The organism is Legionella bozemanae (assembly GCF_900450575.1).
GTDB classification, from domain to species: Bacteria; Pseudomonadota; Gammaproteobacteria; order Legionellales; family Legionellaceae; genus Legionella; species Legionella bozemanae.
On record NZ_UGGY01000006.1, the window covers coordinates 1 to 57,671 of the forward strand.

Consider the following 57,671-nt stretch of genomic DNA (forward strand, 5'->3'; position numbering starts at 1 on the left):
GCTTCATCGTACTTGGGGCCATAAGCAGGCGCTTCATACGCCTGTTGGCCCTCAATAATTGCAAAATTATCACTATCATCAACAACAGGTGCTTCTGACCAACAGGCCAAAGGAAGCATCAATATAAAACCTGTAGCGATAATGTGTTTTTTGCAATTTATCATCTTGTTGCCTCATAAGTAAATTCTACACGTCGATTTTGTGCATGCGACGCTTCATCATGTCCTAAATTAATTGGACGCTCTTTACCATAGCTCACAACACGAACTTGTTGTCTGTTAACACCAGCCATACGTAAAATGTCAGCTACAGTATTTGCACGACGCTCGCCAAGGGCTACGTTATATTCACGGCTACCACGCTCATCTGTATGTCCAGCTACTAACACACGCGCACCAGGGTGTGTCTTTAAGTATTCTGCCTGAGCATTAATTGATGGTAAATATTTGGGAGCCAAATTACTGTCATCATAAGAGAACAAATACAATTGATTATGAGGTGCCTTAGTTGTATAAGATTCACCTGGTTCTTGACCAGCAAAATGAGTAAATTGTCCTAGACCTTGAGCCTCAGCCTCGCTCACGCCTACTCCTCCTTCCGCACTACCTGGTGCTTTAGAACAAGCAACAACGAAAACAGCACTCGCCACAAGCAGGCCTAATTTACCTAATGATCCGGCTTTCATCCTCAATCTCCTTCGTTCTTTTTATTATTAATACACTTCGAAATACCCTTACAGGGTTCATGGGGGCACATTGTACAATTCTTTTTATTTTTTGGCTACAGTAATACTACCCATTCAATATCATTGATCGTAGCCTGGGTGAAGCGCAGCGGAACCCGGGATCGAGAAACTCATTAAGCTCAGAAACCCGGGTTCCGCTGCGCTTCACCCAGGCTACGATCGAAAATTCATACTCTAGTGTTCCATGTGAGATGCCACAAAATGAGTCAGGGCCGCGGTAAACTGTTGGGTTGCTTTATTTGCTGCGATCACTCCCCCATAGGGTGTATCGCTGGGACACAGAATCCGTAAATTAATAATTTTTGAAGCTAAGACGTTATTATCACTAACATGAGTTAAACAACTTTGGCTGAAAACTCAAGAACGCTTGGTTTTTTAAGAAAGTTTTGTTGCAGAGAAAGTAATTGAGTATCTAATCGATAAGTTGCACCTAAAGTATACGCATTGGAAGTAACCGCTTCAAAAAGATTTGTCCGTTGTAAGCTTTGCAGATTAAAGGGTAAAGCATATCCGCAGGTGGATTTACCCATGCATTTTTTACAAAAGGTTCCAGTGCATAGGGTTTTTTAACATAAAGCATCTGCTCTGTTTGATACCGGCAGCAGCATCAGGCGTAGTAACCAACAAAGTAATAGGCATGGGTTTTTTAGCCAACTGTTTTGTACTGTATGCACTTAGTTGATATTGATTCTTTACAGAGATTTTAACTGGCGAGCACGCACTAAGTACTACTGCGCTTAAGCCCACAAGAAATACAGTCAGCTTTTTCATTTTTATTCTCCAGGCCCAGGTTTTGGTGGCTTAGTTCCACGAATAACCACAGCAGGGTTTTGACGCATTTCACTACTCACTTTTTCCAAATTTGCAGAAATTGTGTTCAATCGTCGTAATAAGATTACAGCAGGCGGCAGCGCTTCCTCAGAAATTTTATCTATGGCATTTTTCCCTGTGCCCATTGTTTTTGATACACTATTCCCAGCTTGACTCAAGCTTTCCGCCATAGTATTAAATTTAGATATTCCACTCTTAATTCGGTAAGCATGTGCGGAAAATCACGGCTTGTTTTGGCAAGATTATCCATTAAAGCATTAAGATTTTTGCCATTACGTGAAGATCTTTAGAAAAATGATCAACATTAGTTAAGATATGACGTATATGTTTTGCATTTTCTTCATTAAATATTCGTTTTGCTTCATCACTTACAGTGCCTACATCTTCAGAAACCTTTTTTAAAATGCTATCCAATTGAGTGAATACAGAAGGTTTTGAAGGAATAACTGGGAATGGTTCACCAGGCATTTGATGAATTGGTGTCAGATCAGAAGTACTTGCGCTCAAACCAATATAAGTGACGCCGGTAATTCCTTGTGAATTTAATGTAGCATAAGTACTGGTCGTAACGGGCGTCCCCTCTTCGATATTTAACAAAATTTCAACTTGCCTCGGATCACTTTGATTCAATTTTATTTCTTTTACATAACCAACTTGCACTCCATTAAATTTTACTGGGGCATCTTTGGTCAGGCCAGAAGCTGCCTCATGCATATAAACGGTGTAGGTAGAATATTTTTTTTGATTAAAACCAACAGATAACCACAACATTGTAGCCACCAGCCCTACCAGTAATATAAGTACGACTACACCTACTATGGTGTAATTGGTTTTAGCTTCCAAGAATTCTGTCTCCAGTTACATTTTACTAAAATAACCTGCAATTATTTTATTCTTATTCTTTATCAAATCATTAATCGGCTCAACACTTAAGATTCTTCCATCGCCGATAAGGCTACTCGATCTGTAGTTCGTTTAAAGATTCTATATCATGACTCACCATAACTATAGTGAGCTTTAAAGAATCTCTTAAAAAAACAATCAACTCATCAAAAAGTCTTGCGCTCAAGGGATCTAAGCCTGTAGTCGGTTCATCTAAAAACAACAACTCCGGATCCATTGCAATGGCACGTGCTGCAGCGGCTCTTCTTTGCATTCCGCCACTCAATTCTGATGGTAATTTACCTGCAGCTTCTTTGGGTAAGCCTACTAAAGCGACTTTTAGCAAAGCCAGTTCATACATAAACTCATAATCCAGATTAGTAAATTCTCGCATAGGAAACATAACATTTTCCAACACATTCATTGATGAAAATAATGCGCTATGCTGAAAAAGCATTCCCCATCGCCGACGAAGCAAAAACGATTGTTCTGCATCCAGATTACTAATATCTTGTCCAAATATTTTAATACGACCAGCCGTAGGCTTCAGTAACATCAGTAAGCTACGTAATATCGTTGTTTTTCCACTCCCTGAACGCCAATAATAGCTAAGATTTCCCCTTTTTCTACAGTCAAGTTCACATCGCTATGGACCCATTGACCTCCGAGACAATTCTTTAGTCCTTTAATTTCGATAATGGGCTCGCTCATCTATAAATGCATCCGACTATAAATAACTGAATAAATTGCATCAGCAATAATAATTAGAAATAGTGCTTGTACTACACTTCTGGTAGTTTGGCTCCCAATATTTTTTTCCGTACCGGCTTCTACTCTAAACCCTTGATAACAACCGACTAAGCTTATTAACAATGCAAATGCGGGGGCTTTATAAAGACCTAAATTCAACTGCGAAAGTCCAACAGAGTCTCTTAATCGTTGTAAGAAATCAACAAAACTGATGCCCAACATATTATTGGACATGATCATCGCACCTAAAATACTAAAAACATCAGACCAAAAAATCAATAAAGGGAACGCGATCAACAACCCCAGAACTTTAGGGAGCACTAATAATTCAGTGGGGGAAAGTCCATCGTTAATAGTGCATCTACTTCTTCATTTAGTTTCATACTGCCAATTTGTGCTGTAAATGCGGAACTGGTGCGTCCAGCAACAATAATTGCCGTCATTAACGGTGCAAATTCACGAAAAATAGCCATACCTGATAAATAGGCAATAAAGCTGTTGGCCCCATATGTTTGCAATTGCAATCCCATTTGATATGCCAAAACCACACCAATTAGAAAAGAAAGCAAAGCAAGGATAGGTAAAGCAGTCACGCCTGTAGCGTGAATATTTGCAATGATACTGGGTAATTGAAAACGGCGCCAATTGCCAAATGCATTAAACATTTTAGTAGTCAAATCACCAACTAAAGCGAGAAGGCCATCTATTTGACGAAATTTGCTTTCTGATTCTTTCCCCAATTGATAAAATACATTTTCTTTAGGCGGAGAAGGTATTTGATAACCTAATACGTCTTTTTTTGATTTAATTAAATCGACAAGTTGCTGTTGTGTTTCGGTAAAATCTGTCAGTTCAACCTGATTTTTTCGTTGTTCCAGCGTGCCAATGCATTTAATAAGGGCCAAGGCGCCTGCACTATCAAAATAGCTGATACCTTCACCGCTAATAGTCACTTTTGAGTTTTAGGCAGCTCATCTACATTAAATCGAGCTAATAAATTTTCAATTTTTAAAACAGACCAGGCACCCGTACAGTGAAATCTGGCAAGTTCCTTATCGTAAGTGATTTGCGCGCTGTTTTGTACCATAGTCTTTTGTGTTGAAAAATAACCTCAAAGAATAATATGAATATTCTAGAAGAACAAAAACAATAGAACATGGTAACACAATAACAAGATATTCGGGTAGGGCAAAAAATATAGTCTGAGTGCGAAACAAACCTCAGACTACTTATTTCTTATAAACGATTAAAAGGTTGCTTTTACGGAACTAATTGCATTACCTAGGTCGTTAATTTGTGTCCCCCATCGGTTGTTGCGGGTTTAAACATCGATAATTCATGCACACGGATCGAAGAACCTATGCGAGCAAACCCGGAATTTATAAGTTCAACCAAATCATCTAAGAACTTTTCCCACCAGCCACGGTATGCCCGCAATGTTTTCACATCATTATTCTTCTCATCGCCTAGGATTTTTTGGCTATTTAATTTAAAAGAGTCTAAATCCCCATCCCGAATGTACTGATTAACTAATTTCGCTATCTGCTCATGAATGCTTCCGGCAGCTTTTGCAGCGTCTCGATATTTCGCCTCTCTTTGTGGATCATTCTTCCTACGATACTCTTTAGCTTTCGTGTCATATTTTGTTTGCTTTGCATAAAGTGTTCTTAGTTTTTCTTTAACCTCATTAAGCTGAGCATTTCTATGCCTCCTGGCTTTCTGATCAACTTGCTTTTCGTGACGCTGTTTTTCCTGCTCCTGCATTTCCTGAAGCTGCTTTTCATTCCAAGTGATGTGCCTGAATTTTGGTTTTACATCAACAGGAGCCACAAATGCTCCACTTTTCTTTGTTACTGACCGAGTTAAACTCTCCCCCTCTTCTTCTTTAAGAAGTTCTTCAGTAGTTTTAGTTTGTATAAGAGGAGTGCCCTTCGCTTTTTCTGTAACAACTTTGGCTTGTGTGCCTAAATCCTGCTCGTTAATAGGAGGAAGTTCATCTGAAACATGCTCTTCTGGCAATAAATCGGTAACATCTTTTTTTACTGATTCATGAACACTTGGTGAGGGTTCAATAAGTGTTATTGGAAAAAATCGTGCATTTAATTTTTCCGTTAGACTTCGGATCTCATCATCCATTCTACTAATAACTTCGCTATGATACGGAGTTAAATTAGCAGGCTTGGGATTTTTCCTCTTTTTCTCTTCATATTTGCTTGAAAAAGTCTCAAATTGCGCAGCAGATTTGCATTTCTGCAATTGCTCAATGTATATCGTTCTCATACTCGAAGCGGATTCAAAAGCCTTTTTTTCCTTAGCATCTTTCCCCATGATATCTCCAACAAATAACAATCCAAATTAAAATGCTCTCAATTTACACTCCATGCTAAAAAAACACCAGAAAATTTAAATTAAAAAACAATCGCCTGGTACAAAAAAGCACCACTAGATTATCGAATAATCATAAAAAACAAAAACAGCACATACTAGCGTAACACATGTTATGGCTTTATCCGCATACAACAATTGATAAATTTATAAATAAAGCAGATAAAAAATACAGATTACGATGAGCATTTACTGGATTGAATAGGCATTTGTAGAAAACCTTTGCACTTTATACATAGAGACGACTTGTAAATAAAACAAAATCATATAATACCGATGATTTCAGGTAGTTTGCATCTCTGTTTTATGATAAAATTGCTTTTATTTTTTTCAAGAAACTAAAATCAGGTATGCAAGAAAATTACAGCCAATTTGAACAACGCAAACATGGCATTACAAAACTTGCGTCAATGCCGGCTACTCAAAGGAGAAAGCATGCCTTTATCTTCTAATACTGATGAGCTATTTCGCGGATTTTCCAAACTCTCTCGAGAAGAACGCTTCAAGCGCTTGTTAGCACTAGGAGCCATAACTTCTGAAGATATTTCTTTTCTTAAAAGCGGTGGTATAAAAGATCTGAATTTAGCAGATAAACTGATTGAAAATGTAATCGGTTATTTTCAGCTTCCTTTGGGAGTAGCAACTAATTTCAATATCAATGGCCAAGACTATGTTATTCCAATGGCTGTTGAAGAAACATCCATCATTGCAGCCTTATCCAAATCTGCTAAATGGATTAGACAATGTGGCGAAATAAAAACCTGGGTTCAAGGCGAATGCATTTTGGGTCAAATTCAATTGGCAAAGGTTAAAGATTTCTCTAAATTTTCCCAGATTTTTCATGAAAATCGAACCTATCTGATTAATAGAGCAAACAAAGATGTGGCCGATAACATGGTAAAACGTGGCGGTGGTGTCATGGACTTGCAATTACGCCAGCTAAAAAGAGAAGATAATCAAGACATGGCCGTAATTCATTTGACTATGAATAGCTGTGATGCCATGGGAGCCAATATTATTAATCAAGTTCTTGAATACTTAAAAACACCTATAGAACAGTTAACTGGTGAAGAAGTCACCATGTGTATTTTATCAAACCTAAATGATCAAAAGTTAACAACCGCTCAAGTTACGATACATACTATCGATAATGAACTTGGCCAAAAGCTGCAAGAAGCATCGCTCTTTGCCGAAATGGATCCTTATCGAGCAGCTACCCATAACAAAGGGGTAATGAACGGTATTGATCCTGTTTTAATCGCAACTGGAAATGACTGGCGCGCAGTTGAAGCAGGAGTACATGCCTATGCCGCCCGCAATGGACAATATCAAGCAATTACACGTTGGCGCTATCACAATGGAATACTCACAGGACAACTTACCGCTCCGATTATTGTTGGAACCATAGGCGGCGTTACCTCATTGCACCCTACCGCAAAAATGTGTTTACGAATGATGAATATTTCTTCGGCGAATCAATTAGCTCAAGTCATTGCAGCAGTGGGTTTGGTACAAAATTTGGGAGCAATTAAAGCATTATGTACCGAAGGTATTATTCAAGGCCATATGAAATTACACATTGATAATCTGCTTTTGGCAGCAGGCGCCAATGAAAGTGAAATGCCAGTGCTTAAAGAACATTTGCAAAAATGGTTGGATTTACATAAAAGAATTAGTCTTAATAATGCTCATGATTTACTAGCTAAAATCAGACAAACACCGATTGCTGTATGAAATGGTCAATACCCGCAAAAACCTTTTTACTGGGTGAATATGCTGCTTTAGCTGAAGCCTCTGCACTTCTTCTAATGACCGCCCCCTGTTTTGAACTTACATTAACTGCGCAAGAAAAGTTAGTTGGAATTCACCCAGAATCTCCAGCTGGACTTTGGTGGCTGCAACAAAACTCAGGACAAGGTCTTTTGTGGCATGACCCTTATGCAAGTCGAGGGGGCTTAGGCGCCTCCAGTGCACAATTTTTGGCAAGCTATTTAGCGGCTTGTTTTGTAAATAGCACTGAACCTGATTTAAATAAAATGCTAGGTGCTTATTATAAATCATCATGGTTCGGAAAAGGCTTAAAGCCTAGTGGATATGATGTAATAGCACAGTCACAACAAGGATGTGTATACATTAATAAACAACAAAGAATAATAAAGTCTTATAACTGGCCTTTTCAAGATTTGTCGTTTTTTCTCATCCATACCGGGATGAAACTTGCCACTCATCATCATTTACAAGACTCTACCCTTCCTGGTCCGATCGATTATTTATCTTTTTGGTAGATGAAGCAAAACAAGCATTCGAACAGATTGATTCCAAAAAATTGATTTCAGCCATAAACAACTATCATCAAAAATTAACCGAGCTCAATTTGGTAGCAGAACACAGTTTAAAATTTATTAGTGAGTTTAAAAAATGCCCAGAAATATTGGCAACTAAGGGTTGTGGCGCTTTAGGTGCGGATGTTTTACTGCTCATTACTTCAGCAGACGAGGCTCAGATCCTTGCTGATAAACTAAAAATACAAAACTGGACTATACTGGCTACCGAAAAAAATATTTATTTTCAACCCCAATTAACTCAGGAATTTTCTTTTTTATAGAGCATCAATTTTGTATAAAAAAAATATTTGTACCCTTAAAAATAACAAAAATAATAGAAACATCATAAAAAGACTTGAAATTCTGTGCTAATCCGGTATTATTCCAGCCTCTTTAGGGCCGTTAGCTCAGGTGGTAGAGCAGGAGGCTTTTAACCTCTGTGTCATAGGTTCGAATCCTATACGGCCCACCAGTTTTAGAGTACCATTTTAAAAAATATTTTGTCCTGCGGGCCGTTAGCTCAGGTGGTAGAGCAGGAGGCTTTTAACCTCTGTGTCATAGGTTCGAATCCTATACGGCCCACCATTCTGGTAACTAATTTTCAATATCAACCAGAAGCAAGTGGCAAAATATTAAATCCATACCCCATTGCGCTCGTAGCTCAGCTGGATAGAGTACTTGGCTTCGAACCAAGGTGTCGGGGGTTCGAGTCCCTCCGAGCGCGCCATTTAAAATCAAGGACTTATCTACCAATTGTGTCATTAAAACCAATTTACTGTGGCAAAAACGTGTCATAAACCCGTGCCCTTAAAACCAAATACTCTAGTCAAAGTGCGCTATGAAGACGTTCTGCCGCGTTCTGTAGATGATCACTAGAAAGGTGTGCGTAGCGCAAAACCATTTCATAATTTGACCATCCCCCAAGTTGTTGAAGCTCATGTAAAGGTGTACCATTTTGTACATGCCAGCTTGCCCAGGTATGACGTAAGTCATGCCAACGAAAATTTTCGATCCTTGCTCGATCTAAAGCTTTTCGCCAAGCATGGTTATTACACCGGGTAACTGGTTTCCCTTGATAGGTAAAGACATATACTGGATGTTTTCCTTGCTGAGCATCTAAAATAGCAAGAGCCTGTTTATTCAATGGCACAGGAATGTCACGTTTTGATTTAGACTCATCAGCATGAATCAGCGCATGCTTTTTAGCTAAATTTATTTCGCTCCATTTTAATTGTGTCACATTGGACTCTCGAAGGCCTGTCGCTAATGTAAACGCTGCCATATCTTTTAAATGTTCTGGCAGCTCTTTTAGCAGGCAATTAGCCTCCTGTTTTGTAAGCCAGCGTATACGCTTATTTTCAACCTTTCTCATGCGAATAGCTGGAATTGATTCAAGCCAACCCCACTCTTTTTGAGCGCGGTTTAAAATGGCTCGAATTAACTCAAGAATTCGATTCACCGTAGTAAGCGATACATTCGTTTTCTCTTTTTTCTTAGCAATTGCTTCGATAAGATCGCGATCAACCTCTGAAAGTTTTTTATTTCTTAAATGTTGATCGAGCCATGCAAAATGAATTTTATCGGTAGCTAGACTTCGTTTATGTTTTGACTCTTCTAGCCATCTTACTACTGCATCCATCCATGTTTTATTCGGTATAGACTTTACTTGCTTTTCTAACCAAAGCCCATGTTTCATTTGGTCATGAAAATGTTGTGCTTCCTGCTTTATTTCAGTCCCAGTACTTTTACGTATTCTCTTTCCTTGATGGAAGATATCGATCCACCAGATTCCATCTCTTTTGTAGAGTGCCATTTTGTATTGCTCCTATAGGCGACACCCTGCAATGCATCGCAACTAGAGTACTTGTTTCTTAAATACATCACAAGATCTTGTTCTAAAAATACCCAGCTTCTACCTATCTTTACTCCAGGTAGTTCACCTGATGCAGCCATTCTTCGGATAGTTTCCCTGTGAGCTCCTAGAAGCTTTGAAGCCCCTTCAATATTTAAAGTATTCATATGCAAGCCCATTTAAAACCCTGGTGCACATATTGTTTATTAGTATTGAGCTCAAGAATTAAATGATAAAGCCCCACAAGATCCCTTTCGTAAGATAGGTTTGTTGGCATCAACTCATCGAAATAAATTGAATGTAATTGTCTTATTGAGCAGTTTAATAAAGTAGCAATATCTTTTAGAGTATAGTTGGTTGACTCTAATAGATAATTAATGATGCTCTTACAGATTTGTAGCCTAAAATTATTTTCCACAACGAATACTCCTTTTCAACTTATTCTGTAGATAGGTACAGAAAATGCTTTAAACATATTTTTTATCTCAATCGATTTTTTATGTGTTACTGTTCATTCAACTTATGTGTATAATAAACGTTAGATAAACAATACACACGAATATAAACGATTTCGTTTATAATAAACAATTTTGTTTATTTTTCAAGGTTTTTTATGGATATAAAATCAAAAATAGGATTAAGAATTAAAGAGTCGCGAAAAAACAAAAAACTTACAGCCGTACAATTGGCTGAAGTTACTGGTTTTTCAACGCAACGAATTAGTAATTGGGAAAGAGGAACAAGATCGCCCAGGTTTAAAGATGCAGAGATACTCGGTAATGCATTAGGTGTTTCTTCAACATGGTTATTATTTTTAGATACTGACCACAAGCCTATGAAGGATAATCCCTTCCTAACAATCCCTATCATCAATGCCTCGTCTAAAATTGAAGGTTATCTCCCAATACCCTCATCAATTCAAGACAATATAACTCATGAAGATTTTGCATTTATCGTGCATGATAAAAGCATGTCCCCTATTTATAATTCGGGTGACTTAGTTACTTTTTGTAAACAAAAACAAAACCATTGCGACTTAGTGCTGATTCATATTAAGGCTACAGATGAGAACTTATTTAGAAAAATAAGCTCTGAAGACAATACATTTATATGCTCACCACTCAATCCAGATTGGCCACAAATACGATTTGAATCAGCATCAATGTTTCAAATCATAGGTTGGGTCAAGAATGGAACTAAGGTATTTTATTAATTAAACTTCCTAGATTTACAATCATTAATATTTCATCATTTGAAAATCCCTTTTTCAGAACAAGCTTTTTTAAAGATATCCCTAATATCTCGGATAATGTAACAAGATTGTGTTCTGTACTACTCAAGATTTTATCAATAACCTGAACTGCAATACACTCTCCATTAATACCTTGTTCACCTACAATCATCATGATCAAAATCCTTATTACGATACAACAACGTACTTTACTTATTTGACAAGCATGATCAGATTAGAACATAATACGCCCGTCATTTACATCACTAAAATATTTGGCAAATAAGCATTTTTGTTCAAAATAACAATAACTTAATTAACAATGATACGAATATGGAATTTTGTAGGAATTTTACTAAAGTATGTTGGGATGAAATTAAAGAGGAAGTAAAACGCTCTAACTCTGAGTTTTTTTACTTAGTTGATGAAATCGCGCCTGGAAAAGATTTCCCACTTTATATTTTTAACTTTGGGTATGGTGATTTGATTGGAGATTCTGAAACCTTTTATATTCCACACCAAGGAAAGCTTCAAACCCTTAATAATTTTTCATCTCTAGAACCAATTACGAAAGACCTCTTTTATGGATTTCATAGTTGTCCATTAGGTCTGGTATTAGATAAAGGCTTTGAATGGTACTTAAGAGGTAATGCAGAAAATGAAACACATCCTGTTTACATAGATAAAAAAGGGGATTTTTTTAACATTGGGCATATAACACAGATAAAACCACTTAAACGATACTTGCCTAATGGCATACTGTCTGTAAAGGCTGGGGCACAAACCACCCTTGTAACACAAAATATTGGATGCAAAAGAAGCCATAATCGTCTTATTCGATCTGGAATTGATTGTACCATCCCCAATTCATACCATGATCACAGTGAGTTCTTTAAACGAATTTACCAATCTTGCCCCTCTGAAAGTAAATGGCGGGCCTCCATCATTTACTTTTCTGAAAAATGGATAGATAACATTGTTAACAATCCTGAGTGGATCAATATTAATAAATATTTCTTTAAATATTATCTACATTATTATGCTTACACCTACTACGGAGACTATTATCAACATATTTTTAGGGTTGCTTTTGATAAGTCAAATTTAGAGCGAGATTTTTTTATTCAAGATACTGCTAAATATATCTTTGAAATTCTCATAGGTGAAAAATATGGGTTTTCATTTACCAATACCGATGAGTTCTTGCCTGCATCATGGATAAGCTACGTTTTAAAAGACATTTATAAGCTAAAAACAGAACCTTCTATATTAATACCTAAAAAGCACGTTGAAAAAATCCAGTATATTTTTCGCTTCAACATCCTATTTTTAGACCATACCAAGGGTTGTCCAGAAAAAAAGCAACCTTAATTTCCGAGCTTGAAAATATAAAATCGTTACAAATAAATATAAAGACTTATTTTCCTCTGCTCATGAAGAATGGGCCGATACAGTTCTTGAAGAAAAGGCCAAGAAAGCTCAATTTGTTTATTACCATGGTTTTGAGAACAAACAAAATTGGCTTTCAGACATTGATTATTTATTCAAAAATGATCCTGGAGTACATCATTTAAGTAATGATACTTTTTGTCAAGATGCGCCTTTTTTTAAAGGATGCATCTCAATAAACAGCTTCTAAGCGCTGTGCTCTTTTAGAATTAAATACTAAGAAGGCACTCATAAAACAAAGCAAAGAAGATATTGTCCAGGCGCTTTGGGCATTAAAATAATACATTGCTACTCCTGATATGAGAGGGCCAATCATCATGCCTAATGAATATGCGCTACGCCACGCCCCTATTCCTAAGCCACTGTGGTTAGAGCTTCCATATTGATGACATAATGCAACGGAGTATGCCATGAACAACATCTCACCAAGAGTAAAAACTAAAAGCGAACAAAACATTCCTAGTATTGTAGAAGAGAGGCCCATAGCAAATGTTGATGCCCCTAATAAAATACAGCCAATACAAGCAACTATATGTTTATTGAATCGCTCAATCCGTTTTGATAATTTTACTTGGAATAATGCAATTAAAATGGGATCGGTTGCGAAAAAAAATCCAATGATTAAAGAATTTCCTATTGTTTCGTTTAAGTGAATTCCTAGTACGGTTTTTTGTATCCCATAAGTTAAGCCGATGCAAAATACCGAAAATAACATTGGAATAAGCGAGCTATAGATTGTCTCAATTTCTTCTTTATTACTGGGTATTGCAGCTACATCATGATTACTGATTTCTAATTTTATAAAAATTACTATTGAAAACAATATCAAAGTAACGCCAACCAAAATCATTGCTAATTTAAAATAATTTTGCGCTAAAAGCATGATTAATACCATTGCCACAATACCACCAGTATTTTCCAGTGCGTTTTTATAGGATTGGGCGATCGTTAAACTGTGGTTGGTATTTCTTGAAATCTGCAACAAAGATGAATTACTGCAAGTGATAAATAAATTGATTCCAAATCCCATTAAAAATACAAAGACAACAGATAAGTGAAAAGAACTTACTTTTGCTAAAATAACAAACGCTATGCCTATGAGTAAGAAACTTGTCCCAATTATACCCTTTGCTTGTGCTTTTCCCGTAACGTATCCACCACATATGCTGCCCAAAATAGCTCCAATCCCCATTGAAAAGCCTAAGAAGCCTATATTTAATTTATTAAAATTGGTGCTTACACTAAAAAAATACGCAATATGGTAAGATAGGCCACCTCCAATAGCCTCTATAAAAGAAAGAATCAATAATAACTTACAAGTGACTGGTAAATCACTAAAAGAAAAACCTACTTTAGAAGAGCTGGCTGTTGAGCTCATTGTAATCCCTCACATTAAATAAAAATTAGATACATCCACTTAAACTATGCCATTTGATTTAATAACTTTAATGCATCAGAACTCGGCACTCGTAGTATTTCATCGGGAGGAATATACAAAGTAGATAGTGTTGTTAACTTCTGTCTATCAAGTTGCTTTAAATCAAATTCAGATATCTTTGGATGAGTACCAGGATAAAGAGCAGCTTCGTAGACAATAGCCTTTTTTCCTTTTTTATAGAGCTTGATTAACTTTTTTTTAATAAAATTGATGGCTTCCAAATTGACTGTATTCGTTGGTAAACCCAAATTTCCAACCATACCAATCTGATAAATCACTACATGAGAAGAAGTATCTACTGATTTATCATACAAAAGATATTCCGTAGCATCAAAGGACTGGATACCTCCAGATGCAGGATCAAATCGAAGATCAGCATATAAACAATCTTGAGCTGAAATACCGGGACACACCACTGTTTTAATGCTATCACTAAGCACAGATAAAGCAAGCAAGCCAGGAGTGGCAAACACACATGGATGGCCATATATAACAACACATAGAGAGCCTACATCTTCTATCGCTCTATGAATATATTGTGCCACATTATTATAAGCATTTTCTCTTGATTTAGAGTTAAAGTAGATTGAATCCAGTGACTCTGATGATTTCGCTAATTTACGAATATAACGCTCTAGCAAGGGTTCATTAACTAAATACAATACCTTGTCGCAAGTACAAATATATCCTTTTGCTTCCTCTGTAATATGAGCTATTGTTTTAATTCCAGTGCCAACTAATGCTAAAACTTTCACTTAAGTCCCTATTGGGTCACTGGAAACACATGGCTCATATCCGAATACGGGATCACATGACTCATATCCGAAAAATTCTTTTTACCAGTGATTAACTCCCTGATTTTATGGGTATCTGAGTTTTTATATGATTCAACCAAGCTTTTACTTAAAATCCAATCCTCTAAAATCGCTGTATCAAGGAGAGGATTTCTCACCAATGCCTCAACTGCATCTAATAATTCCATAGTCCCTCCAAAATTTGGTAATCAAAATTTTGTACTATTTAATTTTATAAAAATTTAGATCATTATCCTATCAAAAATCAACCATTATCAAAAAATCTTTCATTTCAAATAACAGGTCAGTGCATAAAACATCGTTATGGACTGACTTGCATTATTCCACAAATGTATGTTTTTTTGAACACTAATTATTTTGCACTTGGTAGTATATCTCCCCTGATAAATCAATATGCTATAATCAATAACTCGTTATTTGGATAGATAATCTGAGAGCCTATAAGGAATCAAGGTGGCCATTTTTATAAGCTCTGGCAAATGCAAGCAGAGGGGTTTATTCCACGTGTCTTAGCATGACCGATATTTTATTTTTCTATACTAAAAATTTCTGTCGTCAGTTAAAATTTTAAAAAAAAGAGACTGTGAAATAAAATGAACCATCAACAAATGATATCGCTTTGTAATCTTTTTCAATTAGGTGTTCCTTTAAATGCTCCTAAAAGAATACATGGCGGATTGCTGCATACCATGTGGCGCATCAACACAGATGAAGGCTCTTACGCCATTAAACAACTGTCCCCGCATATTAATCTAGCGAATGAAGCCATTATAAAAAATTACAATTTAACCGAATCCATTGCCTCACGCTTTATTGAACATGGTATCCCAGGAGTATCAGCAATAGACCATATGGATAATTATCTTGAAATTATTGATGGCGTTGGATTTCTGATTTATCCATGGGTAAACGCCGAACCACTACATAAGGATGCAGTTTCTGAAGTTCATGCATTGAAAATTGCTAATATTCTTGCAAAAATGCACCTTATTAATCTTATTGTGCCAGAAATTACCGAGCTTGAATTTGATATTCATCCAAACGATAAGCTTATTGAGCTAATCCAAAAAGCTAATCTCTGTAATTGTCCTTTTGCGAATGAATTGACAGCACTTCGACAAGATATCATTTCAATAAATACAGCTTTTCAAAATTCTCTACCCGCGCTTAAAAAGCATATACTCATAAGTCATGGGGATCTGGATCAAAAAAATGTTTTATGGGATAACAACCGTCCAATACTAATTGACTGGGAATGTGCCCATAAACTCAATCCCACACACGAGATTGTCGATACAAGCTTAAACTGGAGTGGTATTACTACGCATTTTGATGAAGAATTATTTATTAAAATGATGCGCGCTTACACAACATCAGGAGGCTATTTGAATAAAGATATCCTACAAGCAGCTTTTAACGCAGTTCAAGGCAACTGGATTAACTGGATGGTTTACAATATAGAGCGTTCATGTGTGATGGAAGAATCAGAACAACAAACTATGGGTATTGAGCAGGTCAATCAAGTGTTGAAAACAATTATTAATTTAAAAAATATTGCTCCAAACCTAATGATCATGCTGTAGCACTAATGGAGATGGCATTATGAATAAAAAACACAAAGACAGAAGGGTTTGAAGTGAACCAATATGACCATTAAAATTGAAACATCAAGGATGTTTTTGCGTTTGATTAAGGATGAGGACTTAGACCTAGTAGCTCAACTTAATGCAGAACGAGAAGTTAGAAAATTCTTTCCTGATGGAACACAAGATCGAGAGCAGACTAAACAAAGAATAAAACAGATTATAAATCTTATAAAGATAAAGGATTACCTGGATTTGTTATATTCAATAAGCTGACTCATGAATTCATTGGACGATGTGGATTTGGACCAATTGAAACAGGGGAAATTGAAGTTGGATACCTTATTGTAAGAAAGTTTTGGGATATGGGTTATGCATCTGAAGCACTAGAAGCACTTCTTGAATGGAGTAAAATAAATATCAATTCTGATTATATTATTGCTTTTGCACCACTCAAACATAGTGCATCACATCGAGTAATGGAGAAGTGTGGTATGGAATATTATAAAGATGATCTTGGCCATGGTGTTACGTGTAAATTTTATCGTTCCAAAAATAAATAATTTATAAAACAGGCCACACGCATGACAAAAATTACAACAGAAGAAGCCGCATTAAAATTAGCTGTACTTATCGATGCTGATAATGCTCGAGCAGTCATTATTGATGGTCTTTTAACTGAGATTGCTAGTTATGGAGATGCGATTGTAAGAAGAATTTATGGCGATTTCACCTTGCCATCTAGCGCACAATGGAAAAAGGTATTGCATAAATACGCTATAAAACCAGTACAGCAGTTTGCTTTTACTTCTGGAAAAAATGCAACGGATAGCGCGCTTATTATTGATGCTATGGATCTACTTTATACGCATCGTTTTGGTGGTTTTTGTATCGTGTCAAGTGATAGTGATTTTACAAGCCTTGCTAACCGTATTCGTGAAGAAGGGTTGCAGGTTTTTGGATTTGGAGAGAAAAAAACACCAGAGGCATTTCGTAATGCCTGCAATAAATTCATTTTCACTGAAGTACTACGCCCTGTAGCACCACCTGATCAACCAATTAGTCAATCAAAAAAGAGAAAACAGCCTGTTAAACAAACGAAAACTAATGAGCCCTCAGCACAAGAATTTCCAAAAGAATTTATTCTGGAAGCATTAAATAACTCATACGATGATACTGGCTGGGCATACATTGGAACATTTGGTGGCTATTTAACTAAGTTAAAACCAGACTTTGATTCCAGGCTTTATGGTTTCAAAAAGCTGAGTGATTTGGTTAAAGGAAAACCAGAGATTTTTGAAACAGAAGAACGAGTCAATCCTGGATCGAACACAAAAGTTTTATATTTACGTGGTAAACAAGAATAACGTGGAAATGATTAATGAATCTATTAGAAAAAATTGCAGCATTAGAAAATGAAGCTGCTGAATTTGGTTTTCAGTGGGAAACGACGGATCAGATTATGGCTCAAATCCAAAGTGAGTGTATTGAAGTCGATGAGCATTTAAAGGCTGGAATTAATGATAACTCATCTGCTTTGCAAGAAGAAATAGGTGATTTATTGCATGCCGTGTTTTCACTGTGTGTATTTTGTAAATTAGATCCCAAAGATACACTGCAACAATCTGTGGAAAAATTTGAGCGGCGGCTTCGCGCTGTCAAAATGATTGCTCATGAAACGAAACTCATTAATTTAGAAGGACAAACTTTTGATGAGTTGATGTCTATCTGGAAACAAGCAAAGAGTAGAGTGGGTTAAACCGGGTGATCATGGTGTAAATTGATAGCTGAAATTTAGATTCAACATTAAATCACAAACACGCAATTGATCCGCGCTTAATAAAAAATAGTCAGATTCACATAAAACTTGATCTGAAAATTAATGAACAAGACAACTCTAAAAAGAAAACAGCACACCTTACGCAACTGGTTGCAGTATGTGTAGCCCTTTGTATTTATTAAAGATAAATACACATTTGCAAATTTTGACTGCAAAACACAAAATATTGGTTAATGAGCAATCAAAAACCAATATGCAATTGTGCATCATTTTTAATACTTTGTGAGTTTTTTCTGATGCAGATCTGCATACCACCACTCATAACCTGTTGAAATATATAGCCTAATATGATCTAATTATAACTAGATGTGGCGTGCATGGATGCATCAGACAGACATCCAACACAATCGCAAAAAGAGGTTATATTATGGCTAGAATCACTGTTACCTTACCAGACAATCTTCATAAGCAAATCATTAAAATAGCTGGTAAGGAAAATGACTCACTCTCTTATACGACAACTCGGCTTGTTGAAATTGGACTGATGGTTATGAACAGTAAGTCCGAAAATAAAGATGAGCAAAAGACTGCAAACATTGAAGAGTATTGCCAAAAGCTCATTATTCAAATTAATGGTATTATTAAAGAAATTGCCATTGATAAATTTAATTTTGGTGATGATAAAATAGTTCAAATAACCAAAGATACCTTAAGCAAATTTAATAAATTAAAAGGTATTCAACAGGAATCACTATAAGACTTTTAACATACTCTGTCATATTCCTGGTAGTCCCAAGATATCAAATCCCCTTAAGATAGATATTATTTCGTTTGACTTTACTTGAAAAACCTATTCAATTCTTTAATAATCTACTTAAATATGAAACCTATATTTTTTGAAATAAAACTATCGGGTTCGTAATCAAAAGGTCGGGAATTCGATTCTTCTCAGCGGCATTGAGTTTTCTTAAGAAAATTACTTCTTGTGGGACACTCTCGGGGCACTAGCCATAATAGCATACACCAGCCATATCCATAATACTGTATTATAATTAACCAAAAGCATTTGACTTTAATACATTGTCATTGAGATATGGAGAAATTTAATGGATATTATTGCTGCATTTCGCTGGGAAAGCTCAAAAGACAAATCTCTAAGCTATCTGATCATTGATGAAGACTTCAAAAAAAGGGTTGAACCTAAAATCATTAAACTTAATCACTTAAATTTTGAGTTATTCCAGAAAGAAGCCAAAGAATTTATAAGAGAATTTTATAGCCAAATTGAAATGTTGTATTTCCAAAATAAAAACAATTGTTCTATTCTAATAGAATATAAAATTGTTGGTTCCGGAAATATGTTAGTCATTTCAAACTAAAATGCATAAGCCTAGTGATAAAACTGGATTTATTCGAATGGTATTTCATAATTACTTTCAAAAAGTAAATGATCAAATAAAATCTATCCAACTTGCTCCTCAATACCGTACTAAATTAAAAAATCCTTTTTTAAAACAATTTAAGGTAAGTTTAGAAGATTGTGAGCTTGTTAAAAATAAAAAAGGAAAAGCTTATGAACAGCATTTGTGGGCTTTAGCCCTCCATGCAACAAAGTCAACTTATCCTCGGCAAATAAAAAAACTACGTGATAAGATGCTCATGCAAGAGAAAGGGATTGAGATAAAACCAAAGAAGCGTCATATATCAGAGAATTAGCAATCAATACTTCAGATTTTAGGTTGCGCAATAAACGAAAAGCCATTATTGATATAATAGGTGAACACTTGTTATTAAACAGCTCACCTCTTTGAAGTACTAGATGTAACTCTCTCCTTCTTATTAAAATTATTTGACTATTCCCATTCTCCAAAGCTTCTCTAAGATTTTTAGTAGCTCCTTGAATACTTAAAAGAACTGAACCAATTAAAAATTCGGATTTTCGACTGATGTTGCTATCAAGTTCCATAATAAAGTTATATCCACTAAAAAACAAAATATTTGAACACTATTTGCACATATAACCAAGGGAATTTTATGTTTTCTATTAAATATATAGTTTATAAATTAGTCTAGTTGAATAAAAATAATCCTAAAGAGGTATTGTAATATCAAAATAAAGATTTATAATTATATTAAGTGGATTGGGGGTTCCCGGTCGGCGTTATAGCCTTGGTGAAGACCAGGGCTTTTCGCTTTTTAGGGAAAGCATTTTAAACCGTAACCTTCTATTTTACCGTTAAAACTTCTAAATTTAGGTTTTATTGCGTCATAAGCCCTATTTCCTTGATCTGGATTTAGCTGATGTCTTCCAATTGGTCTACCTACTAAATCGGCCAATTGAAGTCCGCAGGAGTTTACTGATTTTTTTGCAAATATAATTTCAAAAGGTAGATTAGTACCTAAATAATTATCATAGTCACAACATCTTCTAAAGGCTAACTCCAATTCATTGTCTTCTCTTCTGCCCCTTTCTTCAAACACCAGATATGTTTTTAAATCGGTTTCGCCTTTCTCTTCTAAAAATTTATAGAGTCTTTCAAGATTAAATTTCATGCTCAAGGTATATGGATTTTGAGGATAGAGATATTGCTCATTATGTCTTTGTTTATTTATTACAGTGGAAATTAAGGTAAAAGGAGATTCTTGTATAAAATTTGTAAGGTCATCCATAAATTCATTCCTAATTTGTTGGTTGTTCAACCTTTGAAATGGTCTAATGGCTTGTCGAATCTCTCTTTCATGAAAAACAACCATATCATGACCAAAATATTTAAATTTTATTTTCTGTAGTTTAGAAACAATAGTTTTACAGTAGTCTTCTTTGTTAAAGATGCAAAAGGCCAAAACAAATACTGGGTAATGCTCGTCTATATCGGTAAGATTATGATCACCACTTTCGTCTACATAAACTATGTAGTTACTATATTTACTTTCCATAATAAGTCCCTTAATCCTTTAGATTAAGTATGGCAAAAAATTAAACACAAAACTTGGTTTTCCATCTTTTTTTTATTTTTGCGATTGTAAATCGTCCTAAAATGGCCCCAAAGAAATATCTATACGATATGTTTAATAAGGCTATTTAATTTCATAAGATTAATTATCAATGACAAACATTTTCAGTGCGAGCATACGCTATGCTATGGTTGGAGTATCTAAAGCTCCATTTCTATTTCACGTCTTGCTTTTATGGGCAGTGTTTGTTCAGGAGTGAAGGAGACAGATTTTTCTAATACTTGTTGGCTTTTATTGTAAACTGCAACTAGTTGATTTAAGTCTCTTTTATGGTCAATAGTTGCATTATCTCTAATGGAAGTAATTTGGCTGTTGCTTAACTTCATGAATTTCATTTGTGCAAAATCGGCAATTGCTTTTGGTAGTTCAATTGGCTTATCAACGATTGATGAAATGACTCCAGTATCCTTTTGTATTAGTTGCCTTTGGATTTCTGTAATTCCTTTATTTAAATGAATATCATTCCAGTCTGTTTTTGATTTTCCTTGTAATCTATCAGGAAATACAGCTCTTACACTTAAGTTATCTTGTCTGAAGGTATCGATTGTTTTTTCGATGGCTTTGTATGATTTAGCAAAATCGCCATCATTATCACCTGCAATAACAATTTCCTTTGCATTGAATTTCTTGATGATTGGGCTTAAGTTCTTCATATTTGAAACGCCAAAGGAGCATAGTACAGTGGCTTTGCTGTCTGCAAGGGCTATAGATGCGCCTGTTTCAAACCCTTCAGCAATATAAAGGTGAGAGCCTCGCATTCCTTTTTGAATAATCCCACAACTGCCTTCGATGATTCCTTTAGATAGTTTTGGGTTATCCATAAATTTATTTTTACGGGCTGTTTGCTTGTCCAGGTAAATTCGTTGAACCGCTGTTAGTTCATTTTTTTCATTTCTTGCCGCAATGATTAATGCTGGGATTTTATTAACTTTATCTTCTAATGATCCTTGTTCATTGCAATTTTTCCACTGAGCGTCAATTGGCCAGAAACGTATATCCATTTTATCAATGGATTCTATACCTCGATGTTGTTTTAAATATTTTTCGGCCAATGTTCCCTCTACTGGAACAGAACTATGCCAAATGCTTTTTGCTGAAATTACTTTATTCTTCTTTTCAAGGTCACTTAATTTTTGTAATTCAATTTTACTGGAAATGGGGGATTTTATGAATTTGGTAAGTTCTTCTCTTTGATTTATGCCTGCCATGGATGCAGCTTGAGCAAGTGCTTCTTTAAAAGACAGCTTATCTCTTGTCATAATTGCTTGAATCGGAGCTCCTCCTATTCCATCACTGAAATCATGCCATAATCCTTTATCCTTGCCTTTCAAACTTACAATTAAGCCACCAGAATAACGTAATTCTCTGGAGTTTTGCGTTTTTGGCTCACCCCAGATTGATTTATAGGTTGTTTCTGGATCAGCCATCAGCGCTTCATTAACTATTCTAGCATCCAAAAATTGTGCGGATTTTTTGATTTTTTGTAAAACCGGATTGTTTGATTGTAATGACTTTGGAGCAATCGGTTCTGGCTTAAAATCATAGTTGTTCTTTAATTCCTTGTTAATTGTCTTTATGGAAAACACATTCAATGGATATTCTTGCAAAGCTAATTGATACCCTTTGCCCTGTTCAATTTGCTTTATGTGACTGGAAAGCGAGACCCAATTTTTTTTCCAGGCTGATATTTCTTTTGCAGAGTTAGAGTTTGTGATACTCAGAAATTGCGTTGATAGTGTGTGTACGACTTCATTTAGCTCTTTAATTTCACGCAACTTTATATTGTGGTTGCTCGCTTGGGTGAGCAATTTTTCTTTGTTGCCCTTTTCATAAGATAAAATTGAATCAAGGTACTTTGAGTCTTTTAATTGATGAGCCAAAGCATCACGTTTTGATGATTGACTGATTGCTGCTGATATCCGCTTGTTATTTTGCACATCGCCACCAGATTTATTAAGGTAAGCTTCCCGCCAAAACCTGGATGTTTGAATGTTGGCTTTTTTATAAGACAAAAAACATTGATAGTCTTTTTTCTCAGGGGAGGAAAGAGTGGATAATCGTTCCTGTCTGTCGGTAACTCGTAGATATTTACTAATGGTTTTGATTTCAAGATTTGCTTCTTTAATAAAGGGATAATGGCCAGCGATATCGTTTTTAATCTCATTGATTAGTGCTAGACGTACTTTGAAATTAAACTTACTTGCACTAAATTGCTTGATGTTTTCCCGATACTGATGTTTTTCTTTTTGTGTTGTTAGCTTTGCCAAATCCAACTTGAAATAGGAGGCTACATCAAGAACGGCTTTGTTTTGCATCAATTCATGAGCTAACTCATTACGACGAATGAGTAGCTCAATGGATTTTGGGCTAGCTCCCCTCCCTTCACTGATTTGTACTTCTTTTAGACTTGACGACCAATTCTTCCTAAGCTCCATCTGTAACGATTTATAAGCCTTGACCATATCAAAGGCCAACCGTCCCTCAGTACTTAATCCATTTCGAAATAACTTCTCGCTATGCAAGCGTGCATCTTTATGGATTGATTGCCATAACAATTCAGGTTTTTGGTTCAATTCTTTGGCATGGGTTAAAACAAAAGGATGTGATAACTTGGATTCTCTTTTAATTAAGGTTGCGAGCCTTTCTCTTTCTTCACCTTGTGTGTTTAAATAAAGCGATACATTGGTTCGTATTAAATCCTTTGCTGCTTGCTTTCCAAGTGATTCAAGGCGTATCTGTGCTTTTTTTAATTCCTTACCATACTCATGCTGAGGTAATGCAATCCTGTTTAGCTCACCGATCGAAAAATGCTGCAAATAGGGTTTATAACGCTCAAGATCGCTACTTATTAAAAAAGCAACTTTATTCCGCTTGGCAGAAAGCTGTTGTAGATCTCTTTTATTCTGATTTGAAATTGCATTCGAAACACCATGTTCCAATGCATGCTCTTTGATATGCTGACAGCGTTTGAGGATTTTCTGGTTTAAGGACACATACTGCCTGACAGTAGAAAAATACTCTCGCTCTGTTTTGGGTAATGAATGAAATAATTTAGAGGTTTGACAGCGAAGAGCTTCACGTCGATACGTACTGACACTAAAACTCAGGCGCTCTTTGGCAAGACGGTATAGTTTTGGATCATTTACCATGGTAAATGCTAATTTTGCAGCTTTTTGTTCGTCTCCTTGCTGTTTGCTTTGGAGATAGGTTTCTACAGTACGTTCCATGTCCTGCCAACCTTGTTCTTTAGATAATTTTTTTTCAATAACATTTTGTAATGCCATACTGTTTTTATGGTCTTTAAACCGCCCTTCATGGGTTTTCAAGGTATCTGAGCCAACCATATCCAGAGAAGAGTATTTCTCACTATCATTGGTGGTAATCGCTTTGACCAAGCGATCTTTATCATCAGTAACCACGATCATTTCCCAAATACCTCGGGTGGTTTCGACATAAAAGTTTTGAATAGTTGAGGCAAATCGGTTGAAACTTTCAATAAGACCAAGCCCTCTTTTTTTATCTTGTCCCTGAGTGGCATAGGTCGTGAGTACATAGCCATGATCAATATGATGTAGTTCTTTTGCACCAAAAGCTAAATGAAGCGTCTGATTGTCTTCAGTATTAATGATGACTGCGTCTTTGGTGATTTGTTTGATGGTTGCTAATTCAGAATTTCGAATCCCCTTGTCTTCACCATTGCGCTTCCATTGAATTTGATCGCCTGCCATAATGTTTAGTATTTCCTGACGATATATCTCGACTGGTCTTTCTAGATCTTTATTTTCAGTTTTAAATGCAGGCAAAGAAGACAGTTTGAAGGTGATTATTTGACCATTTTCACGCTTAAGAGAAAGGGTATTATTCTTTTTGTGGGTATGAGTCACCTCTCCAACAGTTAAATACTCCCCTGCTTTAATGTTGTATCGTTGTGCTCTATTGTTAAAACGAATGACATCGTTTTTGTTGTAATAGATTGCATTTCGAAGTTTGATACTGGTTAAATTGCGCTCTTTGAGTATGGGTTGCAGATGTTCTTTTCCAGTTAATGTCCCTTCTTTAATTAATGCATTTCGTAAAAGTTCGGTGATGTCATGCCGGTTCTTGTGCGTTGGTGCAAAACACAATGTATTTTGCCGCTCTTCCGGAGTGAATGACAACCATTTAGATGCCAGATAATCCACTCGTTTCAGATAAGTATCCGCTGTTTCTACGTGGGTCAATTTTTCAACAGCATCATAGACTTCCCCCCGCCCTGCATGAATAGCTGATTCTTTTAATACCATGTCCTTCTGGCGAAGATTATCCGTCATGGCAACAGTTTTAATTCCATAATCCTGCATTACAGAGAACAATTTCCCACTGGATGGTGATGGAAGTTGGGCTTTATCGCCAATGATTTTTAGTTGTGTATTAAATTGTTCCACCAATTTAATAATTTTATGGCCTTGTGGATTAGATAACATGGAAGCCTCATCCACCACAAATATTGTTTTACTCAAATCCTGTTGCTGATTCTGTAATCGTCCCAATTCTCTAGCAAAAGTAGAAGCATTTAATCCACCTTTATGGCGCAGTTCATTAGCAGCTGCTGAACCTGCTGTAATACCTCGAATTTCATAACCCTGAAGGGATGCCAATTCACTGGTTAAACGTAACATAGTAGTTTTACCCGTTCCAGCGTAACCTTGAATGGCAATAAATCGGTCTGTTGAGGTTAAAAACGTGGTCATGGCTTTTTTTTGTGAAGGAGATAAAGCAAATGCCATCTCTTGTTCTTTTGCTTTTATAAAATCACTTACCCTTTGTTTTGAACAAATAGCGGAAACAGCACCTTTGCCATTTTCTATAAGCTGAATCGCCTCGCTTTCTAATGTCAGTTGCCAGGGGGTTGTCAACAAAGGCTTTTGCGTAAAAGGATGTCTTGCCCTATACAGATTTTGATGGGCAATACTTTCATCAATCGCTTTATTAATTAAGGTTTCATCGATTATCTTATTACTTGCTATTACATGTTTAAGTGCCTCTTTTTTGAGCTCTCTTTCCTCAAATACTGCTTGCTGTTGGCTGATTGATTCAATAGCCACATACACAGATTCTCTGGCATAATTCATTTCGATATTGTCTTTGCCATAAAAGCGCTCCACAATAGTTTCTTTTAAGGTTTTAAATAGACTTTGTTGCGGCTTTAAAGAGGACTCCACTAATTGATGTGGATTAAAACCCATCTCCTGGCATTCCTGGATGATGTCTTCTTTCCATTGATCAAAATCAACAATTTCTTTATCTAATTTTGTTTTTTGAGCCGCAATTGACGATGCTTTAGCACCACTCCAGCCTTTTTCATCGAGCACAGCTTCGATGGACTCTCTTCGTTTTGAAAAATGAGTTAATATCTGTTCAGGTACTCCCTGAATTTCCCATAAACCATCACCATCATAAACCAACTGATATCCGAGTTCTTTGGTTAAATTTGCTAATTTATTGCGAAATTTAAGCCCGCCGTAAATGTGGTGTTTCATGATTTGCTCAACCACTCCTTTCTGGCTATCCATATCACTCGCAAGCGATCGCCACTTTCCATCTGGGCATTGAGTCATATTTTGAACTACAAGGTGTGTATGCGAATTGGGATCATTGGCGCGCGAACTGGGTTGGCGAAAAGCTGCTATGACTAGGTTGCCGGTATCAATGTATTCGACTTTACCATCAACAAATTGTCGCGCTTGAGCAAACTCTTTTTCCATTTCCTCAACGAACCATTCAACAGATTTATCAAATACTTCTGCAAGTCTTGGATCGGCACCACTTTCAAGTAAAATCGAAAAAGATTTGGGAGCCGTAAGCGTCATATCAAAACCTGGGCGGTGATGAATTCCGTCTTTATCAATTCGTCCAAGTTGGGTTCCATCAGGCAAGTTTCCTTTAAGAAGAGCCATCATTTGCTCTTGCTCCACAGTTTTTCCGTGGATACCAAGTACTTTAGCCCCTTCACCCAGCCAACGCACGCTGTTAGAATCGTTTGCATAATAATTAACAACATCAAGATAATAAGAGGCCGCTCCTTCAGCACTGTTTAATGGTTGGATACTTAACATGCTTTCCCCGCAACTTTGATTATAGAAACTCAACACTCTCTTTTTCTTTGAGGTTAGACTTCACCAATTCTTTTTTTGGTGTGTTTACTTGCTCTAATGCTTCATCGTGAGAAGCAGCTAGAAGAGGATCACTGTAGGTATCTACTAATTTCTCTATTTTTTGACGAAGTGGGTCGGGATCAATTTCACGTGCTATAAACTGCTCATGAATAAGCGGATAATCAACATAATCAAGCGTTATTTTTGCAGCAGGAAACTCACCCTTAACACGCAAATACCCTTGTAAATCATTAACTACCTGGATTTGAGTAGGTAACACCAATTGCTTTTCCTTAATCTGTCTAGACACTGAAATCCCATCCCGCATCGTGTTCGCTCCATAGCTAACGGATTCATTCACTTCTTCGACTTCATAAGAACCAATATTACGAGAAGCATGTTCTGCATCAGTGTGTTCGGGTAAGCGCAAAAATAAACGGGTCGAACACAAATTTGAAAGAGATGCAGCACCATCGTTGCCATAAATAGTACGCAATTGAGATGCACCGTGATGGCCTAATAAGAAGCAACCACCAAATTTACGGCTTTCTGATTTAACGGCACTCAAAAAAGGCAAAGCATGCAAGGTAGCCAACTCATCCAAAATAAACCATACTCTTCGATTATCATTCGGTGCTAAGCTTAAAAGTTCTTTGGTAGCTGTATTAATCCATGCTGATATTAAAGGTCTAATTGTTGGATGTTTGCGCCCATCTGAACTGACAAACAAACAGGAGTTACTCTGATCATTCAAAATCCAGTCACGAATCGAAAATAGGTCGCCATCATCCTTCAAATACAACAATGATTTTAAATAAGTGGCCATTACTGTTTTTACGTTTAACGCAGTTTTTTGTACTTTATCGGAAACCAATGATTCTGATTCAGTGTGGCGTAATAAGTGATGAATACGACCTAAATCTGCTGTAAGCAAATATTGCAATAACATAAGGTTGGAGCGATTTGGATCGTTTTTTAGCTCATTTGCTGTAGATACAAAAATCATACGAGCGGCTTTAATCCAGAAAGGATCCATCGAGTTATTAACGGGCATAGGCATAATTGCCTCAGCTAGAGCCTCAAGATCAGCCTTGTCTTCACACTCAGCCCAGACATTCCATGAGTGCCCTCTGCTATCTAAGGGATTTAAAATCACATCCTGATTTTCACGATAAAAACGAGATAGATAAGTTCCTCCTTTATCATAAATAATGGCACGTTCACCTCTATCCCGAATCGTTGTTAATAGATTGCGAATAGCAACCGTTTTTCCAGAACCCGTTGTGCCCACTACTTGTATATGCTGGGTTTCAGAACCCCAAGGTAGCGACACACGTCCAATCTTATAAGGAGAAACATTCGTTATTTTTTTTATACATTTTAGTAACTCTTCCTCATCAACCAACTCACTGCCACGAATGATTTTAGATTTACTTTGATTTTCCCCTTTTTTTTGCAACCACTTAGCTATAACAATTAACATACCTATAGAGGCAAATAATGACTCTGTCAGACTATAAAATAGTGCCAACTTTAGTTGATTTATAAATGTATTAACCATAGAGGCTTTGACAATTTGTACCGAATAAACAGGATAAGACTCACCTGTTGGCATACGCACCACTTGTTTCGCTTTGCTTTGTATAAGAATCATTACGTGTGCTTTAATCCATTGTTGCCCTATATAACGTTGATAAACAGTGGTATTAAAATAAAAAGTTATAACTGAAAAAACTAAGAAAGCTATAAGCGTCGCAACAGTTACTTGTTTACTAACTTGTGTAAACATACGCACATTGTGCAAAAAATTTATCCCACCTCGAATAAATAATTTCATTGGATTTACAGCCATCATTGCTCTCCAATCAGTATAAAAAAAGTAAAACTCACGCTACAATAACTAAAAAGGAGAAAATCCAATGGAGAAAAACCATAAAGGGCAAGTGATAATTTGCTCAATCGATGAGCTCCCCACTGCGCAACAAAAACAAATTCGGTTGGCTTCCATTGGAATTGGATCCCTTGTTCTTTTAATTGAATTATTAGCCTTTCTTGCTTTTGGATCGTTTCCAAGTAATAGCGGTTCGCTATTTTTCTATTGCGCTGATTGGTTCTTGTTTGTGGCTTTGCCTTTTGCGTCGTTTGGTCTTGGTTCCTCTTTTGGCTTTGTTTTAATGCTCTCTGACTTAGGTTATGCATTATCATTGGGATATCATAGCGGAGCTGGTTCTTCGTCATTAAACCAACCATTTTCAGCAAATGAATCACCCAGTTACCATCGCTCAAATCATTACAGTTCCCATGTGAGTATAAATCCAAGCTCAGGCCGACCGATGTCGGGCAGCAGTGGTATGGATATCTCAGGAAACCCCTATGGTACACGTTCCTGGTAACCATCATTTTACGTCCTTGTTAGATTGAGCGACGATTACATCCTGCATCAGTTGGGAACCATCTTGAACAATACCGCCTAAATTTTTTGAGAGTTCTTTATTGGAGCGAACAAAATCTTTGTTAACTGCTGTAACTGATTCTTTGCTGACGTTACCTACATTGATGTTCTTTGTTTTCTCATTCAAAGTATTAGAGTAATCATTAAGCACATGATCTACGCCCTCAGTACCTGTAATATGATTTTTAAAGACATTATTTTTTTGTTGCACCAGATGTTCATTAATAGGATGATTTTTTTGAAATTGTTTAATCGTTTGTTCAGTTTTTTCAGCAACAAATTGTCGCGCATAAGACTGCGCTAATTCAGGATCATGGCGAATAAGCCATTCTGCCTGCTGCAACCCAATAGTGCCCTGACTATTAGGTGCACGATGATGTGATAACCAATCAATAAAACCTGTTTGTGCATCAAGATTAATTGATGCTGTTTGTTCATTGGATAGAGTTGCTTGTCGGTGGTAGCTCTCTGATTCAGAAAGACTTGCCATAGCCTCATCACGATAATGCATGGATTTATCGAAGCCTGCTGAAAAGTTATTAGCCAAGCGTCCACTAAACTCATCAGAAGCACGAAAATGCTCATCTTTAGTCGCTTGTCTTGCCTCATTAACTACAGCTGTAAAATGATGTTCGTCACTAAAACGACGTGCTTCATTCATCAAGCGTGCATCTTGATGAGAGTTTGATTTATCCCATTCACGACGTAAATTTCCTCCCAATTCAATATTTCCTTTTAATCCAGGAACAGCAGAACCAGTACCAAAACCACCTGATGCTCCAAAATTAATACTGGCAGCACCTAATACTTTCGTGGCCTCATCTCGTGAAATATTATGATCGTGAGCAAAGGTATCAATGAGGTTAGAAATCTTTGATGCTGCTTGATTAAAACCTGCAGAAGTCGATATTTGATGTCCTAGTCCACTTTGTTCGTTATGTGATTGCGTCTCACCTAACTCTGCTAAGCTTCGAAGCGATGCAGCATATTGCTGTGATGAAGCAATGGATTTATTAAAGCCCGCACTTTTCGCATTGTCAGATAATTCGGAAAATGCAGAACGTGTGCTTTCTCCTAATTGAATATTAAGTGGTGTATGAGAAGTTGCTGTTGCCATCGTCAGTGTTTCACTACCATCTCGTGATATTCGGGCAATCGATCCGCTATCAAGACTGGTTTCAATACCACCTAATGAGACTCTTGCATTGCGATCATTATGGAAGGAGCTACTATTAAATCCATTATGATTGGCAAAACTGGTATTGCCATAGCTGTAATTACCCATTTGTGCTTCTTCAGCCGCAGAGGACGCGGCATTTTGAACAATGCCCGCCGGTTGTTGTGCAATCGCCATAAAACTACCCACTTGGCGACTGATTAACATATAACTCAATGTCGTAGTTGCCAAAACTAAATACCCACCTAACGCCGCCATGTTTTCGTATGCCTGATTAATACCTGTTTGATAGGCCAGAGTAGTTACACCAGTTGAGACAAAGGATAATGAAAATTGTGTCAAAGTGGTCATAATATAGTTAATCACTGTGAACATGGGGGCCCACAAAGCGAGCCACACATAAAGTGTTATGTAAAATTGGAAAAATGTAATGCCGCAGGGAAACGGGAAAAAGAACAAAACGAAAATAAAACACCCTATAACAATGCAAAACAAAAGACTTTGCAGCATAGGCAACCAATAAGCAGACATTAATCCGATATTACTTAGTGCAGCGGGAATTTTATCTTGCGTACGGCTTGCTGAAAAACTATCAATGGCTGCTTTGGAATTCACACGCGCGCCCATTGAAAATACACCATCTCGAATCGCATTGGCCATCATATTTTGCCGAATCAGCGCCGCTGCATCACCGGACATGGCAGTTAAATGATTGTAGGCTTGAGGTAGATACTTTTCAAAATTGGCTTTAGCCTCTGTATGATTACCAAAAACAAACCCTGCGTACTTGGCTTTAGCATCTTCAATAACGCTATTCCACGCACCATCTAATAAGGTGGCCGCTTCCACACAAGATCTAAACCGCCTATCGTAAATAAATCCACGCGCAACTGAAGCATTTGATTTAACCAACTCCCAAATATCTCTTGCTTGATTAATGTCTTTTAAGCTGTATCGATCATACATCACGTCGTAAAAGACACATTGCTGCATGAATTTTTGCATGTTTGCATTAAACATGGGATCGGTGATTTTAATGTTGGCTGCAGATAAAAAGAGCTTTGCCCCCATGATCATACCTGTTTGACTGTAATCCATGTCGTTAGGAGAATGAAAAAAGAATTCAAAAAGTCGTGTTATTTTATCGCTTAACAGGCTACTCAAGCCCCCAGCCACTCCCAAAACTAAAGGTACATTATCAACCGTTAAATCTGGACGTAGTGGATCTGTTCGGTCGTGAATTTGCAGATTACAGGTAGGTGTTAAGATAAATGAAATGACAAAGGCATATTTAAAAATATAGAAAAACATATGACGTATATCGCGCGTCACAATAAATTGGCCAACAGTCCATACCCCGCCAATAATGAGTGCTGTCCTAAAAACGCCTAATACTCCATCGTAATGAAACAATGCGGCAGTGGCGTTATAAAATGCTTTAATCAACTCACCACCGGTAATTGTATAAATTTGCATCGTAACGGCCATTGCATTTACCTCAATTGATTTGCCCAACTCAAAGACTGAGTGAGCTCTGATGAAAATTCACCGACCAGCATTTGCTCGATGGTTTGGGTTTCTTGAATCATTTGCATCGCCATGCTCATCCGTTGATGCGCTGTCCCCTCCATTTGCGTCAGATCACGACGAGCTTGGGTGAGATCAGATTGAAATTCTTTCATGATGGACTCTGGGTATTGCAATGTCCCCGCTGCTTGTTTAATGAGCTGTAAGTTTTCATTTAAATATTGAAACAAAATATCAATGGCAATTGCTTCTGAATATCGTGTGGTATCAATCACCGCGCTGTTTTTCATAAAGGCCATTTGCACGCTGACCATTTTCATCACTGGATATTGAGTAGACTCAATCAGTCCTTTTGCCGCTTCACTTTGTTCTATATTATCTTTAATGTGACTGGCCATCTCCAAAATCAGATCACGAACTTTTGACTCTAAACCATGACTCATATCAATGGTTTTACTGGTTAGAGTGGGTTGTAAACACTTCACCTTTTCATCACATTGATAGACCTTTACTTCTCCGCCTCGCAAAAGTGCACCAATTAAATTATTGTTACTTACTAAAGAAGCCAAACGTTGGACATGTACTCCTTGTGCATCACGAGTAAGAATTAAAGTACCTGATAAAGTCATCATAAGCTGAGCTAATTCGGTGTCATTTGCAAATAAACCGTTTTTCTTTAATGCATTCCATGCCACATTGGTATTGTCTACGACTTGCTCATTGTTGCTGTTTTCATTAATCACACGGTCGTAATCGTAATTGCTGGATCCTTTACCACAGCCTTGCCGTGCTTCTGCCCAGTCAGAAAAAAGATTCTTGGATTGGCCAATGGATTGGCAAGCATGCTGTTGTGCTTGCCGAGTACGAGGCCATAAACCGAGCACCGCACTCTCAGACATTTGGCACGAGTTCATCCCTGATTGATTCACCCAAGTAGCCACGTTTTGCAATTTAGTTGCTACATTACCTAATAGTGGTGTTGCTTGTTCTAAAGCCAATTGAAAGGCTAACCCTTGTGAATTGTTCAATATATTTTTTGTGAAATCGACAAACTCTTTACCTTTAATGTGGGAAAATCCGCCAAATGTAGCATCAATACCGCCACAGCCCGCGGATACTTTAGGCCAGTTCAAGCGCATAATTTGCAGATTACGCACACTATTTCTGGCATATAGGTTACCGCCCGTATAAAAACCAGCACGCTGAGCCTGATAAGCATGAGGTTGTGTTATGTTCCCGCCCATATTGAGTGCTTTAAAATAACTTGTTAAATCATCTCCTATTGATTTAGCGTGACCAGCACCAATAGTGCTTAGCAGAGCAAAAAACAGAATCATTTTTTTCATAAAGCCACCTCTTCGTTATGAGATTGACTCATCTTTAGTAAGCGATTAATCAGTTCACTTTCATCAATATTGCCTTCTGTTACAAGCTGCGCTATTTGCCCCTTTGGGTTAATTAAGAACAGAGAAGGAAAAACATTGACTTGAAATACCCTGGCTTGCCCTTCATTCATTACCGCATCAGGAAATGATGATAAATAACCACCATCCATCGAAATTGCAACTACGCTAAACCCATACTGATTGCTTACACGTTTTAATGTAGGTGCAAAACGCTGGCAATGAGGGCAGCTCGAACTATAAAAAAAGAAAAATCCTTGTTGTTTGGCAAGCGTATAAAGTACTGTATCAGCATGATTTGCATAGGCATGGGGCGCAAATAACATCACTAACACGATTAAAATTACTGATTTATTGCGCATTGTATTCCCCTGATTGAAAAGCATTAGTTGCCATTAAGATATTTTCTTTCAGTTCCGATTGGCTGATTAGACCATAAGCAACAGGCATAGTTTTTTTAGACACTGGGTTAAGAGCAAAGACAGCAGGAATGTGTTTTACGCCCATTTGATTCGCCTCACCTGCATCCACTCGTGAATTAGGAAGCAATGGAGAAAAACGATCGGTCATGGCAATTGGAATGACTGTCATGTGATAACTGTTGGCAAAATCACTCACAACTTCCGCCATACGCTCACTGAAAGGCTCACCACCTTTATAGAAATACAGCAATCCCGATGACTGGCTAATTTGCGCAATAGCTCGCTCCTTTTGCATACTGTTTTGCTGGTTATAGATATCACGAGCTGCACTGCTGCTGGGATTAACAAGACTTTCATCCTGATCTGGATTTATTAACAAGTCGAGCATCCACTTTTCAGAAAAAAGATTAGCCTGTGCGACAAGCAAGCGTTGCAGTCTCCTTGCTCTGGCTATATTTGCAGTAGTTGGATTTAAAATAGCTTGTGCACGAGCGCGCTGTACTCGCGCGCCTATTAGTTTCCATGTTTTATCAGGATCAGCAGGTCTATTGACCACCGTAGGTTCCACCTGTTTTTTCTTTTTAGAGTGTACTTTTGGATCTTTATGCCAGTACCAACCAGCTTCATGCTCGTTAAGATAAGAATGTTGTGCACAAAGAAATGGGCTGACACTAATCAAAAGGACAAAAAACAACCTAGCCATTAATATCTCCCTGGTTATAAATCTCTTTAAGACGCTGACTTATTCCATTAGCTGTTTGTCCATAATCAGGTTTTTTCATCTTGTTTTTTACATCGTCGTAAAATTCAGAAAAATTAATCGCTTCAAAATGAATAAGCTGCATTTGCTCAGGCGTAATACCTGAGCAATTAGAGTGCTTCCCTTTGCCAAAACTTATATGCAATTGATTCCGTCGTCCTTGCTCTTGAACAATGCGGGCTAATTTAGATTGGAAGACACAGTAGGTTTCATGGGTATCAGTACATACGGAACCACCAGGGAATTTTCTGCGTTTATAACAATAATGACCTGTAGGAACAACCAGCTTGTTTTCTCGGGCTTTACCCAATTTCTTCTCACTATCGCTACAATGGGCTAGTTCCAAATCAATACCCCACCCCGAATCACTGCAGCAATTTTTAAAGTGGAGCATTGTTGTTGAACATTCAAGCAATTTGCCTTTAAAAATATAATTAGCATTTACATCAAAGTCTTTCGATGCATCAGATACCGATGACAATGTAGACATGGCCTTTTTAAAATCATTTTCATTAGCGGGAATGTATTCATGTGTTGCACAATCACCCTCAAGACAAAATGCACTATCACCACAAAGTAATTGATTCTCAGTGCATTGGTTCAGCGGGCATTGATAAGTTTGCTGATAGGTTTTGCAACGACCACCATCCTCCTTTAAACAGATTGAAGCAGTTTGTTCACATCCTTCATTAATCATACCACCACAAGTGTTCTGTCCCTCATCACCACACTTATAGGTTGCTCTCTCTTTCCAGCAAGGGCGTGTAAATGGAATTTCTCCAATAATTCGTGTTTGGTTAGGCTCTGTGCAGGTTAAGGGTTCTGTAATGTGGCATAATTCCTCTTGTTCCTTATTGTTTAAATGCTTGCACTGATCATCCCAATATTCCTTTCTTTCATATATTTCTACGGTCATGGTTGCGGAATGAAAATAAGGAATTGTGCAACGTCCATATCGACACTTCCCCACAGATACCGTTAAGGATGGTTGAGCACAATTAGCAGTTTGTTGCACCACTACCAGCCCCTTTGCATCAACAATATTTACTTTAACCAAGGCACAATGCTCAGGTAATTTAATCGCAGGGACTGTTACTTGATCTTTATAAATCGTATAGCAAGGATTTTTACCTTGTTGGCAAGTATCGCCTTGAGTAAGATTGACTAAGACCTGAAAAGGTTTGGTTCTCTTTCCATTTTTGCGCAGATATAAAGTATAGCTTTCTGTTTTATAGGCTGAGACTTCTAAACGGAGGTTTCTTGCACAATGTAGTGCTCCTAATCCTTTACTCGTCAAACATGTTTTTTCCTGCCAAGAATAGTGACATTCTTTGGGTTTTAAAGAGCAGGTGGTTTTATCCGTATTCTGGCCCCGTATAATAGCATCCCCATTTTCCGCAATTTGATTCAGTTTTTGCATGGTATTGGAGGCTGGATTTACTTGTTGTAAAGGTCGGTGATTAAAGCCTTCATGAACTGCTTTTCCTGACTCATTATCCATCACGCCTTTTTGTGAATCCGTTTCAAGACCCGTATTTTCCTGAGTGACTCCACTGTAATAATGTTCTTGCGACAGATTCGCTTGATAGCCAGGGAATTGATTCAGATCAAGTGCTTTAAGTAGATCAATGGATTGATTCGCATGATTTTTTCCTGTCTGAGCCCCCTCTTGATAGGCTTGCTTCAAATCAAGCGCGTTAATTTGTGAGCTTAAGATCAAAAAAATAAAAATGAAATGTTTCATCTGACTTGCGCTCCTTTTAACCGAAGAAGCATTTGATGTAACGCAGGATCATCTATGGACTGGTTGCTCGCCAATTTTTCCAAAGCGTAATCTAGAGATACATCGCCATAAAGTTTGTCGTAGTCCACTGGCTTACAATTCATATTGGCAGGACAAAGAGGTATGTCTTTGACATAAACTACGGCAGGAACCGCAGTTATAGCAAAAGTGTTAAAAAGAATCGGATCCAATTGCATTCCAATCCCTGTTTTTTTGCTTAACTTCTGGATTGCAGTCATCGTTTCTTTAAACGAATTATGAATCAACCCACGAATCACCGGAGTTGCACCACTTTGTTTGCATTGTAAAAGCCAAGCTTGCAGACTTCGTTCAGGCATCGAAAATGATAAAAACACCAGTACCTGGCTGACTTTTTTCAAGTGAGTGGCTATCGACTCTTGTGCTTTAGGGGCTTGGGTAAACTCATCGATTTGTCCTGATTTCTCTGATGACTTAAGGTTTTTACTGATTTGTTTTACTTCTTGAGTAAACGCGTTAGCACGATTCCGAGCATTTGATTCAATTGAAGCAATATATGCTTCATCTGCTGCAAACACTCTCGCTGAAAACAAGAATATTACAACTAAAAATATGGGGTACATTTCAGCTCCTAATCGTTAAAAGGCGCAGCAATTGCGTTTACGAAAAATCAAATATCCAAAATCCTCACCCTTAAGGGGATATTCGTGACCTGCCTCCCATAAACTCGTAGCACGTCCCAAGGGATAACAAGCATGCGTTGTTGGTAAGGGATTGACCATCTGATAGCGGTAACGTGATTTGGGTAAAATTGGTGAGTAGTGAGTATGACAAATGGATTTTGTGCTGCTTGTTGAATCATCAAGCCCTACCGAATCTTCCAGTAAGCCTTGGCGGTGCAGCTTGTAATTCATGCGTTCTGATAATAAGACTGAGGCTTGAACTCCGCCAACGTGTTCTTGTACATGCCCAGTTAAAGGATACATACTTCCTTGGGCTCCTGCACACCAAAAGAGTTTATCAATGGCACTACCCAGTAAAGCGGTACTCGCATCAGCAGCACAAGCTGCTTGTGCTGGTAAACTGCCAAACAATACGGCTTCAGGATTGATAATAAAACCCAACTCATCATCATTCCACATCGCATCTAATTCGCTGGGGTAAGCAATATCAAAATCGCCTTTTTCAACACAAATGCCATCGGTTAATACATTCAGCCAATACATCAAAGGAAATTTGTACCAGTGCACATGATAAAAGGATTGATTGGACAAATTGCTGTCAGTTTCAACCGTACCCTTGCGATAATACTTGCCAAAATTTAAGGAGATTCCTCCTAAATTAACCAAACAAAAAGGAGTACGGGTAACATCGACTAAGTTGACAGGCTCCCAGTAGCCAATCGTTAACCCCAGACGAGGGATAGGATTTCCTGGGCATTCGCAAACTGGCAACTTAGGATTTTTAGTGTCAGGTAAATGATTCGAAGAAATAAGGTTGATTTGCCCTAAACTTAAGGGGAACAAGCAAGACCAACACACATCAGTGATTGGATTAACAAAGCGACCGTGACACGATCCTGCTTCTGCTAATCCAGTAATAATAAAAGCAAAAAATATAAAAATGGGCTTCATAGGCTCACCTCTTTAATTAATAGATGCTTCCCTGCCTGAATGACCCTAACCGGCAAATGCTTTATTTGAAATTTGGCTACCAAAAATCCATTTAAATCAAAATAAATGGCTTGTTTAAACTGCTTGGCAATATCCTTTGCTGAACCTGAAGTGAGAATTAATTTGACTTTTTGATGCTGTCTTAGCTCTTGCGCAGCCCATGACACTTGCGCTTCATCATCGCCATCAAAAAAAAGAAGTGTGCTGTTTAAGCTGACTTTCTCCAATGGGTTAATTACTGTGCCAAGCTTTACGATTACTTCACCGAGATTGTCCTTCACATCATAAGGCACAGTAACTGATGGATTAAATAACCACTCTTTATCTGCCTCTGCCCTGGGTAAATGTGTAGGTGTTGGGCGTGCTAAATGCTCCTTTACTCGTTTTTTAAATTCAGACTGAACCGCCTTCCATTCACCATTGGCCTGCATATCAGCCATTTTTTGTTGGATGTACTCTAAAAAATCCATTTCAGCGATTACGAAGGTTTTTCCTAAAACTCCAAAATCCTTCGCGCCAACCGAGGGTAGATAAAGCAAGCAGATAATTAATAGAAGCGGTCTCACGATTTAGACTCCAAACCAACTCTATCCATTAGAACGTTTGTATAGTCAGGACTCCCTTTAATTACGGCTTCTCTTGGGACTAAAATCAACGACTTGGAACGCGATAAGTCGTTCAAAGCCTGTTCCAATCGGTGAGAGAATTCTTTGATTACTAAATTTTTTTCAAGGCTCGAATGATTTTTTTGAGCCTCTTTTTTGATGAATTGAGAGGTAATTGCCAGGATATCAACGCTTGCAATCTCTGGCCGCCTCAAAACATTATAAATAATCCCGTTAACTAAGAGGCTGGTGAAGAATGAAGCAAGTATAGCTACTTTGGTTGTCTTAAACATAACCATAGACCTCCTGAGCAACCTTGGAAATTGCATCAGCCAATGGCAAGCCTGTTGCCATTAATCGTTTCAAGGCTTCTACTTCAGGACCACGTGTAGTATTGAGTACCCGTGAGAAGGGATCGACAATCAAACGATGCACTGTTGAATTCTCTTCACACATCATTAAGAACTCAGAGTATTCATTGGTAATTTTCAGACTTCGAATTAAACGCTCACCATAAGCATCCAACTGATTACTCGTTTTTAGAGTATCAATCGTACTTTTGGAGGCACCTAAAAAGATTTTATAATAGGCATTGTCGTAACACATTTTGGCAGTTGGATTATTCTCATAATCATCTAAACCATGAGTCACTGTAATAAAATTTCCACCGTATTTAGGCGCACGTCGATAACCCTCATTAACAAAGTTAGCACTGCCGCCCGTGCCATTATCTGAAAGCAATTCATAGGATTCATCGATTAAACAGCTTTTGGGAATATGCTTTGGCGTGTAATACATCGCATTGGTGATTTGGTACATTAAGATTTTCAATACAATGCGTTGTAAGTCCTTATTCCCATCAAGGCCACCCAACTCTAAAATGACTAAGTTTCTTTTAAAATCCAGTGAACAAGGTGGCTCAAAATAATTGCCATAACGACCGTTTTTAGTATAGCTGTACAACAGCCTCCCAATATTTTGAGAAATAGGATCGTGACTCGCTTCTAAGTGATGAGCAATAAGAGTGATTGTTGTATCATTGCGGTGTTGTCGCCACATTGCTTCAATGGCTTTCTCAATATGGCTTCGTTCTTCATCACTGATGTTACCCGATGGTCTTGCCATCATACCAACGAGCTGAATTAACTGGTTGTGCACGTCTTTAAACGCAGTATCATTTTTGACTGTTGCATCAATTGTTGAAAAGAGATTTAAGCTAATTTCTGTATCATGATTAAAATCAATGAGCTGTCCGTTCAACATCTCACACGATTTAGCGTAGGAGCCGCCTACATCAATGATATAAACAAATCCCCCCTGGGATAACAGACTTTGGATGTAATCATTCATTAAGAATGATTTCCCTTTTCCAGGCGGTGCAACAATGGCAACATTGTAGTTTCTGACTACGTTGTCAAAAAAATAAATAGCGGTAAATTGTCCTCGTCTTTGTGGATAGACTTGAGCAAATCGCCCTGAACCCTTCCACTCTCCCTGGATAGGTAATAAGTTAACTGTATTAAAACTGGTTAAAGGTCTTACCCGCCCAAATGATTTGTAATCATCAAACATGCCTTCAGCTGGTGCAAATGGCATGGATGCCAGAAGTGTTTGCAGCTGCAAGCCCGTTGGCGTACGCAAATCAAATTGGTTGCCACGAAATACATCTTTAGCCCGTCGTACATCGCGACGGACATTATCAGGTGTTGTAAACAATAAAACGTTATAATAAGAATCAACCAAAGAGTCATCGCAACTCAATCGCTCTCTTAATTCCTCGATTTCTGCGTATTTTTTGTTAAAATTCTTGACCCATTTAGCAATAAAGGGCTGTTTGGCATTTTGGCCTTCATCGGCATACTTGGCATCTAATGTGGCCATAACCTTGTCTTTATCTTTAACTCGTACTGCAAAGCTAAAAAGAAAAGGACAACTTATTTGCAAAGAGGTATTAAACATTTTTCCAAATAAATCACCCATCTGCCATTGCATAGGAGATTTAGGATACTGCCTTACAGACAAGCATTTAATAACGCGGGTGTCTTCTTCTCGCTCAATCTCTATTTGATTCGACTTAACACGCATTCTTGCTTCAATGTCAGTAAGCTGGAAGCGAATTTCAGTATGAGCATCATAATTTATTTTTTCTTCATACAAACTCTCTGTTGGAAATAACCACTCACGCTTTAAACTAATCACTTGTTCAACAGAGAGCTCCTTACACACAATGTTGACTGACTTTAGATTGTTGCTAATGTCTTCGCGCAAACTGCCAAGTAATAAACGATCGTCCTCTATGGACTTTCGCGGTATTGAAATACATAAGAAAAGTCGAAAATCACGCAATACAAAATTGCTTTCTTTAGTTAATGAGCCATACACTCCTTTGCGGTAAAATTCAGCTCGTCGATGAGCCAGAGCTTTTAACACCTCACTGCCTTGACTGCGCTGACTCTCCATTTCATCAATCATGTGACCAACCTTAGGCGATGCCCAAAACAAGGCATGAAAACAACTGTCGGGAGGCAAAATATCCGTTAATATACTGGTGAGAATAGTTACTGTTTCTTCACTGGCACCAATCAGTGTTGAGCATTCAAACATCATATGAGAAGCCTGTTTGTAGGGATAAATATCTGCCTCCGAATCGTAAACCTCATCCGGTAAATAAGGTGACAAACAATAGGTATCTAACAGCGCTTCAATTTGTTTTTTATGATGCGCATCCGTCATGCCAAGCTCTTCTCGCACAGTTTCCACTAGTGAGCTTGTCGCATGACTTAAAGTAGCTCTTGTATTTCTAACGGCAAGACGTGCTTTTTTTAGTGCAAACAACATGAGGGCTCTCCTTATTTTGAAACGGATTGTGGCTGATGCACCCATCGTCCTTCTTTAACAACACTGTAGACCCGATTGGCTTGATGATAATTGCCATCAGTGTCCTCATAAGGAACTATCCAAAGAGACATCACCCCTTCTCCATAACGCACAGGCTGGCCTGGTCTTCCGTCAATCACTAAAGGATTTCGGCTAGGGGCTACAGCTAATTTACCCTTACCATTCACCATGTCATAAACCTCATCCATACGTTTACACGAACCTCCATTTGGTGCTGGACAATCAAAGTCCTCGTTCAATTTGGTACAACCTGTTAAAACAACACAGGGCAACAGTAATAAGGCAATTAAAATCTTCATGTTCTTTACATCCTTAAAAAGAGTGGTTTTTATAGAAAAATTGATTAGCAGCTTTTTCTTCAGCAGTTTCAGACTCTGACGTCACTTCATAAACGCCTTTGGAGTTTTGGTTGTCTTCTGGTTGGTCAGGTGCATTAGTATCAGTTCCTCCATCAAGCCAAAAACCTTTTAGAAAAGTTACATCTACTGTAACCATTGGTGGCAATTGAATAATCGGATGGTACATTTCAGCACGCTTGATGTTGTACTGCGCATACATTTTGGCCGCACCCGATCCACCGCTAGAAACAGCTGCGAGGGGAATTTTTCCAGGTTGGATTGTTGCCACACTTCCAAGAGCAGAAGTGCTGTAATCTGTGGAATATTGCTGACCAATATTACCCATGCTTTCCCAGAAATTACCCCAAAACGCTTTTTTCACCATCGGCTCATCACGCCAGACGGCACGTCCACGAATTCCGTTTTTGGAGTCTGAAATGACGCCAGTAACCTGGATGTCGAGATTGGTACCATTGGAATGAATGCAACTTAATCGTTCGGTACGAAACTTTCCTCGCTCGCTTGATATATCGCCAATTACAGAGGCACTTACCATACATCCTTTAAGAGGTGCCCTATATTTATTCGGCATAATTCCATCATCGATTATTTGAAATATCATAATATCGGGGTTGGCCTGGCTTAAAACTCCAGCAGATGCATCTGCACCTTGTAAAACAACTGCTTTAGCAAAGGTATTGGAGAAGACATAATTATTGGGTGTTTTAATTCGTGGCTTGGCTTTTTATTCAACTTGGCAGTGTATTGAATAAATCCTGAATCCATCTCCATAGAGTTATTCACTGTTGCTTCATTCGCTCGGGGTAATAATCCATTGTGTAGCTCATTGTTTTTTAATGTTCTTTCTGCTGGAGTTACGCGTTCCATTTGTAGCTTAACTATTTGATGCTTCAGTTCAGAAAGCGTTGATTTCATTTCCGCAAGTTCATCTTTTTGCTTGCTAATGAGTTTGCTTTGCTTGTCTTTTTCATCACCTAGCGCTTTAAGGTTTTTATCAAGGAGCTCTGATTTTTCAAGCTCGGCGCGCCAGGCATTTTGTGTTTTTTCAATCCAGTGGGATTCATTAGTGCTTGTCGATATTGGGCTAGCTAAGCTGTGTTTTTTATAAGTGGGCTTATCAACCTCTTTGGATTTGACCGTCTTGTTTCCCAATAAGGCAAAGCAGGCGATCACAAGCACTATTACACCAACCACAATACCTAAAAGAATTTGTTGTTGCTTTTTGAGTTGAAGAGACATATTAGCTAATCCTGTACAATCGAGTTGTTTCAAATGGTGCTAAATGATTTTTTGCTAGCGCCACCCCTTTGGTTCCAGGCCAATTAAACCAGGATTCCTTAGCATCAATAGGCTGATTGGTGATGTTCTTTAATTCAAAAATTTCACCTCGCATACGATTGCCTTGAACGGTTAACAAACGTTTTAATTGTGTTTTTTGCCCTTTATATACAGAAAGCTTTTTGGGTATGATTTGAGTAAACCCCTCTGGTAAATACCCGTTAACCAGTGCTCGTAAAAACCAACCATCACTTTTTCATAACTTGAGGTACGTGGGGCGCGAGCACGAATTACAGGATTTTTATAGGATTTAAAAACGATTGTTTGTGATGGAATAGGCTTTGGCTCTACGCGCACGTTATAAAAAATCCTTTTTCTGTAAGCAAATTAATCGTAAAAGCGCGCGTGTGATAAAGTGGCGATGGTAAAAAAGTTAGAATGCCAGTCGTATCATCAATTAACTTGCAATTTGCTTTTCCATTGCATGCATCAATCAAGGTGTTACCTGGCGCTTTTATTTGCTGAATACGATCATCCTCTAACACAAGATTATTGGGTTCCTTAATTGAGGCATTAATGAAAATATCCTCATAATTTCTAACCGTTTTTATTTGGGCCGCTTGCGCTGTTGCTATGAATAAACCTAGGCTTAATATCATTGCCATTTGTTTCATGATTACACCTTCTCTAGATTCGTTAATTTCAACAGGCCATACTCATAGGAATATCTAACTAAAAAAGTCTCCCGAACATCAGACATTAAATCGGCGCCTACAAAACGCTTCATCTGCCCTATTACTTTTACGCTCAAGTGTTTGATATCAATTTCAAAGGTTGATGGATAAAACACACTGGATAAATGTTCGTGATTGATTAGCTCTACTTCCTTTACCAATTGCGCTCTTATGTCGCCATACAATGAGGGATTTACATAAGCTAAGAGCGCATTAAATTGATAAGTGGCCGAGCTTGATGTCACATTAAAACGAAGTTGTGTTAAGAAATTAGTCATATCTCTTAAATAGCCTTCTGATACACCTGTTCCAGAAAGCGTAAATTCTTGAGATATTTTAGGGGGAATAAAACGAGTTTCGTGTTTGCTATGAGCATAATGCAATAAGGCTACAATGGTAATTGATTGCATGAATGCCATACCAAGTAATACGCTACTAATTCCCATGAGTAAAACTCGGGTCTTTTTTTCCTTCATTAACTCTGATTTTTTTTGTTCTATTTTCATCGGTTACCCCAAAAACGTTCTAATCCATGACGGTGGTGTTGCTCGCAACTTTGGCGATAGAGAAAAAAACCAATAAAAAAGGTGGATATAAAAATAAGGCCCCTCATTCCCCTTCATGCGTTTCAGAAGAAATAAAAATGCACAAGTTAAGACGAGGGAAGTAACGGCGAAACCACAAACAGCACCAATGACATAAAGTGTTAATACCGCCACAATGACCTCATCAATTGTAAAAATAATCAATCGATAAGGTTCATTGAGAAATTGGGGTGTTTTGTATTTTTTTGGATCCTCCATCTCAAATCCCTGCCAGCATTGCAACGACATTTAAAAAAATAGCCACTCCACCAACTGCACCGAGCGTCTTAATATTTCGGGTAAAAATTAAGGTACAAACAGCCGCAACAGCCTCTCCGACATAAAGATAGGTTTTTATTGAGCCGTTGTAAGTGTCTTTTACCACAGGCTCAGCAGCAGATAAGGCATCTTCAGCAAAACTTCCCTGTGTCATTATAAGCAAGCAAATAAGTATTAAAATCTTTCCAGTATGAGCGTTAATGTTGCTTAACACGTTACTTCTATACTGATTTAATAAAGACATGTTTCTGCTCCCATTTAATGGTGATTGAGAATTGATTGCTGCATTGATGGACAGAATTTCTTTGTAGGATCGACAAAACCCTCTCGCTTTTCATATTGAATTTTTTGATAAATTTCATAACGGTGGATTGGTACTGAGTTAGGTGCATTAAAAGCAACGCGTACTTGATTCCCTTTACATGCCAGAACCGTAATAAATATATCCTCTCCAATAACAATGCTTTCACCCACTCTTCTAGTTAAACTCAACATCATCTTCTCCTTTTTAGTTAATTTTCATATTTAAAATTTGTTTTATTTTCTGCAAATGGGTTTTAGCCACTTCAGGGTTATTCTTTTTGGGAGATTCATCTCGTTCAAAAAATGCACTTCTCTTAGAGCAGTTTTTACAAAAATCGATAAATTGCGGTAAAGTTGGTGGTAATTCTTTATTTTTTCGACATAACTCAATCGCTAGCTCAAGGATGTTATCTGCATAGTCAAATAGTCCTTGTTGCCATTCATTTTTAACAAAAACTAAATATTCATCGCTTTTAAATTGGCTACGCCAAACCTGTCCATACATTGCTGCAAACCTCAAAAATAACCGATCAATACGCTTTCGTTGTTCCTCGATAGACGCTGAGTTCGATGATGTTGCTGTCATCGATTTCTTCTTCAAGGCCTGATTTACAGGACTCCCAGAAGCTGTCTCTAACGGGTTGTTTCTTATAATTTGTTTCATGGACTGCATTATTTGTCTCCTGACACGTATTACTTTGAATCTCATCTTCCCAACAATGTTGGGCTAACCAATTAGCAGGATATTTCCAGGCAGCAACCCATTGACCTTGGCTGTGCTGTTGCTGATAAAACTGGATTTGTTGTTGTAACGATGAATAAATTTTCGTTAATAACTCAGCAGTGAGATGGAGATCTTGAAATGCTTCCCATGCTTTTTGCTTTGCTTTTTTTAGAGGATACAAATCCCAAAATTTTTCGAATTGCGATAATAAAAAAATATAATAATTATCTTCTTTTAGAGGTGTGTCGGCTTTTGGCGATTTATCTATGTCGGCTTTTAGTGAATATGTCTCTGGAAAGCCTGTATTTATAAGACATTGTTTATTTTTAACAAGGACTAGTTGCTGTGTCGGGTTTAGGTCTAGTTTATTTTGGACAGAATAATCCCTTGTGGCTAATTCGCATTTTAAAATTAATTTTAAGCCTTCGGAATGTGGTGTAATAAGCCCTGCACGCCCTAAAGCAGATAAAGCGCGGCGTATTTGCATACGCGAATAACTCTCGCTTTTAATTCCTTGATGCGGCTCGATATATAGTTGCTCTGCGATTGATTGATAGCTGATTCCACGCTTAATACCGACCAAGCCTGTTTTGACGTCCATATATGGTCTTATCCCTCTTAGGTAAGCCAATTGCTGAAAGTGAGGTAACCCACATAAAGTAGCAAGTTCTTTATCATTAATTACAAAATCCATCATTCACTCTCAATCCGTGTATAAATTCGTTATTATTTTTTTTCTATGGTATATTTATTATTAACAACCATCGCAATCGTACGATTCGTGTAAATAATAATTTTAATTTAACACTATTTGATGCGATGTCAATATATATTTTCACAACATGGGATTAATTGGGTTGGTTAATATGAATATAAAAGAAAGAATTGGTCAAAGAATTCAAGAAGAACGAATAGCAAAGGGCTTAACAAGAAAAGCTCTGGAGGAGCTAACGGATGATCTTAAACAATCAAGAATTAGCAATTGGGAACGAGGTGATAGGACTCCAGGGCCAGAAGAAATAAAACAACTGGCCAAAGCACTGGATATTTCACCTGCTTATTTAATGTGTCTAACCGATGAGAAACGTCCACAAAAAACTCCAGGATTAGGATTGTTGATTCCAATACTTGATCATCAACAAGCCTGTGATGCTAAAGAATTTATTCAAACGATGAGGAACGAACATAATTTAGATAAAATAGACTTTATACCTATTTCTGCTGAACTTAGTACTCATATTGGAGAAAACGCATTTGCTCTAAAAATGAAAGATGAAAGCATGCACCCAGAATTGAGAGTAAATGATATTTTAATTATTGATCCTAATTCTGAGCCACACCCAGGAAGTTTAGTTGTAGCACAGCTAAACGAAGACAATGAGGTTATTGTACGAAAATACAAGCAACTAGTTTTATCAAAAGAATTTAATCCATTTGAATTACGTGCCGAAAATGATAATTGGGGGAATATAAAAATTGATAAAGTAACTGATGCTAAAATTATCGGCGTTATTGCCTGTATTGTGAGATATACTGGGAAATATTAATAGCTTAATTAATTTGATTTAGCAGTGGAATTTTAATGGATAATTCCGAGATTTTTTATAAACCACAGAAAAGCTTCTTTAACTCGATTATTCATTCGCGGAATACTACCAAGTGCAATAGGGCACGTCGCATTGACTAAGCGCATATGTGCAAAAAGCAAATAGATAGGAAGCAATTTTTCAGTAAGTTCTAATACTCTTTGTAAATCTTTATCAAATGACAGCCAGTCTAATGACTCCGTTAGCGCAGAATAACAGTCACATTTATGGTTTGATTTATTCTTATACCTCAGGGCAGTTGACGGTTAGTCCTTCATTACAATTTACTCATGTTCCTAAGGACACTGGTATCGGTCTACTGAACTCGGCATCGACTTATGGCGTTGCTTTATCAACAAAATTTGTTTTCAATACCTATTGGAGCATTGCTGGTCGCGCCTAATATATTGATACAACAGGCGGGATCAATTGGTCCTGGCAGTAATGCCTGGTAGCTAACGCTAACACCAACCTACCAACGAGGCATCTTCTTTGCACACGGTGAGGTTTCCTTTGTGGAGGCAAATAATATTACTGCGGTTCTGCCTTTGGTCAGAATGGCACGAACCACAGCAAGGACGGCTTCTTATTGAAACAGGCGTCTTGTTCTAGAGGGTTGCAAAGCACCAACTAACACCTTATACAATTCTTTTCATTGCTAGTTTGAGCTGGATATGCGAGAAAACCTATGTTAGCAAAACGAGCCATTGCTATTATGATTATAGTAAATGAAATCCACATTTTAGAAAACAATAAAACTGGCTTTGAGTGAATGGGTTCATTGGATGGGCAAATTACCTTTTGGCCTTAGTTGGAATTGTTGAGTTGGTAAGTAAGGGCTTTATTATGACTTTAGTTCCCAGAAAATCATTATTTTCGCTAGATAATTCAATGAACTCATGATTTAACCATTTGGCATCTTCCGTAAATAGACGCACACATCCATGACTTGCACGGTATCCTGGAATGTCATTGGAACCATGAAGAGCAAATCCTTTATGGAAATACATGCAATAAGGCATTTTGGCATTATCATAGGTGTTGGATCGACACTGTTCATTTTCTTTACTAAAAACACGAAATGTCCCAGTGAGTGTTCTGCACGATTTCGGGCTATCCACACATTTGTCACGACCTGAAGAGATAGGTCCCCATTTTACTAAATGCCCCTGGTGATTATACGCAGCCCAAGCCAGTTTTTCCTGATCAACAATAATTTGCTTTTCTCCGTCAGCATCAACTTTTAATTGGAATGGGGAAATATCAAAGAGGTTTAAATTCGCCAAATTAACGGGAACTGCAATTTCTTTACCAGGCCAAAGAGTATTGTAACTGCGATTCAACCGCTGAACTAAATCACGTTGTTGTGGATCTGGAAAAAGATTTTCCCAACTATGACCATGAGCTACTTTTAAGCAATCATACTGAGGGTAAATACAGAGGGTTGGCCCATAATAATCAGAACTATATACCCATGATGTTTGTAATGTCGTAAGAACTGCCAAGAATATTTTTTTCATAATTCACCCTTAGTATTTGATTGGCCATAATGAAATCATATGTATTCAAAACCCAAGTGTATGAATAATATTTATCCTCCTTGATTTAATAATAGGACATTAATTTTAGGTTGACAGATAAAATATGGATCAAAACTCTTAACGTTATTATGAAAAAGTCACTTTTAGCTTCATTGTTCGTTGGAGAAACAAATTAAAGCAAATGGAGCTGCAATGCATTGAGCAATCTAACCAAACTTGTATTATGGGATATGAATGCGGTTTTAAGGAGTGATTATTTGTTAGATTACATTAGCGATGTAATGAAACTCCAATCCGTACAAGTTGTATTAAATCGAAACGGAGCCTATCATCAATTACGCCGCCATATTTCCTTGCAAATAAAAACGCAATCTTTGCAGTTAAAACAATCCCTTATAATGATTTTTTAGAGAATTAGATAGTACCAAATTGATACACGAGCACGAGCATATTTTAGTCAACGTTTCATAGAGTATTCAGAAATAGATTTTTTCAATAAGACTCGGAAAAATAATCATGAGTCCCTTGGGCTGTGACAGCTTCCGCCTGTCGATTTAATGCATGAATATAAGCAGCAGTACGCAGGTCAACTTGATAAGCTTCCTGTAACTCAAAAACTTTGTTAAATTCTCTTGATATGATAGCCCGTAAACGTCTTTGGACCTGTGCTAAGGTCCAATAGTAACCTGATTTATTCTGAACCCATTCAAAATAACTTACCGTAACCCCGCCTGCATTAGCTAAAACGTCGGGCACGACGAGAATATTTTTTCTCTTTAAAATATCATCGGCATCTGCTGTAGTAGGTCCATTAGCAACCTCAATAATGATAGGTGCTTTTATTCTTTCCGCATTTTCTTTAGTTATTTGGTTTTCAAGTGCCGCCAAAATTAAAATATCAACTTTTAATTCTAAAAGTTCTTCATTAGTTATCTGAGTTGCTTTAACCATTTGGCAAACTGAATCTTCACAATAGACGGCTTGAACCTGTTCAAATTTGTTTTTTGCATAAATAATACTTGGAATATCAAAGCCTTGTGCCCGGTATATACCACCTCTGGAATCACTAACCGCCACAATCTTATAACCATCTCGATGTAACAATTGCGCTAACGGTTGTGCTGCATTTCCAAAACCTTGAATAGCTACGCGCATTTTTTGAGGAGGCCATTTTTTTATTTTTTCCAGTTCTTTAATACAATAATAAGCACCTAAACCTGTAGCACTTTCTCGGCCCTGGCTTCCACCCAACGGTAAAGGTTTCCCTGTAATTACAGCCGGTGTTGCTTGACGGACAATTTTAGAGTATTCATCCATCATCCATCCCATAATCATAGCGTTTGTATACATATCAGGGGCAGGAATATCTAAATCAGGTCCAATAAAATCTGCTATGGATGTAATGTAACTTCGGCTTAATCGTTCTAATTCAAGGCGTGATAATTGTTTCGGATGAACAATAACGCCACCTTTTGCACCACCAAAAGGTATACCAACTACAGCACACTTAATGGTCATCCAGAAAGCTAAAGCTTTTATTTCAGAAAGACTCACTTCTGGATGGAAGCGAATGCCCCCTTTAGTGGGGCCCCGTATAGAATTATGATGGACACGATAACCGGTAAATATTTTTAATTGTCCATCATCCATTCGTACTGGTATCGCCACCTCAAGGCATGCTTTTGCATGTTTTAACTTTTCAACTGCTTCTGGATCAAGAGAAGCGAGAGTAGAGGCATTATCGAGCCTGAGTAATGCCTCTTTATATAAATTGTCATCCATAAGAATATCCTTAAAAACATCCTCTTATCACTATACAAACATAATTATGTCCTATCTACTATAACTACTTTTTAAAATGGATCCATCTTCGTAAAAGATAAATGTTTTAAATTCGCTCATTAATGAGCGTCATACTAAGCTCCATGCGAGAAGACGTATTAAATACTATAATTTCAGCAATACCAGTTGGGCGTTTAGGCCTCCCTTACTTCAGGTTTTGTCACCGGGGCTAATCTAGATGTGAATGGCGGCCAGTACATTAAAGAGGCTTAAAAGCAATGGTTCAAACACGATGCTGAACCATTGCTTTTCAAACAAACTCGTTTCAAGGAGGAATAACTAATGCAACGATTTCATAGTATTCTATTTGTAAGCCCTGGAGTGAAGGATGAAACAGAAGCCTTACAGTTGGCACTAAAGTTAGCCTCTAATAACGAAGCACAACTGCGTATCTTCAATACGTGCCCGACTTTTCCTGACACACTGAGTGAATACAAAACTTCTGATGAAGAATCGTTAATTAACAAAATGAACAAAGCCATTCAATTGGCAAAATCAGGGGCGATGTTGAAGTGGATTATGGCGCTACACCCGATTAATTTAACTACGTGTCAGAGAATGATCAGATGACTACAGTCAGTGAGTGGTGGATGTGGTTAGGTTTTTTAGTCTTTGTGATCATGATGCTTGCTATTGATCTGTTTTTATTAAGCGGACGAAAAGCGCATCGCGTTTCAACAAAAGAAGCTCTGTCCTGGACTATTGTATGGTTCATGTTAGCACTCATTTTTAACCTGCTCTTTTGGTGGTATCTTGTATACACGTCCAACACACAAATTGCTAATGAAAAAGCACTGGAATTTCTCACAGGATATCTCATCGAGAAATCTTTATCTATCGACAATGTGTTCGTTATTCTCATGATTTTTAGTTATTTCTCCATCCCGGCAGAATATCAACGACGAGTCCTAATCTATGGAGTACTCGGTGCCATCGTTATGCGCTTAATTCTTATCTTACTAGGTATATGGATAGTGAATCAATTTCACTGGGTACTTTACCTCTTTGGCTTTTTGATGATAATTACAGGTATTAGAATGGCTTTCTTTGCCGAACATGAACCAGATCTCGCAAAAAATCCTGTTCTTCGTTGGATGCGCCAGCATCTGCGCATTACTGACGAACTGCAAGGTGAACGATTTTTTATTGTCCACAATCAATTATGGTATGTTACCCCCCTTTTCCTTGTATTGATTCTTGTCGAAGTCAGTGATCTGATTTTTGCAGTAGATAGCATTCCTGCTATTTTCGCAGTAACAAATGATCCCTTTATTATTTTTACCTCGAATATTTTCGCAATACTTGGATTACGCGCATTATATTTTTTATTGGCTAATATGCATCGTCGTTTCCATCTCCTTAAATATGGAATTGCATTAATTTTAGTCTTTGTGGGCGTCAAGATGCTCATTGCACCTTGGTTTAAAATCCCTATCTTCATTGCTTTGGGTACTGTAGTGATCACCTTAATCTTTTGCATAGCTCTAAGCCCATGTCAAGCATCGCTATTAGCAAAGAAAAAAATTTCACGTAAATAATTTTATTCGGGTAGTTAAAAAGAAAATCGATTTACTTTGCAACAGTTGATGAGATACTCACGGCATAAAAATTTTTATTAGCTGGTTGCTGGACTGCGGATGAGTAAAACAGGGATTGTTGCAATGCGTAAGGTATTTTCGGCTACACTGCCAATGAATAATCGGCTAAATCCTCGTCGGCCATGTGTTCCAAGAACAAGTAAATCTGCAGGCCAGTTTGCTGCTTCTTCAGCTATAACCTCGGCAATTCTTCCCTGAGACGATATAAGCTCTATTAGTTTGGCTTCAAATTTAATTGAGGAGTGACTGGTCATCACTTTTTTTGCTTTATCTAAAACTCGCTGTCCTTCTTCTCTATATACGGCTTTAAGAGCTCCATAATCAAAGCTCGGCCCTCCATGAAACAGGAAGTTTTCCTCAACAACATGAATAATAAGTAAATCTGCTTTCGCTTCCTTTGTTAATTTGATTGCTTCTTGTAGCGCATAATACGATGTATCACTGTCATCAAATGCGACTATAATTTTTTTATACATTTATATGCTCCTCTTATAGAACCTCAAAGCGACCCTGCGTGTGATAATTTTAGAATGAACTGTTTACAGAATGCCTCATGAAGCGTTTTAAGTGAGAATATAATAATCATACTTAAAACGGAAGCATATAGAATTATGCTGCGATTGAATAAAGTGAGTCAATTAATTTTAAGCCGACTTGTAAATCATGTTTCGAGTAATAAATTATAAAAGCAGGAAATTTTTTGAGATTAATCTGAGATCTTGTTGCAAAAGCCCTATTTTGAAAATCTAAATTGTTTTAATGATGCATCCACTATACTTTCTAAACTTGTTTGCTCTATAAATGTTTGTCGCAAAAATGACGCGTCACTTCCCTGATGGGTAATTCTATTTATATGGTCCAATGCACCCATACCGTTTAATTGTTCAGCATGTGATTGTATTAAACGTATCGTAGTCAGTATATCTTCCCGTAGCGATATTGGCGCATATGTTTTAGGGTGAATAATGGTCCCTTCCAAACCAAACCGACACGCTTGAAATCGATTATAGTTGTATACAAGATAATCATCTTCAGTTGGAAGAGGTTCTTCTCTTTCAAGTAGATAGGCGCATAATGATTGCAAATAAGAAGCTAAAGCTGCGGCTCGATTTACTGTTAAGGGAGTATCACAAACACGTAATTCAATTGTTCCGAACTCAGGTTTTGGGCGAATATCCCAATAAAAGTCTTTCATACTATGAACTATGCCAGTTCGCTCCATTTTGGCGAAATATGTATTAAATTGTTCCCAATCTAATACATAGGGTGCTCGACCGCTTAAAGGAAATGCAAAAACGAAATTTAGTCGTGCGGAGTTGAACATAGTATCCTTTCCCTGTACAAAAGGAGAAGAAGCAGATAGGGCAATAAAATGTGGAATATAGCGATTCAAACTATGAAGTAGAAAAAGAGCTTCTTTTCCGGAAGTACAGCCAATATGAATATGTAGACCAAATATAGTGAATTGCTTGGATAAGTACCCGTAAAGTTTAGATACCTCTATAAACCGTAATTTGTTAAATATTTTTCGCTCTGACCATAATTGAAATGGATGTGATCCACCACCACAGATCCCAATATTCAACTTATCTCCAGCGAATATTAAATTGTCGCGAATAGCCAACAATTGCTTTAAAAGTTGCTCATAATCACTATGAACATCAGTGGAAACTTCGATCATGCTTTCAGTTATTTCAGGCGTAAAAGCGCCTGGAAATGGATGACGTTTTAATAATTCCAGCAAATCAGGACTGGAATCCGTTAAATCATAATCACTAAGACTAACTAATTGCAATTCAAGCTCAACACCCATGGTCAAGAGCTTGGAATCATTAAATACCTCCAAAGGCATTTTATCTCTCCTTTGTTGCTGGAGTCTCTTTTGCAAAATAAAACGAATATTGAACCATAATTGGACCTATAACTTCTAAACTAATTGCAACCACTGCCAGTGGAGCTAGAGTCTCAACTAAATTGAGCCCTATATACCGAATTTGTTCTAATATTAAGATGACAAATACAGAAATTGGCGCCATTGCAACCCCTGTAAGTAGGCCCTTTTTCAAGGAGATTCCACTGTAATAAGCAAGTAAGCTAATGCCACTAATTTTTGCTAACTGCCGAACAAGAATAATAGATAATCCAAGAGCCCATCCGTTCGCCACTAGATGCCAATCGATTTGTGCTGCAATAAATACAAATAATAAAACGGTTAATAAATCGCCTAACGTACCAAATCCACGTTGAGAAGAGTTAAATACAATACGACCATGCCGAGACACAATCCCAAAGGTTAGAGTTGCTAGTACTGGGGAAAGTTTAAAATAATGTGTTATAGCTACTAATAAAATTAGTGCAATTGAAAATGCGAGTGTGTTGTCACTGCACGTATTTTTAAACGTTTTAAGAAGAGTAGGTAGAACCACTCCAAATAGGATTCCTAAGCTAGTTGAGATTAATAGAACAATTAAGCTCTGAGAAATTGCGTCCCATAAATCGCCAGAGTTTCTAAAAATGACCAAACCAATAATAACCTTAAAAAGAAATACCGCAAAAATACAATTTAATACTGACAAATGAAGAGTACGCTCTGTTACTTGTCCAGAACTATGCTGTTCATGAATTATGCGAATAATGGTTGCCGGAGAGGTAGCTGTGGATAGTGCTGCTAACAACAGACTTTTAGATTGATTTAACCCAAAGTATTTTGTTACCAGATAAACCAACACAAAAGTTAGTGCCGCTTCCGCAAAACTGGTTGCAAAAATCCATAAGTTATTAAAAAACCATCGTAAATTTATTCGATATCCAGATTCAAATAAAATCAGTCCAAAACCAATATTTGCTAAAAATAAAATGGATGAAGTTTCGCTTTTTGGTAATAATCCCATTTGAGTTGGTGCAAGAATAAAGCCAATCATTGCATAAACACTGATATGAGGTAGTTTCGCCCATCGAAATCCAATTTCTCCAAAAATCCAAGCGATAACCAAGCTAATGGGCCATGCCAAATCCGTTATAATTGTCCCAAGATGGGGCATGCTTAATCCCTATGTTAAAAGTATCAGAATAATGAGCGGTTATTCGAAAAATTCCTCTTTTCTAAATTGAGTCATACACTGGATAATCGACTCCCAATAATAATAGTAGAAATGATAGGTAAATCAAATCCCTGTGAACCGCAAATTGTACCGAATAGCAATACCGGGTACACTTAATTTTTTTAATAAATTATAAAATAAATTCATGAAAAAATCGGATTCCTTTTACAACTTAGAAACTCTTGGCGGGACTCTATTATTCATTGCTGCAGTACTTGCAATAATTGTTGCTAACTCCCCTTATCGTATGGGTTATGAACATTTTTTAAGTATTAGTGGCAATGTCTCTGTTGGAAGTCTGTCTATAAAAAAACCGCTCCTTTTGTGGATTAATGATGGATTAATGGCCATATATTTCTTATTGATTGGTCTTGAAATAAAACGGGAAATCAATCGCGGAATTTTAAGTAACAAAACAAACCTTTTAGTTCCTGCCCTTACGGCATTAAGCGGATTGATATTTCCAGCATTAATCTTTATTTTCTTTAACGCTCACAATCCAGTGTATCTTAAAGGGTGGGCAATCCCCACTGCCACTGATATTGCCTTTACTTTAGGGATTGTATCTCTTTTAGGCTCTAACGTTCCTTTTTCACTTAAAATTTTACTCACCGCAATCGCTATTTTTGATGATATTGCAGCCATTATTATTATTGCATTATTTTATACCGAGAACTTATCGTTACTCTCGCTTTCACTCGCTTTATTGTTTACTTTGATTTTGATTGGCTTAAATTATTTCAAATGTCGTCATATCTCGGTCTTCATGCTTTTTGGAGCTTCTTTGTGGATTGCGGTATTAAAATCAGGCGTTCATGCAACCCTTGCAGGGATTGTGATTGCCATGACGATTCCTGATGAGGGGAAACAATCCATGCTGTCTCGTTTGGAAGATGGATTACATCATTGGGTTGTTTTTTTAATTCTTCCTCTGTTCGCATTTGCTAATGCAGGCGTTACCTTTATAGGACTTGATGTATCGATGTTTACTCATCCTATCGTACTCGGAGTTGGATTAGGATTGTTTCTTGGCAAACAATTCGGCATTTTCATCTCTTTAGGTTATTTTGTTAAGTTCAAGCAAATTCTTAAAGCAGATAAGGTGAGCCTTACTCAAGTCTATGGCATTGCACTCATTTGTGGCGTTGGCTTTACCATGAGTCTTTTTATTGGCACGTTAGCCTACCAAAATAATGACTCAAGTTTAATGCCAATGGTTAAAATTGGGGTGGTTCTTGGTTCTTTTATATCAGGATTAGCTGGATTTTTAATGCTAAAAAGGGCATCAATCAAACGTTAGCCATAAAGTACTTTTTTATAGGGACAAACTAATTTAATAAGGAGGATAATCATGGAAAAAAAGATAGCTATTGTTACTGGTGGTACAGGCGGAATTGGCACTGCAATTTGCCAACGATTAGCAACAGACTATTGTGTCATTGCCTGCTACTTCAAAAATGGCAATCATGAAGAAGCAATTCAGTGGCAGAAAGCACAACAAAAAGCAGGGTTTGAGATTGATATACTGTATGCGGATATCGCGCAGTTTAATGATTGCGAAAAATTGGTTTCGCTCGTCATGGAGCGTTATGGACGTATTGACGTACTGGTCAACAATGCAGGGGTAACTCAGGATTCCAGTTTAAAAAAGATGTCGCTAGAGCAATGGCAATCTGTATTGGATGCGAATTTAACCAGCGTATTTAATATGACGAGAAATACCTTACCCGCAATGCTTGAAAAAGGATATGGACGGATTATCTCCATTTCCTCCATTAACGGACGTAAAGGTCAGTTTGGACAATGTAATTACGCAGCAACTAAAGCCGCTTTATTTGGCTTTACCAAA

Annotated in this window: 56 protein-coding genes, 3 tRNA genes and 6 pseudogenes (1 of these 65 running past the window's edge); 23 read left to right on the plus strand and 42 right to left on the minus strand. The window is 37.4% G+C overall.

What is annotated here, in order from left to right:
* Positions 1 to 160: 160 nt before the first annotated feature.
* The 7 genes and pseudogenes from pal to DY223_RS18640 all read right to left on the minus strand — a co-directional run bounded on the left by pal (position 161) and on the right by DY223_RS18640 (position 5,536).
* Entirely contained in the window at positions 161 to 685 is a 525-nt protein-coding gene (pal, locus tag DY223_RS18615) for a peptidoglycan-associated lipoprotein Pal (RefSeq protein WP_058459421.1), read from the minus strand.
* Positions 686 to 919: 234 nt separating this feature from the next.
* Positions 920 to 1,516 (minus strand): annotated as a pseudogene (locus tag DY223_RS18620) (ABC-type transport auxiliary lipoprotein family protein).
* A gap of 2 nt (positions 1,517 to 1,518) precedes the next feature.
* Positions 1,519 to 2,419, minus strand: a pseudogene (locus tag DY223_RS18625) (MlaD family protein).
* A gap of 15 nt (positions 2,420 to 2,434) precedes the next feature.
* Positions 2,435 to 3,169 (minus strand): annotated as a pseudogene (locus DY223_RS18630) (ABC transporter ATP-binding protein).
* Positions 3,170 to 3,873, minus strand: a pseudogene (locus DY223_RS19845) (MlaE family ABC transporter permease).
* A 284-nt stretch (positions 3,874 to 4,157) separates the two neighbouring features.
* A complete protein-coding gene (locus tag DY223_RS19850; RefSeq protein WP_259293232.1) occupies positions 4,158 to 4,295 on the minus strand; it encodes a hypothetical protein in 138 nt (45 codons plus the stop codon).
* 194 nt (positions 4,296 to 4,489) lie between these two features.
* Positions 4,490 to 5,536, minus strand: a complete 1,047-nt coding sequence (locus tag DY223_RS18640; RefSeq protein ID WP_115684406.1) for a hypothetical protein — start codon at positions 5,534 to 5,536, stop codon at positions 4,490 to 4,492.
* A 492-nt stretch (positions 5,537 to 6,028) separates the two neighbouring features.
* Here DY223_RS18640 and DY223_RS18645 point away from each other — a divergent pair, with 492 nt between their 5' ends.
* From DY223_RS18645 to DY223_RS18665, 5 genes and pseudogenes are all read left to right on the plus strand, one after another.
* On the plus strand, positions 6,029 to 7,327 hold the full coding sequence (locus DY223_RS18645; RefSeq protein WP_058459426.1) for a hydroxymethylglutaryl-CoA reductase, degradative: 1,299 nt from the start codon (positions 6,029 to 6,031) through the stop codon (positions 7,325 to 7,327).
* A pseudogene (locus DY223_RS18650) lies at positions 7,324 to 8,198 on the plus strand (hypothetical protein). Before DY223_RS18645 ends, DY223_RS18650 begins: the two are co-directional and overlap by 4 nt.
* A gap of 115 nt (positions 8,199 to 8,313) precedes the next feature.
* Positions 8,314 to 8,389 (plus strand) — tRNA-Lys (locus DY223_RS18655).
* A gap of 37 nt (positions 8,390 to 8,426) precedes the next feature.
* Positions 8,427 to 8,502: transfer RNA gene (locus tag DY223_RS18660), tRNA-Lys, on the plus strand.
* A gap of 65 nt (positions 8,503 to 8,567) precedes the next feature.
* Positions 8,568 to 8,644: transfer RNA gene (locus DY223_RS18665), tRNA-Arg, on the plus strand.
* A 99-nt stretch (positions 8,645 to 8,743) separates the two neighbouring features.
* Here the strand turns inward: DY223_RS18665 and DY223_RS18670 are convergent.
* On the minus strand, positions 8,744 to 9,730 hold the full coding sequence (locus tag DY223_RS18670; protein ID WP_058459428.1) for a tyrosine-type recombinase/integrase: 987 nt from the start codon (positions 9,728 to 9,730) through the stop codon (positions 8,744 to 8,746).
* On the minus strand, positions 9,643 to 9,948 hold the full coding sequence (locus DY223_RS18675) for a helix-turn-helix domain-containing protein (protein ID WP_058459429.1): 306 nt from the start codon (positions 9,946 to 9,948) through the stop codon (positions 9,643 to 9,645). Before DY223_RS18675 ends, DY223_RS18670 begins: the two co-directional genes overlap by 88 nt.
* Positions 9,949 to 10,382: 434 nt before the next feature.
* On the opposite strand from DY223_RS18675, the gene DY223_RS18685 reads away from it, so the two are divergent.
* A complete protein-coding gene (locus DY223_RS18685; RefSeq protein WP_058459431.1) occupies positions 10,383 to 10,982 on the plus strand; it encodes a helix-turn-helix domain-containing protein in 600 nt (199 codons plus the stop codon).
* On the opposite strand, the gene DY223_RS18690 is transcribed toward DY223_RS18685, so the two are convergent.
* Entirely contained in the window at positions 10,966 to 11,175 is a 210-nt protein-coding gene (locus DY223_RS18690) for a hypothetical protein (RefSeq protein ID WP_058459432.1), read from the minus strand. The genes DY223_RS18685 and DY223_RS18690 overlap by 17 nt on opposite strands.
* A gap of 308 nt (positions 11,176 to 11,483) precedes the next feature.
* Here DY223_RS18690 and DY223_RS18695 point away from each other — a divergent pair, with 308 nt between their 5' ends.
* Entirely contained in the window at positions 11,484 to 12,371 is an 888-nt protein-coding gene (locus DY223_RS18695) for a hypothetical protein (protein WP_259293233.1), read from the plus strand.
* A gap of 250 nt (positions 12,372 to 12,621) precedes the next feature.
* Here DY223_RS18695 and DY223_RS18700 read toward each other — a convergent pair whose 3' ends face one another.
* Genes DY223_RS18700 through DY223_RS18710 form a run of 3 tightly spaced genes read right to left on the minus strand, consistent with a single transcriptional unit; the run spans position 12,622 to position 14,869 of the window.
* The gene (locus DY223_RS18700) at positions 12,622 to 13,827 is read right to left on the minus strand and encodes an MFS transporter (protein ID WP_058459434.1); all 1,206 of its coding nucleotides are present in this window, start codon (positions 13,825 to 13,827) and stop codon (positions 12,622 to 12,624) included.
* Positions 13,828 to 13,871: 44 nt separating this feature from the next.
* Positions 13,872 to 14,642 carry an SAM-dependent methyltransferase gene (locus DY223_RS18705; protein WP_058459435.1) on the minus strand — a complete coding sequence of 257 codons (771 nt, stop codon included), beginning with the start codon at positions 14,640 to 14,642 and terminating at the stop codon, positions 13,872 to 13,874.
* A gap of 8 nt (positions 14,643 to 14,650) precedes the next feature.
* Positions 14,651 to 14,869 (minus strand): hypothetical protein, encoded by a 219-nt coding sequence (locus tag DY223_RS18710; RefSeq protein ID WP_058459436.1) that lies wholly within the window; start codon positions 14,867 to 14,869, stop codon positions 14,651 to 14,653.
* A gap of 426 nt (positions 14,870 to 15,295) precedes the next feature.
* Here DY223_RS18710 and DY223_RS18715 point away from each other — a divergent pair, with 426 nt between their 5' ends.
* The 7 genes from DY223_RS18715 to DY223_RS19650 all read left to right on the plus strand — a co-directional run bounded on the left by DY223_RS18715 (position 15,296) and on the right by DY223_RS19650 (position 19,781).
* A complete protein-coding gene (locus tag DY223_RS18715) occupies positions 15,296 to 16,285 on the plus strand; it encodes an aminoglycoside phosphotransferase family protein (RefSeq protein ID WP_058459437.1) in 990 nt (329 codons plus the stop codon).
* Positions 16,286 to 16,572: 287 nt separating this feature from the next.
* The gene (locus tag DY223_RS19640) at positions 16,573 to 16,848 is read left to right on the plus strand and encodes a GNAT family N-acetyltransferase (protein WP_235810537.1); all 276 of its coding nucleotides are present in this window, start codon (positions 16,573 to 16,575) and stop codon (positions 16,846 to 16,848) included.
* A gap of 21 nt (positions 16,849 to 16,869) precedes the next feature.
* A complete protein-coding gene (locus tag DY223_RS18725; RefSeq protein WP_058459438.1) occupies positions 16,870 to 17,652 on the plus strand; it encodes an NYN domain-containing protein in 783 nt (260 codons plus the stop codon).
* 14 nt (positions 17,653 to 17,666) lie between these two features.
* Positions 17,667 to 18,044, plus strand: a complete 378-nt coding sequence (locus DY223_RS18730) for a MazG nucleotide pyrophosphohydrolase domain-containing protein (RefSeq protein ID WP_058459439.1) — start codon at positions 17,667 to 17,669, stop codon at positions 18,042 to 18,044.
* Between the two features lie 448 nt (positions 18,045 to 18,492).
* Positions 18,493 to 18,822, plus strand: a complete 330-nt coding sequence (locus tag DY223_RS18735; RefSeq protein ID WP_235810514.1) for a hypothetical protein — start codon at positions 18,493 to 18,495, stop codon at positions 18,820 to 18,822.
* Positions 18,823 to 19,171: 349 nt separating this feature from the next.
* Positions 19,172 to 19,444, plus strand: coding sequence for a hypothetical protein (locus DY223_RS19645; protein WP_058459440.1), 273 nt, complete (start codon positions 19,172 to 19,174; stop codon positions 19,442 to 19,444).
* A gap of 1 nt (position 19,445) precedes the next feature.
* The gene (locus DY223_RS19650; RefSeq protein ID WP_058459441.1) at positions 19,446 to 19,781 is read left to right on the plus strand and encodes a hypothetical protein; all 336 of its coding nucleotides are present in this window, start codon (positions 19,446 to 19,448) and stop codon (positions 19,779 to 19,781) included.
* Positions 19,782 to 20,261: 480 nt separating this feature from the next.
* Here DY223_RS19650 and DY223_RS18745 read toward each other — a convergent pair whose 3' ends face one another.
* The 3 genes from DY223_RS18745 to traD form a co-directional block, all read right to left on the minus strand.
* The gene (locus tag DY223_RS18745) at positions 20,262 to 21,002 is read right to left on the minus strand and encodes a DUF3800 domain-containing protein (protein ID WP_058459442.1); all 741 of its coding nucleotides are present in this window, start codon (positions 21,000 to 21,002) and stop codon (positions 20,262 to 20,264) included.
* Between the two features lie 218 nt (positions 21,003 to 21,220).
* A complete protein-coding gene (traI, locus tag DY223_RS18750; RefSeq protein WP_058459966.1) occupies positions 21,221 to 27,175 on the minus strand; it encodes a conjugative transfer relaxase/helicase TraI in 5,955 nt (1,984 codons plus the stop codon).
* Positions 27,176 to 27,194: 19 nt separating this feature from the next.
* Complete coding sequence (traD, locus tag DY223_RS18755) at positions 27,195 to 29,069, minus strand: type IV conjugative transfer system coupling protein TraD (protein ID WP_058459443.1); 1,875 nt, start codon at positions 29,067 to 29,069, stop codon at positions 27,195 to 27,197.
* A gap of 64 nt (positions 29,070 to 29,133) precedes the next feature.
* Between traD and DY223_RS18760 the strand changes: the two genes are divergently transcribed.
* On the plus strand, positions 29,134 to 29,607 hold the full coding sequence (locus tag DY223_RS18760) for a hypothetical protein (RefSeq protein WP_058459444.1): 474 nt from the start codon (positions 29,134 to 29,136) through the stop codon (positions 29,605 to 29,607).
* A gap of 3 nt (positions 29,608 to 29,610) precedes the next feature.
* Here the strand turns inward: DY223_RS18760 and DY223_RS18765 are convergent, their stop codons facing one another.
* The 21 genes from DY223_RS18765 to DY223_RS18855 all read right to left on the minus strand — a co-directional run bounded on the left by DY223_RS18765 (position 29,611) and on the right by DY223_RS18855 (position 46,848).
* Entirely contained in the window at positions 29,611 to 32,331 is a 2,721-nt protein-coding gene (locus DY223_RS18765; protein ID WP_058459445.1) for a conjugal transfer protein TraG N-terminal domain-containing protein, read from the minus strand.
* A gap of 5 nt (positions 32,332 to 32,336) precedes the next feature.
* Positions 32,337 to 33,716, minus strand: coding sequence for a conjugal transfer protein TraH (locus DY223_RS18770; RefSeq protein ID WP_058459446.1), 1,380 nt, complete (start codon positions 33,714 to 33,716; stop codon positions 32,337 to 32,339).
* Positions 33,713 to 34,135: a conjugal transfer protein TraF gene (gene traF, locus DY223_RS18775; RefSeq protein WP_058459447.1), complete on the minus strand. Its 423-nt coding sequence runs from the start codon at positions 34,133 to 34,135 to the stop codon at positions 33,713 to 33,715. The genes DY223_RS18770 and traF (DY223_RS18775) overlap by 4 nt, the downstream gene beginning before the upstream one ends.
* Entirely contained in the window at positions 34,125 to 34,898 is a 774-nt protein-coding gene (gene traF / locus DY223_RS18780; RefSeq protein ID WP_058459448.1) for a type-F conjugative transfer system pilin assembly protein TraF, read from the minus strand. Before traF (DY223_RS18780) ends, traF (DY223_RS18775) begins: the two co-directional genes overlap by 11 nt.
* A complete protein-coding gene (traN, locus tag DY223_RS18785; RefSeq protein ID WP_058459449.1) occupies positions 34,891 to 36,699 on the minus strand; it encodes a type-F conjugative transfer system mating-pair stabilization protein TraN in 1,809 nt (602 codons plus the stop codon). The genes traF (DY223_RS18780) and traN overlap by 8 nt, the downstream gene beginning before the upstream one ends.
* Positions 36,696 to 37,340 (minus strand): type-F conjugative transfer system pilin assembly protein TrbC, encoded by a 645-nt coding sequence (trbC, locus tag DY223_RS18790; RefSeq protein WP_058459450.1) that lies wholly within the window; start codon positions 37,338 to 37,340, stop codon positions 36,696 to 36,698. The genes traN and trbC overlap by 4 nt, the downstream gene beginning before the upstream one ends.
* 15 nt (positions 37,341 to 37,355) lie before the next feature.
* Positions 37,356 to 38,351 (minus strand): conjugal transfer pilus assembly protein TraU, encoded by a 996-nt coding sequence (traU, locus tag DY223_RS18795; protein WP_058459451.1) that lies wholly within the window; start codon positions 38,349 to 38,351, stop codon positions 37,356 to 37,358.
* Complete coding sequence (traW, locus tag DY223_RS18800) at positions 38,348 to 38,956, minus strand: type-F conjugative transfer system protein TraW (RefSeq protein ID WP_058459452.1); 609 nt, start codon at positions 38,954 to 38,956, stop codon at positions 38,348 to 38,350. The genes traU and traW overlap by 4 nt, the downstream gene beginning before the upstream one ends.
* Positions 38,953 to 39,288 (minus strand): TrbI F-type domain-containing protein, encoded by a 336-nt coding sequence (locus DY223_RS18805; protein ID WP_160116298.1) that lies wholly within the window; start codon positions 39,286 to 39,288, stop codon positions 38,953 to 38,955. The genes traW and DY223_RS18805 overlap by 4 nt, the downstream gene beginning before the upstream one ends.
* Positions 39,281 to 41,833 (minus strand): type IV secretion system protein TraC, encoded by a 2,553-nt coding sequence (traC, locus tag DY223_RS18810; RefSeq protein ID WP_235810516.1) that lies wholly within the window; start codon positions 41,831 to 41,833, stop codon positions 39,281 to 39,283. Before traC ends, DY223_RS18805 begins: the two co-directional genes overlap by 8 nt.
* Before the next feature lie 11 nt (positions 41,834 to 41,844).
* Complete coding sequence (gene traV / locus DY223_RS18815; RefSeq protein ID WP_058459455.1) at positions 41,845 to 42,192, minus strand: type IV conjugative transfer system lipoprotein TraV; 348 nt, start codon at positions 42,190 to 42,192, stop codon at positions 41,845 to 41,847.
* A gap of 13 nt (positions 42,193 to 42,205) precedes the next feature.
* Positions 42,206 to 42,961: a TraB/VirB10 family protein gene (locus DY223_RS19655; RefSeq protein ID WP_259293236.1), complete on the minus strand. Its 756-nt coding sequence runs from the start codon at positions 42,959 to 42,961 to the stop codon at positions 42,206 to 42,208.
* Positions 42,874 to 43,491, minus strand: coding sequence for a hypothetical protein (locus tag DY223_RS19660; protein ID WP_259293234.1), 618 nt, complete (start codon positions 43,489 to 43,491; stop codon positions 42,874 to 42,876). Before DY223_RS19660 ends, DY223_RS19655 begins: the two co-directional genes overlap by 88 nt.
* A gap of 1 nt (position 43,492) precedes the next feature.
* Positions 43,493 to 43,759, minus strand: a complete 267-nt coding sequence (locus DY223_RS19665; protein WP_338067155.1) for a TraK domain-containing protein — start codon at positions 43,757 to 43,759, stop codon at positions 43,493 to 43,495.
* A gap of 118 nt (positions 43,760 to 43,877) precedes the next feature.
* Entirely contained in the window at positions 43,878 to 44,204 is a 327-nt protein-coding gene (locus tag DY223_RS19670; protein WP_259293235.1) for a TraK domain-containing protein, read from the minus strand.
* Positions 44,205 to 44,206: 2 nt separating this feature from the next.
* A complete protein-coding gene (gene traE / locus DY223_RS18830; protein ID WP_058459458.1) occupies positions 44,207 to 44,770 on the minus strand; it encodes a type IV conjugative transfer system protein TraE in 564 nt (187 codons plus the stop codon).
* A 3-nt stretch (positions 44,771 to 44,773) separates the two neighbouring features.
* Positions 44,774 to 45,067, minus strand: a complete 294-nt coding sequence (traL, locus tag DY223_RS18835; protein WP_058459459.1) for a type IV conjugative transfer system protein TraL — start codon at positions 45,065 to 45,067, stop codon at positions 44,774 to 44,776.
* Between the two features lies 1 nt (position 45,068).
* Positions 45,069 to 45,371, minus strand: coding sequence for a hypothetical protein (locus tag DY223_RS18840; protein WP_058459460.1), 303 nt, complete (start codon positions 45,369 to 45,371; stop codon positions 45,069 to 45,071).
* 14 nt (positions 45,372 to 45,385) lie between these two features.
* Positions 45,386 to 45,622 (minus strand): carbon storage regulator CsrA, encoded by a 237-nt coding sequence (csrA, locus tag DY223_RS18845; RefSeq protein ID WP_058459461.1) that lies wholly within the window; start codon positions 45,620 to 45,622, stop codon positions 45,386 to 45,388.
* A gap of 13 nt (positions 45,623 to 45,635) precedes the next feature.
* Positions 45,636 to 46,016 (minus strand): hypothetical protein, encoded by a 381-nt coding sequence (locus tag DY223_RS18850; RefSeq protein WP_064115044.1) that lies wholly within the window; start codon positions 46,014 to 46,016, stop codon positions 45,636 to 45,638.
* Positions 45,961 to 46,848 carry a Vir protein gene (locus DY223_RS18855; protein WP_082642461.1) on the minus strand — a complete coding sequence of 296 codons (888 nt, stop codon included), beginning with the start codon at positions 46,846 to 46,848 and terminating at the stop codon, positions 45,961 to 45,963. Before DY223_RS18855 ends, DY223_RS18850 begins: the two co-directional genes overlap by 56 nt.
* Positions 46,849 to 47,020: 172 nt before the next feature.
* Here DY223_RS18855 and DY223_RS18860 point away from each other — a divergent pair, with 172 nt between their 5' ends.
* Both DY223_RS18860 and DY223_RS18865 read left to right on the plus strand, forming a co-directional pair.
* On the plus strand, positions 47,021 to 47,701 hold the full coding sequence (locus tag DY223_RS18860) for a LexA family protein (protein WP_058459464.1): 681 nt from the start codon (positions 47,021 to 47,023) through the stop codon (positions 47,699 to 47,701).
* Positions 47,702 to 47,918: 217 nt separating this feature from the next.
* On the plus strand, positions 47,919 to 48,143 hold the full coding sequence (locus DY223_RS18865; protein WP_115684407.1) for an outer membrane beta-barrel protein: 225 nt from the start codon (positions 47,919 to 47,921) through the stop codon (positions 48,141 to 48,143).
* A 391-nt stretch (positions 48,144 to 48,534) separates the two neighbouring features.
* On the opposite strand, the gene DY223_RS18870 is transcribed toward DY223_RS18865, so the two are convergent.
* On the minus strand, positions 48,535 to 49,260 hold the full coding sequence (locus tag DY223_RS18870; protein ID WP_058459465.1) for a L,D-transpeptidase: 726 nt from the start codon (positions 49,258 to 49,260) through the stop codon (positions 48,535 to 48,537).
* A 218-nt stretch (positions 49,261 to 49,478) separates the two neighbouring features.
* On the opposite strand from DY223_RS18870, the gene DY223_RS18875 reads away from it, so the two are divergent.
* A complete protein-coding gene (locus tag DY223_RS18875) occupies positions 49,479 to 49,691 on the plus strand; it encodes a Tn3 family transposase (protein WP_058459466.1) in 213 nt (70 codons plus the stop codon).
* A gap of 82 nt (positions 49,692 to 49,773) precedes the next feature.
* Here the strand turns inward: DY223_RS18875 and DY223_RS18880 are convergent, their stop codons facing one another.
* On the minus strand, positions 49,774 to 51,063 hold the full coding sequence (locus DY223_RS18880; RefSeq protein WP_058459467.1) for a Glu/Leu/Phe/Val family dehydrogenase: 1,290 nt from the start codon (positions 51,061 to 51,063) through the stop codon (positions 49,774 to 49,776).
* A 131-nt stretch (positions 51,064 to 51,194) separates the two neighbouring features.
* On the opposite strand from DY223_RS18880, the pseudogene DY223_RS19855 reads away from it, so the two are divergent.
* The 3 genes and pseudogenes from DY223_RS19855 to DY223_RS18890 all read left to right on the plus strand — a co-directional run.
* Positions 51,195 to 51,336, plus strand: a pseudogene (locus tag DY223_RS19855) (acetoacetyl-CoA reductase); the annotation flags it as partial.
* A gap of 69 nt (positions 51,337 to 51,405) precedes the next feature.
* Positions 51,406 to 51,693 carry a hypothetical protein gene (locus DY223_RS18885; protein WP_058459468.1) on the plus strand — a complete coding sequence of 96 codons (288 nt, stop codon included), beginning with the start codon at positions 51,406 to 51,408 and terminating at the stop codon, positions 51,691 to 51,693.
* Positions 51,690 to 52,661 carry a TerC family protein gene (locus DY223_RS18890; protein WP_058459469.1) on the plus strand — a complete coding sequence of 324 codons (972 nt, stop codon included), beginning with the start codon at positions 51,690 to 51,692 and terminating at the stop codon, positions 52,659 to 52,661. Before DY223_RS18885 ends, DY223_RS18890 begins: the two co-directional genes overlap by 4 nt.
* A gap of 77 nt (positions 52,662 to 52,738) precedes the next feature.
* On the opposite strand, the gene DY223_RS18895 is transcribed toward DY223_RS18890, so the two are convergent.
* The 3 genes from DY223_RS18895 to DY223_RS18905 form a co-directional block, all read right to left on the minus strand.
* Positions 52,739 to 53,197, minus strand: a complete 459-nt coding sequence (locus DY223_RS18895) for a universal stress protein (RefSeq protein WP_058459470.1) — start codon at positions 53,195 to 53,197, stop codon at positions 52,739 to 52,741.
* A 257-nt stretch (positions 53,198 to 53,454) separates the two neighbouring features.
* Positions 53,455 to 54,573, minus strand: coding sequence for a YbdK family carboxylate-amine ligase (locus DY223_RS18900; protein ID WP_058459471.1), 1,119 nt, complete (start codon positions 54,571 to 54,573; stop codon positions 53,455 to 53,457).
* A gap of 1 nt (position 54,574) precedes the next feature.
* A complete protein-coding gene (locus DY223_RS18905; protein ID WP_058459472.1) occupies positions 54,575 to 55,762 on the minus strand; it encodes a cation:proton antiporter in 1,188 nt (395 codons plus the stop codon).
* A 205-nt stretch (positions 55,763 to 55,967) separates the two neighbouring features.
* On the opposite strand from DY223_RS18905, the gene nhaA reads away from it, so the two are divergent.
* Positions 55,968 to 57,122 carry a Na+/H+ antiporter NhaA gene (gene nhaA / locus DY223_RS18910; protein ID WP_058459473.1) on the plus strand — a complete coding sequence of 385 codons (1,155 nt, stop codon included), beginning with the start codon at positions 55,968 to 55,970 and terminating at the stop codon, positions 57,120 to 57,122.
* A gap of 51 nt (positions 57,123 to 57,173) precedes the next feature.
* A protein-coding gene (gene phbB / locus DY223_RS18915) for an acetoacetyl-CoA reductase (RefSeq protein WP_058459474.1) crosses the window boundary here: on the plus strand, positions 57,174 to 57,671 show its 5' portion. 243 nt of this gene lie beyond the right edge of the window; the window shows 498 of its 741 coding nt (coding positions 1-498); it begins with the start codon at positions 57,174 to 57,176; the stop codon falls past the right edge of the window.

What these genes read in the sequence shown, in the direction of transcription:
- DY223_RS18745 (WP_058459442.1), bottom strand. Translation starts at nt 21,002, where the DNA reads ATGGAAAGTAAATATAGTAACTACATAGTTTATGTAGACGAAAGTGGT.
- DY223_RS18640 (WP_115684406.1), bottom strand. Translation starts at nt 5,536, where the DNA reads ATGGGGAAAGATGCTAAGGAAAAAAAGGCTTTTGAATCCGCTTCGAGT.
- DY223_RS18905 (WP_058459472.1), bottom strand. Translation starts at nt 55,762, where the DNA reads ATGCCCCATCTTGGGACAATTATAACGGATTTGGCATGGCCCATTAGC.
- trbC (WP_058459450.1), bottom strand. Translation starts at nt 37,340, where the DNA reads ATGTACCCCATATTTTTAGTTGTAATATTCTTGTTTTCAGCGAGAGTG.
- DY223_RS18715 (WP_058459437.1), top strand. Translation starts at nt 15,296, where the DNA reads ATGAACCATCAACAAATGATATCGCTTTGTAATCTTTTTCAATTAGGT.
- DY223_RS18900 (WP_058459471.1), bottom strand. Translation starts at nt 54,573, where the DNA reads ATGCCTTTGGAGGTATTTAATGATTCCAAGCTCTTGACCATGGGTGTT.
- DY223_RS18730 (WP_058459439.1), top strand. Translation starts at nt 17,667, where the DNA reads ATGAATCTATTAGAAAAAATTGCAGCATTAGAAAATGAAGCTGCTGAA.
- DY223_RS19850 (WP_259293232.1), bottom strand. Translation starts at nt 4,295, where the DNA reads ATGGTACAAAACAGCGCGCAAATCACTTACGATAAGGAACTTGCCAGA.
- DY223_RS18850 (WP_064115044.1), bottom strand. Translation starts at nt 46,016, where the DNA reads ATGACAGCAACATCATCGAACTCAGCGTCTATCGAGGAACAACGAAAG.
- traI (WP_058459966.1), bottom strand. Translation starts at nt 27,175, where the DNA reads ATGTTAAGTATCCAACCATTAAACAGTGCTGAAGGAGCGGCCTCTTAT.
- DY223_RS18685 (WP_058459431.1), top strand. Translation starts at nt 10,383, where the DNA reads ATGGATATAAAATCAAAAATAGGATTAAGAATTAAAGAGTCGCGAAAA.
- DY223_RS19650 (WP_058459441.1), top strand. Translation starts at nt 19,446, where the DNA reads ATGCATAAGCCTAGTGATAAAACTGGATTTATTCGAATGGTATTTCAT.
- DY223_RS18765 (WP_058459445.1), bottom strand. Translation starts at nt 32,331, where the DNA reads ATGGCCGTTACGATGCAAATTTATACAATTACCGGTGGTGAGTTGATT.
- DY223_RS19645 (WP_058459440.1), top strand. Translation starts at nt 19,172, where the DNA reads ATGGATATTATTGCTGCATTTCGCTGGGAAAGCTCAAAAGACAAATCT.
- DY223_RS18770 (WP_058459446.1), bottom strand. Translation starts at nt 33,716, where the DNA reads ATGAAAAAAATGATTCTGTTTTTTGCTCTGCTAAGCACTATTGGTGCT.
- traV (WP_058459455.1), bottom strand. Translation starts at nt 42,192, where the DNA reads ATGAAGATTTTAATTGCCTTATTACTGTTGCCCTGTGTTGTTTTAACA.
- traF (WP_058459447.1), bottom strand. Translation starts at nt 34,135, where the DNA reads ATGCGCAATAAATCAGTAATTTTAATCGTGTTAGTGATGTTATTTGCG.
- DY223_RS18895 (WP_058459470.1), bottom strand. Translation starts at nt 53,197, where the DNA reads ATGTATAAAAAAATTATAGTCGCATTTGATGACAGTGATACATCGTAT.
- DY223_RS18865 (WP_115684407.1), top strand. Translation starts at nt 47,919, where the DNA reads ATGACAGCCAGTCTAATGACTCCGTTAGCGCAGAATAACAGTCACATT.
- traE (WP_058459458.1), bottom strand. Translation starts at nt 44,770, where the DNA reads ATGAAAATAGAACAAAAAAAATCAGAGTTAATGAAGGAAAAAAAGACC.
- DY223_RS19670 (WP_259293235.1), bottom strand. Translation starts at nt 44,204, where the DNA reads ATGAAACAAATGGCAATGATATTAAGCCTAGGTTTATTCATAGCAACA.
- DY223_RS18735 (WP_235810514.1), top strand. Translation starts at nt 18,493, where the DNA reads ATGGCTAGAATCACTGTTACCTTACCAGACAATCTTCATAAGCAAATC.
- DY223_RS18860 (WP_058459464.1), top strand. Translation starts at nt 47,021, where the DNA reads ATGAATATAAAAGAAAGAATTGGTCAAAGAATTCAAGAAGAACGAATA.
- traC (WP_235810516.1), bottom strand. Translation starts at nt 41,833, where the DNA reads ATGTTGTTTGCACTAAAAAAAGCACGTCTTGCCGTTAGAAATACAAGA.
- DY223_RS18760 (WP_058459444.1), top strand. Translation starts at nt 29,134, where the DNA reads ATGGAGAAAAACCATAAAGGGCAAGTGATAATTTGCTCAATCGATGAG.
- DY223_RS18670 (WP_058459428.1), bottom strand. Translation starts at nt 9,730, where the DNA reads ATGGCACTCTACAAAAGAGATGGAATCTGGTGGATCGATATCTTCCAT.
- DY223_RS18870 (WP_058459465.1), bottom strand. Translation starts at nt 49,260, where the DNA reads ATGAAAAAAATATTCTTGGCAGTTCTTACGACATTACAAACATCATGG.
- DY223_RS18690 (WP_058459432.1), bottom strand. Translation starts at nt 11,175, where the DNA reads ATGATGATTGTAGGTGAACAAGGTATTAATGGAGAGTGTATTGCAGTT.
- traU (WP_058459451.1), bottom strand. Translation starts at nt 38,351, where the DNA reads ATGAAGCCCATTTTTATATTTTTTGCTTTTATTATTACTGGATTAGCA.
- DY223_RS18710 (WP_058459436.1), bottom strand. Translation starts at nt 14,869, where the DNA reads ATGGAATTATTAGATGCAGTTGAGGCATTGGTGAGAAATCCTCTCCTT.
- DY223_RS18645 (WP_058459426.1), top strand. Translation starts at nt 6,029, where the DNA reads ATGCCTTTATCTTCTAATACTGATGAGCTATTTCGCGGATTTTCCAAA.
- traF (WP_058459448.1), bottom strand. Translation starts at nt 34,898, where the DNA reads ATGGCTAGGTTGTTTTTTGTCCTTTTGATTAGTGTCAGCCCATTTCTT.
- DY223_RS18885 (WP_058459468.1), top strand. Translation starts at nt 51,406, where the DNA reads ATGCAACGATTTCATAGTATTCTATTTGTAAGCCCTGGAGTGAAGGAT.
- traD (WP_058459443.1), bottom strand. Translation starts at nt 29,069, where the DNA reads ATGATGGCTGTAAATCCAATGAAATTATTTATTCGAGGTGGGATAAAT.
- csrA (WP_058459461.1), bottom strand. Translation starts at nt 45,622, where the DNA reads ATGTTGAGTTTAACTAGAAGAGTGGGTGAAAGCATTGTTATTGGAGAG.
- traN (WP_058459449.1), bottom strand. Translation starts at nt 36,699, where the DNA reads ATGAAACATTTCATTTTTATTTTTTTGATCTTAAGCTCACAAATTAAC.
- DY223_RS18880 (WP_058459467.1), bottom strand. Translation starts at nt 51,063, where the DNA reads ATGGATGACAATTTATATAAAGAGGCATTACTCAGGCTCGATAATGCC.
- nhaA (WP_058459473.1), top strand. Translation starts at nt 55,968, where the DNA reads ATGAAAAAATCGGATTCCTTTTACAACTTAGAAACTCTTGGCGGGACT.
- traL (WP_058459459.1), bottom strand. Translation starts at nt 45,067, where the DNA reads ATGGAGGATCCAAAAAAATACAAAACACCCCAATTTCTCAATGAACCT.
- pal (WP_058459421.1), bottom strand. Translation starts at nt 685, where the DNA reads ATGAAAGCCGGATCATTAGGTAAATTAGGCCTGCTTGTGGCGAGTGCT.
- DY223_RS18855 (WP_082642461.1), bottom strand. Translation starts at nt 46,848, where the DNA reads ATGGATTTTGTAATTAATGATAAAGAACTTGCTACTTTATGTGGGTTA.
- DY223_RS18890 (WP_058459469.1), top strand. Translation starts at nt 51,690, where the DNA reads ATGACTACAGTCAGTGAGTGGTGGATGTGGTTAGGTTTTTTAGTCTTT.
- DY223_RS18805 (WP_160116298.1), bottom strand. Translation starts at nt 39,288, where the DNA reads ATGTTTAAGACAACCAAAGTAGCTATACTTGCTTCATTCTTCACCAGC.
- DY223_RS18725 (WP_058459438.1), top strand. Translation starts at nt 16,870, where the DNA reads ATGACAAAAATTACAACAGAAGAAGCCGCATTAAAATTAGCTGTACTT.
- DY223_RS18675 (WP_058459429.1), bottom strand. Translation starts at nt 9,948, where the DNA reads ATGGGCTTGCATATGAATACTTTAAATATTGAAGGGGCTTCAAAGCTT.
- DY223_RS18700 (WP_058459434.1), bottom strand. Translation starts at nt 13,827, where the DNA reads ATGAGCTCAACAGCCAGCTCTTCTAAAGTAGGTTTTTCTTTTAGTGAT.
- DY223_RS19660 (WP_259293234.1), bottom strand. Translation starts at nt 43,491, where the DNA reads ATGTCTCTTCAACTCAAAAAGCAACAACAAATTCTTTTAGGTATTGTG.
- DY223_RS18840 (WP_058459460.1), bottom strand. Translation starts at nt 45,371, where the DNA reads ATGTCTTTATTAAATCAGTATAGAAGTAACGTGTTAAGCAACATTAAC.